The sequence below is a fragment of the Streptomyces sp. NPDC031379 genome (genome assembly GCF_055569615.1).
Genome location: NZ_JBVIIT010000008.1, coordinates 1 through 57,671, shown reverse-complemented (window position 1 = coordinate 57,671; position 57,671 = coordinate 1). Strand labels below are relative to the sequence as shown.

The window sequence follows — 57,671 nt, the reverse complement described above, 5'->3', positions numbered from 1 at the left end:
CAGGGGCAGCGAGCGGCCCTCGGCCAGCAGGTCGCCCGAGAAGCAGGCCGGTCCGGCCACGTCCTGCACCACCCGAGGCCCCGCCTTGGGGCGCCCCTTGGCGTCGTACGCGGCGATCCTCAGGGGCCACGTCCCCGGTACGTACACCGTCCGCGTCGCCACCTGCACACCCGCGTGCGTCACCGCGATCCGCCGCCCGCCCGCGCTCTTGGCGTACTCCACCCGGGCCACCAGCGTCCCGTGCTTGGCCAGCAGCGACCGCCCGAACTCGGTCACCAGCCCGTACCGCCCGGCGAACAGTCCCGGCACCTCCTCGGCCAGCAGCCGCGCGAACTGCGCGTACGACGGTGTCGCGTCCTCGGAGGCGAAGTTCACCGGCAGTCCGCCGCCGATGTCGAGCGTGTCGATCTGGTGGCGCCCGGCGCGCGCGTTGATCTCCTCCGCGAGCGCGTACGTCTCCGCCACCCCCCGCGCCATCAGCGACAGCGGGATGCCCTGCGAGCCGGTGTGCGCGTGCAGCCGGGTCAGCCACGGCCGGTCCAGGTACGTCCGTACGACCCACTCGCGCGCCCCCTCGTCGCGCAGTGCCACCCCGAACTTCGACGTCTCCGTCGCCGTGGAGGTCGCCCCGATCGTGCCGCCGCCGACCTGCGGATTGATCCGGATGCCGAGCGGCGACCGGCTGGGCGCGGACCGTACCAGGGCGTCCAGCCGGTCCAGCTCCTGCGGATTGTCGGCGTTCACGGCGATGCCGAGCGCCAGTGCCTCGCGCAGCTCCGCCGGCGTCTTGGCGGGCGAGTCCAGCACCGTCCGGGCGGGCGGCACCCCGGCCGCCCGGGCCAGCGCCAGTTCCCCGGGGCTCGCCACCTCCGCGCCGATGCCCGCCTCGCGCAGCAGCCGCAGCACCGGCACCAGCGGGGTCGCCTTCACCGCGAAGGCGTGCAGGACCGGCGTCCCGGGCGCCGTGACCGCGTCGAACGCCGCGCGCAGGGCCGCCGCCGACTCCCGGATGCCGGTGACGTCGAGCAGGCCCACCACGGCCGCGTCCGGCCCCAGCAGCCCCTGCTCGACCGCCGCGCGTACCGCCTCGTCCCGCCGTCCGGCGCGCCGGCGGGCCTCGGTCTCGATGTCGTGCTCGCGCTCGTGCTCCACGGCTTCCCCGTCCTGTCGCGGTGACCGGTGCTTCCAGCCAAACACCCCTCGCACGCGGACGGCGCCGCCCGGATCTATTGACTAGCTCTATTCAGGGAGACAGGATGTGAATAGACATAGCAACAGGAGGAGGCAGACGATGTCGGGACCCCGCCCCGTACGAGCACCGCGCGGCACGGAACTGAGCACCCTGGGATGGCAGCAGGAAGCCGCCCTGCGGATGCTGCAGAACAACCTCGACCCCGAGGTCGCCGAGCACCCCGACAAGCTCGTCGTCTACGGCGGCACCGGCAAGGCCGCCCGCGACTGGCGCTCCTTCGACGCGATGGTCCGCACGCTGCGCACCCTCAAGCAGGACGAGACCATGCTGGTCCAGTCCGGCCGCCCGGTCGGCGTGATGCAGACCCACGAGTGGGCCCCGCGCGTCCTCATCGCCAACTCCAACCTCGTCGGCGACTGGGCCAACTGGGAGGAGTTCCGCCGTCTGGAGGCCCTCGGCCTGACCATGTACGGCCAGATGACCGCCGGCTCCTGGATCTACATCGGCACCCAGGGCATCCTCCAGGGCACCTACGAGACCTTCGCCGCCGTCGCCGCGAAGAAGTTCGACGGCACCCTGGCCGGCACGATCACCCTCACCGCCGGCCTCGGCGGCATGGGCGGCGCCCAGCCCCTCGCCGTCACCATGAACGACGGCGTCGCCATCTGCATCGACTGCGACCCGCGCGCCATCGAGCGCCGCATCGAGCACCGGTACCTGGACGTCAGGGCCGACAACCTCGACCACGCGCTCCAGCTGGCCACCGAGGCCCGCGACCAGCGCAAGCCGCTGTCCATCGGCGTCCTCGGCAACGCGGCCGAGCTGGTCCCGCAGCTGCTCGCGATGAACGCGCCGATCGACATCGTCACCGACCAGACCTCCGCCCACGACCCGCTGGCCTACCTCCCCGTCGGCATCGCCTTCGAGGACATGGCCGACGCCGCCGCCAAGGACCCGGCCGGCTTCACCACGCGTGCGCGCGAGTCCATGGCGAAGCACGTGGAGGCCATGGTCGGCTTCATGGACGCCGGCGCCGAGGTCTTCGACTACGGCAACTCCATCCGCGGCGAGGCCCAGCTGGCCGGGTACGACCGCGCGTTCGCCTTCCCCGGCTTCGTCCCCGCGTACATCCGTCCCCTCTTCTGCGAGGGCAAGGGCCCCTTCCGCTGGGCCGCCCTGTCCGGCGACCCCGCCGACATCGCCAAGACCGACAAGGCGATCCTCGACCTCTTCCCGGAGAACGAGTCCCTGGCCCGCTGGATCAAGATGGCCGGCGAGCGCGTCCACTTCCAGGGCCTGCCCGCGCGGATCTGCTGGCTCGGCTACGGCGAGCGCGACAAGGCCGGCGAGCGTTTCAACGACATGGTCGCCTCCGGAGAGCTGGCGGCCCCGCTGGCCATCGGCCGCGACCACCTCGACTGCGGCTCCGTCGCCTCCCCCTACCGGGAGACCGAGGCCATGCTCGACGGCTCCGACGCGATCGCCGACTGGCCGCTGCTGAACGCCATGGTCAACGTGGCCTCGGGCGCGTCCTGGGTGTCCCTCCACCACGGCGGCGGTGTGGGTATGGGACGGTCCATCCACGCCGGGCAGGTGACGGTGGCCGACGGCACGAAGCTCGGCGGCGAGAAGATCCGGCGCGTGCTCACCAACGACCCCGGCATGGGCGTCATCCGGCACGTGGACGCCGGGTACGACATCGCGGAGTCGGTGGCCGGGGAGCGGGGCGTGCGGGTGCCCATGCGCGAGGGTGACCAGGCGTGAGCTTCCACAGCATGTGGGCGGAGCTGCTGCCGATCGGCCGCAGCTCCGCCTCCGGCGGCTACCGGCGCCACGCCTGGACGGGCGCCGACGCCGACTGCCGGGCCTGGTTCAGGGAGCAGGCCGAGGCACGCGGACTGTCGTACGAGGTCGACCGGAACGGGAACCAGTGGGCCTGGCTCGGGGACCCGGCCGCCGGGGACGCCGTCGTCACCGGGTCGCATCTGGACTCGGTGCCCGACGGCGGCGCCTTCGACGGGCCCCTCGGGGTCGTGTCCTCCTTCGCCGCCCTGGACGAACTGCGCGGGAGGGGAGCGCGGTTCGCCAAGCCCCTGGCCATCGTCAACTTCGGTGACGAGGAGGGTGCCCGGTTCGGGCTCGCCTGTGTCGGCTCCCGGCTCACCGCGGGGCAGCTGACCGTCGAGCAGGCCCACCGGCTCACCGACGGCGAGGGGATCACGCTGCCGCAGGCCATGGCGGCCGCCGGATACGACCCCGACGCCATCGGGCCCGACCCCGAGCGGCTGGGCCGGATCGGCGCCTTCGTGGAGCTGCACGTCGAGCAGGGCCGCGCGCTGGACCTGTCCGGCGACCGCGTCGGCATCGCGTCCGCCATCTGGCCGCACGGCCGCTGGCGGTTCGACTTCCGGGGCGAGGCCAACCACGCCGGCACCACCCGGCTGGGCGACCGCCGCGACCCGATGCTGTCGTACGCCGAAACCGTCCTCGCCGCCCGCCGCGAGGCCGAACTCGCCGGTGCCGTCGCCACCTTCGGCAAGATCGCCGTCGAGCCCAACGGGGTCAACGCGATCCCCTCGCTGGTGCGCGGCTGGCTCGACTCCCGCGCCGCCGACCAGGAGACCCTGGACACGGTGGTCGGCGGCATCGAGAAGGCGGCCCGGGAGTACGCGGACGCCCACGGCCTCGACCTGGACGTCGTCCGGGAGTCCTTTACTCCGGTCGTGGAGTTCGACCACGCCCTGCGCGACGAACTCGGCCGCATCCTGGGCAAGGACACCGGTCTGACGGTGCCCGTCCTCGGGACCGGCGCCGGACACGACGCCGGAATCCTCTCCGGGAGCATCCCGACCGCCATGCTGTTCGTACGCAACCCCACCGGCGTCTCGCACTCCCCGGCCGAGTTCGCGGCCGAGGACGACTGCGTGGCCGGGGTGAGCGCGCTCGCCGACGTACTGGAAGGGCTGGCCTGCAGGTGACGACGCGGACCTACTGGTTGGAGCACGCCTGGCTCGGCACGAACGTCGAGCCGGGGGTGACGGTGCAGGTCGCGGACGGGCGGATCGAAGCCGTCCGCACGGACGTGCCCACCCCGCCGCCCGGTGCCGAGATCCTGCGCGGGCTCACCCTCCCCGGCCTGGCGAACGCCCACAGCCACGCCTTCCACCGGGCGCTGCGCGGCACCGTCCAGGTCGGCTCCGGGACCTTCTGGACCTGGCGCGAGGTGATGTACTCCGTCGCCGATCACCTGACCCCGGAGACCTACCACGCCCTCGCCCGCGCGGTGTACGCCGAGATGGCGCTGGCCGGCGTCACCTGCGTCGGTGAGTTCCACTACGTGCACCACGCACCCGGCGGCACCCCCTACGCCGACCCCAACGCGATGGGCGAGGCGCTGATCGCGGCCGCCGCCGAGGCCGGCATCCGGATCACCCTCCTCGACACCTGTTACCTCTCCTCCGGCTTCGGCGAGGCACCCGACCCCCATCAGCTGCGGTTCTCCGACGGCAGCGCACAGGCCTGGGCCGAACGCTGTGCGGTTCTCAAGGAACGGGACCACGCACGGATCGGCGCGGCGATCCACTCCGTACGGGCCGTGCCCGCGCGGCAGCTGGCGACCGTGGCGGAATGGGCCGAGGAGCGGCGGGCCCCGCTGCACGTGCACCTGTCGGAGCAGACCGCGGAGAACGACGCGTGCCTCGCCGCGCACGGCTGCACGCCCACCCGGCTCCTCGCCGACCACGGCGTCCTCGGGCCGCGCACCACCGGTGTGCACAACACCCACCTCACCGACGAGGACATCGCCCTGCTCGGCGGGTCGGGCACCGGCACCTGCATGTGCCCGACGACCGAGCGCGACCTGGCCGACGGGATCGGTCCGGCCGTCGCCCTGCAACGGGCGGGCTCCCCGCTCTCCCTCGGCTCCGACAGCCACGCCGTCATCGACCTGCTCGAAGAGGCGCGTGCCATGGAGCTGAACGAGCGGCTGCGCACCCGCACCCGGGGCCACTGGACGGCCCCGGCCCTGCTGCGCGCGGCTTCGGCGGACGGTCACGCGGCCCTGGGCTGGGAGGACGCGGGCACCCTGGAACCGGGGGCGCTCGCCGACTTCACGACCGTCGCCCTCGACTCCGTCAGGACAGCGGGACCGGTGCCGCGACTGGGTGCCGAGACCGCCGTATTCGCCGCCTCCGCCGCGGACGTACGGCACACGATCGTCGGCGGCCGGCAGGTCGTGCGGGACGGGGCGCACACGCTCGTGCCGGACGTGCCCGCCGCGCTGGCGGACGCGATCGAAGCACTGCGCGGCTGAAGCCCGCCGACCCCCACCCGGCCACCTCTGAGGACACCATGAGCAGCAGCACGGTCATCACCAACATCGCCACGCTGGTCACCAACGACCCCTCCCTCGGTGACGGTTCCCCCCTCGGCCTGATCCAGGACGCGGCCGTCGTCATCGACGGCGACCGCGTCGCGTGGACCGGTGAATCCAGCAAAGCACCCGCCACCGACAACCGGATCGACGCGGGCGGCCGGGCGGTGCTGCCCGGCTTCGTGGACTCCCACTCGCACCTGGTGTTCGCCGGCGACCGCACCCAGGAGTTCAACGCCCGCATGTCCGGCCGCTCCTACACGGCGGGCGGCATCCGCACCACGGTCGCGGCCACCCGCGCCGCGACCGACGCGGAACTGGAGGCCAACCTCACCCACTACCTGGCGGAGGCCCTCCGCCAGGGCACCACCACCCTCGAGACCAAGTCGGGCTACGGCCTCACCGTCGAGGACGAGTCCCGCGCCCTGCGCATCGCCGCCGAGCACACCGACGAGGTGACCTACCTCGGCGCCCACATCGTCTCCCCGGACTACGCCGACGACCCGGCGGCCTATGTCGCCCTGGTCACCGGCGAGATGCTGGACGCCTGCGCGCCGCACGCCCGCTGGATCGACGTGTTCTGCGAGAAGGGCGCCTTCGACGGCGACCAGGCCCGCGCGATCCTCACCGCCGGCAAGGCGAGGGGCCTGCATCCGCGCGTCCACGCCAACCAACTCTCCTACGGCCCCGGCGTCCAGCTGGCCGTCGAGCTGGACGCCGCCAGCGCCGACCACTGCACGCACCTCACGGACGCGGACGTCGACGCCCTCGCGCACAGCGACACGGTCGCCACCCTGCTGCCCGGCGCCGAGTTCTCCACCCGTGCCGAGTGGCCGGACGCGCGCCGGCTGCTGGACGCGGGCGTCACGGTCGCCCTGTCCACGGACTGCAATCCGGGCTCGTCCTTCACCTCCTCCGTGCCCTTCTGCATCGCCCTGGCGGTCCGCGACATGCGGATGACCCCCGACGAGGCGGTCTGGTCGGCCACGGCGGGCGGCGCGGCGGCCCTGCGCCGCACGGACGTCGGCCGCCTCACCCCCGGCGCCCGGGCCGACCTGACCGTCCTGGACGCCCCCAGCCATGTCCACCTGGCCTACCGGCCGGGCGTACCGCTGGTCAGCGGGGTGTGGCGCGGCGGCGTACGCATGGTCTGAGCGGGCGTCGGACCAGCTGTCCGCGCCGTACGGCTGGGGTGGCCGGGCGACGACTGTCCACGGCGGAAGTCAGGGGCCTTCTCAGGACGTCGCCGCCCCCTCGGGAACGGCCGCTCCGTCCGCCACCGCCGCCTTCCGCGCGACGGTGTCCCGCCCGCGGTCCGCCACCGACCGCCCCCAGGCCGTACCGGCGAGCACCAGCAGCGCGCCGAACAGGCCCGGCCATCCCGGCCGGTCGCCGCCCACGGCGATGCCCACCGCCGCCGCCCACACCGGCTCCGTGCCGAGCAGCAGGCTCACCCGGGACGGAGAGGTGCGGCGGACCGCCCACATCTGCACGAAGAACGCGAACAGCGTGCAGAAGGCGGACAGGTACAGCAGCCCCAGCCAGTCCCCGGAGCCGAAGCCGGCCGCGGCCGCCCACGGCGAGGCACCGGTGCCCGGCACCGCCGCCAGCACGGCGAACACGACGACCGCCCCGCCCAGCTGGACCGTGGTCAGGGACAGCGCGTCCGCGTCGCGCACCGACTCCATGCGGGACATGGCGAGGACGTGCACCGTACGGGCGACGGCGGCCGCCAGCATCAGCAGATCGCCCACGGTCGGGGCGCTGAACCCGGCGCCCTGGGTGAGCAGCGCCACGCCGAGCACCGAGAGACCGGCGGCCGCCATGAAGGATCCGGGCAGCCGGGTGCCGCGCACCCGGCTCTCGGCCAGCGGTGTGAACACCATGGTCAGGCTGACGATCAGCCCGGCGTTCGTCGCCGAGGTGTGCACCACGCCGTACGTCTCCAGCAGGAAGATCCCGGCGAGGATCAGCCCCAGCAGCCCGGCGCCGCGTATCTGGACGGCGTTCAGTGCCCGCAGCCGCCGCCATCCCGCTGCGACCAGCACCGGCAGTGCCACGGCGAACCGCAGCACCAGCACGGCCGTCACGGTCCCTGCCGTGGTGACGCCCTTGGCGGCCAGATAGCTGGAGCCCCACACCACCGCGACCAGCAGGACGGGCAGATCGGCCGACCGGCCGACGCGGGCCGCGGTGACGCTCATGGGCACTCCTCGGGAGGCGGTCGTCGCCCGGCAGCAGGTCAGCGGGCTCGGACAGCGTAAGCGTGGGCCGGCGGCCGCCCGAGGCGACGGGCGGCCCCTGACGACCGGTCACCAGCCCCGCGCCGCGCGGTTCACGCCGCCTGCCCGGCCCGCCACCGCTGCACGGACCCTCCGCTCAAGGGCTCCAGCACCACCCCGTCGCCGCCGTCCGGTGTCACCGCCGTCTCGATGGCGATCGCCGGCCGGATCGTTCCGTCGGGGTCGACGGTGAAGCGGAGGTTGTCGCCGTTGCGGCCGTGGACCGAGTCGCAGGTCCAGATGCCCACGCCCCGGTCGACGGAGCCCCGGCTGTCGAGGCAGAAGGAGTCGTCGGCCGCCGAGCGGAGCACCCCCAGGTAGGGGTCGACGCGCCAGCGCTGGTCGGCGGAGGAGTCGCAGGGGGCGGTCACGACGTCGTTGCCCTGGTACAGATCGCCGTCGCGGATGTCCAGGCAGCGGCCCGTGGCGAGGTTCACCACGGGGGCGTAGGAGGTGCCCGGAGGCGCGGGCGGGGGTGTCGGCGCGGGCTTCTTCCGGGGCGGCGGGGGTGTGGACGGGCGGGGGGAGGAGGCGGTGGGGGACGGCGGCCGGGACGTGGCCGAGGGGGACGGGGAAGGGGAGGGGGACGCCGAGGCGGACGGGGTGAGGGAGACCGTGGCCGTCACGGTCACCGGGGGAGGCGTGGGTGTCGCCGCCGTCCGCTGCTGGCCGGAGCGGTGGCCCGGGGCGAGCAGGAACACCAGGAGCGGGGCCAGGGCCACGCCCAGGGCCGCCGAGGCCAGCAGGACGCGGCGCCGGGGCGGCCAACTCGCCTGCGCGGAGGGGACGGCATCGGTCACCGGTGGCTCCGCCGCGCGGATGTACGCCGTTCCGCTCCACGGCAGCAGCCCCTCCGCCAGCGTCTGCCGCGGGGTGTCCCGCAGGGCCCGCAGGTCCTCGAAGGCGGCCGTGCAGTGCGGGCAGCGGGCCATGTGGGCGTCCAGGTCGGCGCTGTGACGCGGTCCGTCCGGCCGTACCGCCTCCTCGATCAGCCGGCGGAAGTCGGCGCAGCGCGGGTCGTCCGAGGCGGCCAGCCGGTGTCTGAGGCAGGCCTGGCCCAGGGCCTTGAGGGCCCCCGGTGTGCCGTAGGCCACGTCCGTGCGGCTCAGCCCGAGGAAGGCCGCGGTGCGTTCCGGCGGCTCCTCCTCCAGGACGCCGTACCAGATCAGCCCCTGGGTGCGGGCCGGCAGCGACTCGAACGCCGGCAGCAGCGGCGGGGTCGGGCCGTCGGACAGGCCGGCCGTGTTCAGCACCAGCAGCAGGCCCGGGTCGACGCCCGCGGAGCGCTCGTCGCGCGCCCAGCCGGCCGCCGTCTGGGCGGTGAGCAGCAGCAGCCGGTGGCCCAGGGGGAGGGCCGGCTCGACGCCGCGGGCCGTCTCGCGGGCCGCGGTGGTGAAGGCCTCCGCCGCCAGCCGGCGGGCCGCGGATTCGCTCGTCGCGCACAACCGGGCGTAGGCCAGGACCGCCGGGTGGTGCCGCCGGCGCAGCTCCTGCAGCGCGGGGTACGCCGTCGGCGTGGGGGAGCGCAGCAGTGCGGTCAACCGTGCCTCCGGCGCGCCCTCGTGGTCCCCGCCCGCCTCGGCCCGGTCCCCCTGAGCCATCGTCCAGCCTCCTCGCGACAGCGCGGCCGCGCCCGTGCGGCCCCGGTCCGGCGTACCAGCCGGTAGGGGGCCCCATAGTGGTGGAGGGTGCGGGTCGGGGAAAGAGGTTTCCGGCGGTAACCGCATAACGGTTGGGACGGTGGGTACCGGCCAGCCGGAGGGGTGGGACGCGGGACGGACGCGCCGAAGCGGTCCGGCGTTGACGGCCGGACCGCTTCCGGGGCTTCGGCGGCTCGGGGCGGACCCGGAGGTCACTCCTCCAGGGTGAGTCCCTTGCGCAGCCGCACCAGTGTCCGCCCCAGCAGCCGGGACACGTGCATCTGGGAGATGCCGAGTTCCTCGCCGATCTCCGACTGGGTCATGTTCGCGACGAACCGCAGGGAGAGGATCTTCCGGTCCCGGGAGGGGAGTTCGGCGATCAGGGGCTTGAGCGACTCGATGTACTCGATGCCCTCGAGCCCGTGGTCCTCGTACCCGATGCGGTCCGCGAGAGCGCCCTCGGTCTCGTCCTCCTCGGGCTGGGCGTCCAGCGACGAGGCGGTGTAGGCGTTCGAGGCGGCCATGCCCTCGACGACCTCGTCGTTGGAGATGCCGAGCCGCTCGGCGAGTTCCGTGACCGTGGGGGCGCGGTCCAGCTTCTGCGCCAGCTCGTCGCCCGCCTTGGCGAGGTCGAGCCGCAGCTCCTGAAGGCGGCGCGGGACGCGCACGGACCACGAGGTGTCACGGAAGAAGCGCTTGATCTCGCCGATGATGGTCGGCATCGCGAAAGTGGGGAACTCCACACCGCGGCAGAGTTCGAAGCGGTCGATCGCCTTGATCAGGCCGATGGTGCCGACCTGGATGATGTCCTCCATCGGCTCGCTGCGGGAGCGGAAGCGGGAGGCGGCGAACTTGACGAGCGCGAGGTTCAGCTCGACGAGGGTGTTGCGGACGTACGAGTACTCGTACGTCCCTTCCTCCAGCGACTCCAGCCGCTCGAAGAGGGTCTTGGACAGGGCCCGCGCGTCGACCGGGCCGATCTCGTCGTACGGGGGGATCTCCGGGAGTCCCTCGAGGAGGTCGAGGGGGTCGATGGGATGATCCAGTTGTTCCGGTGGGGGTGTCGACGTCGCGAGCGGGGTATGCGATGCGTCGAGCCGGGGTGACATGGGTGTCCTCCATCGTTCGCGGCATATGGCTGCCGAAGCCAGTACGTGCACTGCGGTGTGCGGCGCCTCCGAAGCCGGCGTGTAGGGGTGTGTGTCCTTACTAGCCCTACCCGCTTCACCGAGCGAGTCGCAAGTGCGTTCTGTTGCGGTATGTCCGTTTGTGTGCGGTTGTTCGGGTGTCGGAGTGCGCATGGAAGGCGTAATGTTCGAGGGCATCAGCAGCCACGACCTCGGGAGAGAGACGGCATGGACCACGGGACGGTCGGCAGCGCACAGTCGGGCCGGCTTCTGGTGGAGGTGCGGGAAGAGGGCTCCAGCGCCGTTGTGACACCGGCGGGTGAGCTGGACCACCACACCGCCGATCTTCTACGTGAGCCCCTCGACGACCTTCTGGCCAAGGGCTTCTCACGGCTCGTGGTGGACTGCTCGCGCCTGGAGTTCTGCGACTCCACGGGGCTGAACGTCCTGCTCGGGGCGCGCTTGAAGGCGGAGGCCGCCGGCGGCGGGGTCCATCTGGCGGGCATGCTGCCAGTGGTCGCTCGCGTGTTCGAAATCACCGGGGCCGAGGCGGTCTTCACCGTCCATGACTCCGTGGAGGCGGCCCTGGCCGACGGCGCCGACTGAGCCGGTGTCCCTCGCCCTTCCGCGTTCCGGCCGCTCCCGGCGTTGCGTGTGTCACGCCGAATACGGGGGTGTTTCGCCGGATCCGTCGGGCAGGAGAGGGCAGGAGAAGGCAGGAGACATCCTGCCGACCGCCCGCCGTCGGACCGTCCCGGGACCGGTGCACGACCTGGATGGCGACCTGGACGGGACGCATGTGCGACGCACGGTCGAGCAATCGACCCCGCGCGGACGGCGGGCGGACGACGTACGGACCGGCCGGCATCGAACGGTGCCGGACTTATGAATCGTGAACTGGTGAATCGGTGAGGTGAAGCGCTGATGAGCACCACCCGGCCTTACTCGCCGGGCGACCGCGGCCCGGAGCCCAGCGGCGCTTCCGGGGCGTCCGAGGGGGAGGCGCCGGCCGTCGGCGCAGCCACGGGGGCAGCCGCGCCGTCCGCGCCGTCCGGCGGCACTCCGGGGGCGCGCGGCCGGCAGATCCGCAGACTCGGCCTGGAAGGCGAGAGCGGGGTCGTCCCGCTCGCCCGCGACTTCACCCGCCAGGCGCTGTACGCGTGGGGCTGGCTGCCCGCCGCCACCGCCGATCAGCGGGCCGCCGCCGAGGACGTGCTGCTCGTCGTGTCCGAACTGGTCACCAACGCCTGCCTGCACGCCGAGGGCCCCGACGAACTCGTTCTCGCCTGCGACAACAAGGTGATCCGGCTGGAGGTCTCCGACCGCGGCACCGGCCAGCCGGCCCCGCGCACCCCGCACCGCGCCGGCCGCCCCGGCGGCCACGGCATGTTCATCGTGCAGCGGCTGTGCCTGGACTGGGGCGTCGTCCGCGCCCCCGGCCGCCCCGGCAAGACGGTGTGGGCGGAACTGGGCGCTCCGGCGTAGTCCACCGACGGCGAAGCGGGGTGCTTCCGCGTAGCGGAGCGGTCTCGCGTAGCCGAGCGGTCCCGTGTGGCCGGAGCGGTGGCGTGGCCGAGTAGTCCTGCGTGGTCGTGCGCTCCTGAGGGGGCGGGTGGTGGCCCGGCCCCACGTTCCTGTCGCCGTGGTGTGGCCGAGTGATTCCGCGTGGCGGAGCGGTGGCGTGGCCGAGTGATTCCGCGTGGTCGGGCGGTGGCGTGACCGGGGGTTCTCGTGCGGTCCCGTGGTCGGGCGGTGGGGCTGTGGGCCCCCCGCGTGAGTGGGCGTCCGGGGCGGGAAGGGGCGGATTCGGCCTCGGTCGTCGGTGTCCCCAGCCTGTGGACGGTCCCGGCCGGCTGCCGGAGCCGCCCGGCGTCCCTCGGCCGCATCCCGGGTCCCCGTCTCCACTCGGGCACCTCGGCGCGCACGCCGGATCGCCACAACTCCGGCGTGTGCTGCGTCTTCCTTCCTCACGACCCCAGGCGTACCTTGACGGCCGAATCTGATGTGCCGTCAGGTAATCCGCCGTGAAAGAAACCTGGATGAATGGGGTGGACCGATCGTGTCGTACCCGAAGCGAACCGCCGCGCTCGCGTCCGCCGCGGCCCTGGCCGGCTCGGTGGTGCTGCTGACCGCACCGGCCGCCCATGCCGACGTCGTCGACGTCGACTACCGCTGTCAGACGCCGATCGGCGTCAAGAGCGCCGTCTCGCCCATCGACATCAAGGGCGTCCGGAGCGGTGGCGGTTACAGGATCACCATGTCCTGGCAGAAGGGTGTCTCCTCCAGCCCGGTGGAACTGGGCAAGGGGGCGATGACCCCGAGCGCCACCATCAGACTGGGCGGCGCGGACAGCGGCACGCTCGCGGTCAGCGGTCCGGCCAACGCGGCCGCCATCCCGGCCGACACCCCCATCAAGATCAGCGACTTGAGCGGCACCTACACGCCGAAGAAGACCGGCAAGGTCACCTTCACGGCGGCCACCCTCACCATCAAGGCGCTCGGTACGACGACGACGTGCACACCGACCAACGGTCCCAAGCCGTCCCTGACCCTGGACGTGACGGCGGCCGGGGGCTCGTCCTCCTCGGCCTCAGGTGGTTCCTCCTCGTCCACGGGCGGTTCCTCGCTCCCGCAGACCGGACCCGAGGACTCGGCCGTCGCCCTCGGCACGCTCGGCGGCACGGTCCTGCTCGCCGGGGCGGCGGGCGCGCTGTGGCTGACCCGGCGCGTCCCGCCCGCCCGCCGCTGAGACCCCGGCCCAGGACCACCCGGGAAGCCACGACCGCCCTCCGGCCCCCGATCTCCCCCGGCCCACGACCGCTGGAGCCGCCCATGTCGTCCGCCAGCCGTGTTCCGCTCCGCCGCCGGCGCCTGTCCCCATCCTCCGCCGTGTCCGTGCCCCTGTGCCTGAGCGCCCTGATCGTTCTCCTGGGCGGGGCACCCCGGGCCGGTGCCGCCGGAGGCTGGTCCCTCGCGCCCTCGGGCGGCGCCCGCCCGGCCCTCTACGCCGAGGGCCCGCCCGGCACGGTCCTGCGGGACACGGTGTCCGTCACCAACCCCGGGCGGACGCCGGTCCGCGTACGGCTGTCCGGCACCGGTGTCCGGGTCGCCTTCGCCGACGAGGACCTGCGCGTCCCCGCCCGCACCCGCGCCGACGTGCCGTTCACGGTGACCGTTCCGTCCGGGGCCGATCCCGGCGACCGCTCCGGCGCGATCGTCGCGCGCGGTGCCGACGGCCGCACGGCGACCGTGCGGCTGCGGCTGCGCGTCGCCGGCCCGGCGCTCGCCGCGCTGACCGTCGAGCACCTGTCCGTCCACCCGGACCGGCTCACCTACGAGCTGGTCAACCGCGGTACCACCGTCCTCGTGCCGAGGCTCGCGGTGCGCGCGGACGGAGTCCTCGGCCGGGTGCTGGACCGTCCCGCGCGCGTCCTCCCCGTCCGGCTGCGCCCGGGCGCCCGGCTGAAGCTCACCGAGCCCTGGCCGGACCGGCCCGCGTTGGACGCCGTCGACGTGCGGCTGACGGTCACCGCACCGGGCGGAGCGCACGACACGGCGACCGCGTCCGCGCGGTTCGTGCCGTGGGGCGTGCCGGCGGGCATGGCCGGCGCGGTGGCCATGGGGGCGGGCACCGTGATCGTCGTACGACGGCGGGGGAGCCGTACGGCGGACGCCGGCCCGGCGGACGCCGCCCGCGCAGGCTCCGCCGCGGGCGCGTCCCCTCGTTCGAGCGCGGAGTCGACGGAAGGGGCGGTGAAGTGAGCGGCATCCTGCGGATCCTGCGGCTGCCCGTGGCGGCGGCAGGGGTGCTCGCGCTGCTGCTGGCGGCCCTCGCGGGCCCGGTGGCCGCCGCGGACGGGCCGGTCGTGAAACTGTCGGCGAAGCAGGCCGGGACCGGCGGTTCGGTCACCGTCGGCGGCACCGGATGGCGGCCGCGCACCCTGCTGATGATGCTGGTCTGCGGGCGGGCCACGCCGTCCCGGGGCGTCGTCGGCGGCACCAACTCCTGCGCCAACGGCGACGGCCGGGCCGTGACGACCGACTCCCGGGGCGCCTTCAGCCGCACCCTCCCCGTCGCCGAACCGCCCGTGCCCTGCCCCTGCGTGGTGCACGTGGCCACCGTCACCGGCGCCAAGGCCGAGGCGGACGCCGTCCTCCAGGTCGCCGGGCATCCCGTCGCCCCGCTCCCCGCCGAGCGCTCCGGCGGCCGGCTGGCGGTGCTGTCCGACACCCGGCTGACCGGCTCCAGCGGCTTCCTCACCTGGTTCGGGGCCCCGCCCGGCCGGACCCTCGTCCTCACCGTCGGCAACACCGGCACGAGCCCGGTCAGGGACCCGGTCTTCCAGGTCGGCACCGCGCACGGCGTCTTCGCCCCGCAGTGGGACGACCGGCAGTGGCACGGCACCCTCGCGCCCGGAAAGAAGGCGCAGATCAAGCTGCCGGTCGAGCTGTCGGCCGGGGCGCACGGCGACTACACCGTGTCCCTGAAGTACGACGGCCGGGTCCTCGCCGAGCAGCCGTGGGGCGTGGGCCGCCCGTGGGGCGTGACGCTGTTCTGGCTGCTGCTCTGCCTGGTCGTACCCGTCGCCCTGTTCCGCATCGGCATGGCCGTGGTGGACCGGGTGCGGCCGCGCCTCCCGGGCGGGACGAGCCGTCCCCGCCCGGCCGGGGCCCGTCCGGGCGGGGTGAGCCGTCCGCGGCTGCCCCGGCCCGCCCCGCGGCTGCCCCGCTCCCGGACCCGGCAACCCACGCCCCCCACGACCCCGACCCTGCCGTGGTTCGACCCGGACTCCGCTCCGGGCGGCCCGGCCGGCCGGCTCTCCGCACCGCACGACGACAGCCCGACGAGTCCTACGACTCCCACCTGAAGGGACCCACGTGAGCATGCGAAGGAGAGGCACACCGGCCGGAGCGCACCGGCTGACCGCGGCGGGCGCCGCGCTGGCGCTGAGCGGTGCGGGCGTCCTGCTGGGCCTGGCCGCGGTGCCCGCGCAGGCGGCGCAGGTGTCGTTCGCCACCCACTGCGTGCCGCCCGCGGGCATCGATCCCGTCGACGGTACGACGCAGGTCGAGATCACCGCGCCCGCCACGGCGAAGGTCGGCGACACGGTGGACGTCGTGTGGAAGTTCGTCCAGGCCGCCTCCAAGAACCCCGACATCATCGACCTGCCCGCGAACTCGGTCCAGCCCTCCGGCGTCCTGAAGGCGGCCGGCGCACAGACCGCCGACCTCGCGATGCAGGGACCGCGGGAGAACCCCGCGATCCCCAAGGGCGGCGCCATGGTGCTCTCCGACATGAAGGGCACCCTGAAGCTGACCGCCGCCGGCGAGGTGACGCTGACGCCGGACGCGTACACCGTCAACGCGATGTCCACCGACACCAAGTGCACGCCGAAGGAGACCGTGCAGAAGGCGGCGACGATCCAGGTGACGGCGGGCGGCGGTACATCCACCGCGACGCCCACCGGGCCGGCGACGCCGACCGGCTCGGCGACTCCGACGCACACCCCCACCGCCACGGCGACGGGCGGCACCGGCCAGACCGACTTCACCGGCAAGGAGGTGCAGATCCCCTACGCCTGCAAGACCCCGATCGGGGACAAGAACGCGACCTCGCCGGTGCAGATCGACGCCAGGAAGAACGGGGGGAGCTACGACCTCACCGTGAAGTTCAAGAAGTCGGTCATGGACAGCCCCGCCGACATCCCCAAGGACTCCGTGAAACCGTCCATGGAGGTGGTGCTGGGCGGCTCCGACAAGGGCACGGTGCATGTGGAGGGCCCGGCGAACGCGGCTCCCATCAAGTCGGGCGACCCGATCGAGATCCCCGACCTCACCGGCACCTACAAGCCCGGCGCGAGCGGCAGCTCGACCCTGTCCCCGGGCGTCCTGACGGTCAAGGCGCTCGGTACGACCACGACGTGCACGCCGACGAAGACGGCGGTCTCCCTCACCCTGGACACCACCCAGCAGCCGGGCGGTGCCTCGGGCGGCACCTCGACCTCCGGCGGATCGTCGTCGGCCGGATCGTCCGGCGGTAGCGACAGCGCAAGCGGCAGCGGTTCGGGCGGCCTAGCCGAGACCGGCGCGAGCGACCACGGCGGGCTCAAGGCCCTGGGACTGGTGGCGGGCACGGCGATCCTGCTGGGCGGCGCGGTGTTCACGTTCCTGCCGGGTCGGCGGACGCGGTAGCTGCGCGCGCACACGAAGAGGGCCACCGCGTCCGATGACGCGGTGGCCCTCCCGGAGCCTGGGGTCAGGTCAGTGGACGTCGCCCATCAGCGACTTCACGTTGCGGCGGTACATGTAGACCGCGACACCCGCGACGGCGGCGAGGACCGCCTCCACCAGGACCGCGCCGGACCCGCTGAGGTCGACGCCGGCGATGGCCGGGTTGGACAGCAGGCTGGTGACGGAGTCGCCCGCGGTGACCGCGAGGAACCAGACACCCATCATCTGGCTGGCGTACTTGGCCGGAGCCATCTTCGTGGTCACCGACAGGCCGACCGGCGACAGGCACAGCTCGCCCACCGTCTGGATCAGGTAGATGCCCACCAGCCACATCGGGCTGACCTTCGTGCCGTCGGACGCCATGCCCAGCGGCAGCAGGAAGAAGAAGAACGAGACGCCGATGAAGAACAGGGCGGCGGCGAACTTCGCGACCGTGCTCGGCTCCTTGCCCTTGCGGGCCAGCCACAGCCAGATCCAGGCGAAGACCGGAGCCAGCGCCATGATGAAGACCGGGTTCAGCGACTGGTACCAGGAGGACGGGAAGTCGAGGCCGAACAGCGAACCGGCGGCCTTGTTCTCGCCGAAGGCCTGGACGGTGGAACCGCCCTGGTCGTAGATCATCCAGAAGACGGCGGCGGCCACGAAGAACCAGATGTAGCCCGTCATCTTGGACTGCTCGACGGCCGACAGGTCCTTGTCGCGCTTGATGCGCAGCAGCACGCCGGCCGGGATGATCAGACCGATCACGGTCAGCGGGATCATCGCCCAGTTCAGGGTGAAGTGGCCGGTGAAGCCGACGATGCCGTAGAAGACGGCGGCGACGGCCAGCCAGGTCAGGCCCTTGCGCAGCCAGACGGCGCGCTCCTCGGCCGCCAGCGGCTTCGGGACGACGCTGCTCTGCGGGCTCAGGTTGCGGGTGCCGAGCAGGAACGCGGCGAGACCGATGGCCATGCCGACCGCGGCGAGGCCGAAGCCGAGGTGCCAGTTGACCTCCTGGCCGACCGTGCCGATGATCAGCGGCGCGAAGAAGGCACCCATGTTGATGCCCATGTAGAAGATCGTGAAGCCACCGTCACGGCGCGGGTCGTCCGGACCGTTGTAGAGGTGGCCGACCATGGTGGAGATGTTGGCCTTCAGCAGGCCGGAGCCGAGCGCCACCAGCCCCAGGCCGGCGAAGAAGGGCGCCTGTCCGCCGGGCAGCGCCAGCACCAGGTGACCGGCCATGATCGTGACAGCCGCGATGGCGACGGTCTTGCGGGGACCCCAGACACGGTCACCCAGCCAGCCGCCGGGCATGGCGAGCAGGTACACCATCGACAGGTACACCGAGTAGATCGCCGTGGTGGTGGCCAGGTCCATGCCCAGGCCGCCGCCCATGCTGCCCTTCTTGGCGTCGGGGCCGCCGGAGAGCAGGTACACGACGAGCAGGGCCCTCATGCCGTAGAAGCTGAAGCGCTCCCACATCTCGGTCATGAAGAGAGTGGCCAGTCCGCGGGGGTGGCCGAAGAAGGTCTTCTCGGAACCGGGGGTGCCCGGGCGGACCGAGTCCTTCGTCAGGCTGGACGCCATGGTCGTTCCTTGCTGATCGGGACGCGCGGTGGAGCGTTGCGCGCCCGGTGGGGGTGTCGGCCGGCACCGGCAGGGTCGGTCGTCCACCCCCACGCCCAGGGGGAGTCCGCTCCGGATCGCGCAGCGGTGGACGGCGACCACCGGGATCCACGCCCGGGACGCGTCACTGCGTCCGGAGCCCGGCCAGAGGTCATTCCTTTCAAGGCTGGTCTGGACCAGCCCGCACACAAAGAAGACCTTCAGCGTCAAGTGCTCGCCAAAGGTCCCCGGTGTACTACAGGCGTTCAGGTCACCATACGGCAGGACAGTGCCGGATATGGAAGGACTTGAGACGCGGATCACAGGTGTCGGGGGAACCGTGGGACCCGTTTCGAAGGTCCTTCCTACGATCGCATCCCCAGGTCAATGGTTCGTACCAGCAGGTCGCGAAGGTAAGAATCCCTGGAACCGATCACACCCCAGCACTCCGCGCGGGCGGTCTACCATCACCTCATGACCCGTGTACTGCTCGCCGAGGACGACGCGTCCATCTCGGAGCCGCTGGCCCGCGCCCTGCGCCGGGAAGGTTACGAGGTCGAGGTGCGCGAGGACGGACCCGCCGCGCTCGACGCCGGAATGCAGGGCGGCGTCGATCTGGTCGTGCTGGATCTGGGCCTGCCCGGCATGGACGGCCTGGAGGTCGCCCGCCGGCTGCGCGCCGACGGTCACACCGTGCCGATCCTCATCCTGACCGCGCGGGCCGACGAGGTGGACACCGTCGTCGGCCTGGACGCGGGCGCCGACGACTACGTCACCAAGCCCTTCCGGCTCGCCGAACTGCTCGCCCGGGTGCGGGCCCTGCTGCGCCGCGGCTCCGCCGAGCCGCAGCAGCCGCCGGCCACACACGGCGTGCGGATCGACGTCGAGTCGCACCGCGCGTGGATGGGTGACGAGGAACTCCAGCTCACGGCGAAGGAGTTCGACCTGCTGCGGGTCCTCGTGCGGGACGCCGGCCGGGTCGTGACACGGGACCAGCTGATGCGTGAGGTCTGGGACACCACCTGGTGGTCGTCGACCAAGACACTGGACATGCACATCTCGTGGCTGCGCAAGAAGCTCGGTGACGACGCGGCGAACCCCCGGTACATCGCGACGGTGCGCGGGGTCGGGTTCCGGTTCGAGAAGAGTTAGGCCCCCCAGGGGGCCGCCCCGCGCGCCCCTGGGGGCGATCGCCCGCGCCCGGGGCGACCGGCCGGCAAGGCACACTGGTCGTCGTAAGCCGTTGCCCGGAGGGCCCAGTGCGTCGTCGTCTCATCCAGTCCACCCTCGCCGTCGTCCTCGTGGTGATCGCGGTCTTCGGCCTCTCGCTCGTGATCGTCGAGACGCGGACGATCAGCAACAGCGCCCAGGAGCGGGTGGAGTCCGAGGCGGTGCGGCTGGCCAGCATCGTGGACAGCCGGATCCTCGCCGCGGAGAACGTCAACGCGAACGTGCTGCGCAATCCGGTCAGCGAGGACCAGTACGTCCTGATCAGCATGCCCGGCAAGGCGCCGATCGAGATCGGCACCAAGCCGCAGGGCGACGTCATCCACGCCACGCAGCGCGGCGAGGAGGGCGAGACGGTCCTCGTGCAGGAGCCACGCTCCTCGGTGACCCGTGAGGTCGGCCGGACCCTACTGATCATCGGGTTGGTCGCGCTGCTCGCGGTGGTCGCGGCCGTGCTGCTCGCCGTCCGGCAGGCCAACCGGCTCGCCTCCCCCCTGACCGACCTCGCCGAGACCGCCGAACGCCTCGGCTCCGGCGATCCGCGCCCACGGCACAAGCGCTACGGCGTCCCCGAGCTGGACCGGGTCGCCGATGTGCTGGACTCCTCCGCCGAGCGGATCGGACGCATGCTGACCGCCGAGCGGCGCCTCGCGGCGGACGCCTCCCACCAGCTCCGTACGCCGCTGACCGCCCTGTCCATGCGGCTCGAGGAGATCACCCTCACCGACGACCCGAACACGGTGAAGGAAGAGGCGACCATCGCGCTGACGCAGGTCGAGCGGCTGACGGACGTGGTGGAGCGGCTGCTGACGAACTCGCGCGACCCGCGCACCGGCTCCGCGGTCTCCTTCGACCTGGACGAGGTCATCCAGCAGCAGCTCGCCGAGTGGCGGCCCGCCTACCGCGGTGTCGGCCGGGCCATCGTCAGCTCGGGCAAGCGGCATCTGCGGGCCGTCGGCACGCCGGGCGCGGTCGCGCAGGTGCTGGCCGCGCTGATCGAGAACTCGCTGATGCACGGCGGGGGCACCGTCGCCCTGCGCACCCGGGTCACCGGCAACCAGGCCGTGATCGAGATCACCGACGAGGGCCCCGGAGTTCCGGGCGACCTCGGCGCGCGGATCTTCGAACGCACGATCAGCGGGCGGAACTCCACGGGGATCGGTCTCGCCGTCGCCCGAGACCTCGCGGAGGCCGACGGCGGGCGGCTGGAGCTGCTGCAGGCGCAGCCCCCGGTGTTCGGTCTGTTCCTCTCGCGCACGCACCCGGCCCGCAAGTCGGACGAGGAGCCGACGGTCCGCTGAAGGGGAGGGCGGCGACGGTCCGCCGACGGTCCCTACGGAACGCGCTGCTTCGACGTGGGCTTGTCCGGTGCCGGCCTGTTCGCCTCGGCCGCCAGGATCGACTCCGCCTCCCGGGCCGGCAGCGCCCGGAACACCCAGGTGCGGTACGACCAGAACCGGAACAGGGTCGCGACGCCGATGCCGACGAACTTGGAGACGTTGCTCTGCAGCGGGCTGTCCCAGCCGAAGCCGTAGGTCGCCAGGTACAGCACGCCGTTCTCGATCACCAGGCCGATCGCGCTGAACAGCAGGAACAGCGTGAGTTCCTTGGTGCGGCCGCTCTTGTCGCGGTCCCGGTACGTCCAGTAACGGAAGCCGACGTAGTTGAAGACGATCGCGACGATGGTCGCGATGATGCTGGCGCGTACCACCGGCAGGTCGGAGACGTGCCGGACCAGGTTGAACACGCCGAGGTTGACAAGGACGCCGGCGCCGCCGACGGCGCCGAACTTGGCCACCTCGCGTACGAGCCGTTGCAGCCCCGAGGAACGAGGTTCCATGGCTGTGCAGCTCCCGTCGGTAGGTTTCGTCAACCCCGCCATGCTATCCAGCCGGACGCGCCGACGCCTGTGGACCGGGCCACGGCTCGGAAACGGGTCGGAAAGAGGCGGGAAAGCACGGGGTAAGAGGCCGCGGCGGGGACGCGATCCTGCCGCCCCCGCCGTGGCCGATACGCTAGGGGTGTGACGTTCCCGGTAGTCGGCATGGTCGGCGGGGGGCAGCTCGCGCGTATGACGCACGAGGCGGGCATCCCGTTGGGCATCAGGTTCAAGCTCCTCAGTGACACCCCTCAGGATTCCGCGGCCCAGGTCGTGAGCGATGTCGTCATCGGCGACTATCGCGATCTGGACACGCTGCGTGAGTTCGCGCGCGGTTGCGATGTGATCACCTTCGATCACGAACATGTACCCACCGAGCACCTCAAGGCCCTGGAGGCGGACGGCATCCCCGTGCGCCCGGGGCCCGACGCGCTGGTGCACGCCCAGGACAAGGGCGTGATGCGCGCGAGGCTCGACGCGATCGGCATCCCGTGCCCGCGGCACCGGATCGTGAGCGATCCGCAGGACGTGGCGGCCTTCGCGGCGGAAGGGGACGGCTTCCCCGTCGTCCTGAAGACCGTCCGCGGCGGCTACGACGGCAAGGGCGTGTGGGTCGTCGACTCCGTGGAGGAGGCCGCCGACCCGTTCAAGGCGGGCGTGCCGGTCCTCGCCGAGGAGAAGGTCGACTACGTCCGCGAGCTGGCCGCCAACGTCGTACGCTCCCCGCACGGCCAGGCCGTCGCCTACCCGGTGGTGGAGTCGCAGCAGGTGAACGGCGTGTGCGACACCGTCATCGCGCCCGCGCCCGACCTGGACGAGGACCTGGCCCTGCACGCCGAGCGGATGGCCCTGACCATCGCCAAGGAACTCGGCGTCGTCGGGCATCTCGCCGTCGAGCTGTTCCACACCCGCGACGGCCGCATCCTCGTCAACGAGCTGGCGATGCGCCCGCACAACTCCGGTCACTGGACCCAGGACGGCGCGATCACCTCCCAGTTCGCCAACCACGTCCGGGCGGTCCTGGACCTCCCGCTCGGCGACCCGCGTCCGCGCGCCCCGTGGACGGTCATGGTCAACGTCCTGGGCGGCGACTACCCCGACATGTACTCCGCGTACTTGCACTGCATGGCCCGCGACCCCAAGCTCAAGATCCACATGTACGGCAAGGACGTGAAGCCCGGCCGCAAGGTCGGCCACGTCAACACCTACGGCGACGACCTGGACGACGTGCTGGAGCGCGCCCGTCACGCAGCCGGCTACCTGAGAGGGACGATCACCGAATGAGCCCGGTCGTAGGCATTGTCATGGGGTCGGACTCCGACTGGCCCGTCATGGAGGCCGCCGCCAAGGCCCTCGACGAGTTCGAGATCGCCTACGAGGTCGACGTGGTCTCCGCGCACCGTATGCCGCGCGAGATGATCACGTACGGCGAGCAGGCCGCCGACCGCGGTCTGAAGGCGATCATCGCCGGTGCGGGCGGCGCGGCCCACCTGCCGGGCATGCTCGCCTCCGTGACCCCGCTGCCGGTCATCGGCGTCCCGGTCCCGCTGAAGTACCTGGACGGCATGGACTCCCTGCTGTCGATCGTGCAGATGCCCGCCGGTGTCCCGGTCGCCACCGTCTCCGTCGCCGGTGCCCGCAACGCGGGACTCCTCGCGGCCCGCATGCTCGCCGCGCACGACGAGGAGCTGCTGCAGAAGATGCGCGACTTCCAGCAGGACCTCAACGACCAGGCCACCGAGAAGGGCAAGCGGCTGCGCTCCAAGGTCGAGGGCGCGAGCGGCTTCGGCTTCGGGAAGTGACGCCGATGACCTCGTCGGCCTCGCTGGACGCGGCCCGGGCGCTGCTGCGCGAGTTCCCGGTCGTCGACGGCCACAACGACCTGCCGTGGGCGCTGCGCGAACAGGTCCGCTACGACCTCGACGCCCGCGACATCGCCGTACGCCAGGACGCCCATCTGCACACCGACATCCCGCGGCTGCGGGCGGGCGGGGTCGGGGCGCAGTACTGGTCGGTGTACGTGCGCTCGGACCTGCCGGACGCGGTGCCGGCCACGCTGGAGCAGATCGACTGCGTACGGCAGCTGATCGAGCGGCACCCCGCCGAGCTGCGGGCCGCGCTGACGGCCGCCGACATGGAGCAGGCCCGCCGGGACGGCCGTATCGCCTCCCTGACGGGCGCCGAGGGCGGCCACTCCATCGCCAACTCCCTGGGCACGCTGCGCGGCCTGTACGCGCTCGGTGTGCGGTACATGACGCTCACCCACAACGACAACGTGGCCTGGGCGGATTCCGCGACCGACGAGCCGAACGTGGGCGGCCTGTCCGCCTTCGGCCGCGAGGTCGTCGGTGAGATGAACCGGCTCGGCATGCTCGTCGACCTCTCGCACGTGGCGGCGACGACGATGCGGGACGCGCTGGACGCCACCACCGCGCCGGTGATCTTCTCGCACTCCTCCTCGCGGGCGGTGTGCGACCACCCGCGCAACATCCCCGACGACGTCCTGGAGCGCCTGCCCGCCAACGGCGGCATGGCGATGGTGACGTTCGTGCCGAAGTTCGTGCTCCAGGCGGCCGTGGACTGGACGGCCGCGGCCGACGAGAACATGCGCGCGCACGGCCTGCACCACCTGGACACCAGCCCCGAGGCGATGAAGATCCACCGCGCCTTCGAGGAGCGCAACCCGCGCCCGGTCGCCACGGTGTCCACGGTCGCGGACCACCTGGACCACATGCGCGAGGTGGCCGGCATCGACCACCTGGGCATCGGCGGCGACTACGACGGCACCGCGTTCACCCCGGACGGCCTGGACGACGTCTCCGGCTACCCGAACCTGCTCGCCGAGCTGCTGGAGCGCGGCTGGTCCACGGCCGACCTGGCCAAGCTGACCTGGCAGAACGCGGTGCGGGTGCTGGGCGCGGCGGAGGACGTGGCCCGTGACCTTCAGGCCACGCGTGCCCCGTCCAACGCCACGATCGAGTCCCTCGACGACGGCGCCGCCTGACCGGGCAGCCCGCCGAGGGTGGGGTAGTCGTTGTAGCCGTCGGCCCCGCCCACGTACATGAAGTACCGGTCCCGGACCGGGTTGAGCGGTGCGCCGACGCGCAGCCGCTCGACCAGGTCCGGGTTGGCGAGGAACGGCCGGCCGAGCGCCACCAGGTCGGCGCCGGCCGCCAGCATGTCCCGGGCGGCCCGGGTGACCGCCTCGGTGGTGAGGTCGGTCAGGTCCGGGTTGCCGATCAGGACGCCGGGCCAGTCCGCTCGGATCCGCCGGTACCAGTCGGTCTCCGGGTCGGAGCGCACCAGGTGCAGATAGGCGAGGCCCAGGTCCTTCAGCCGGCCCAGGAGCGCGGCGTAGAGGCCGGCGGTGTCGTCCTCCCGGACGCCGTTGACGGTGCTCGCGGGCGAGATGCGTATGCCCACCCGGTCGGCGCCGATCGCGTCGGCCACCGCCTCGGTCACCTCCGCCGCGAACCGCACGCGCCGCTCGACGGAGCCGCCGTAGGCGTCCGTGCGGCGGTTGGTGTTGTCCGCGAGGAACTGGTGCAGCAGCATCCCGTTGGCCGAGTGCACCTCGACGCCCTCGAAACCCGCCTCGACCGCCCGGCGTGCGGCGGCGGCGAAGTCGGCGATCGTGGTCCGGATGTCGTCCGCCGTCATCTCCCGCGGGACGGCGGGCGGCCGGTGACCGCCCGGCGTGAAGATCGTCTCCGGCAGCGGGACCGGGGAGGGCGCGACGGGGACCAGTCCCGTGGTCGCCGGATGGCTGACCCGTCCGCCGTGCTGGAGCTGGAGGAACATCCGTCCGCCGGCCGCGCGCACCGCGTCGGTGACCTGCCGCCAGCCGGCCACGTGCCGGTCGGTGTGGATCGCGGTGATGTCCGGGTACGTCTGCCCGACCGGGTTCGGCGTCGACCCCTCGGCGACGATCAGGCCGGCCGAGGCCCGCTGGGCGTAGTGGGTGACCATGAGCGGGGCCGGGGTGCCGTCGGCCTCCGCGCGGTTGCGGGTGAGCGGGGCCATCACGAGATGGTTGGGGAGCGCCAGCCGGCCGAGCCGGGCCGGGGCCAGGAAGTCCGTTGTCTGCGTCATGCCCGTACGCTAGAACCTGACATTGACGTCAGATTCAAGCCCGGCGACGGAGGTCGGCATGCGGATCGGTGAACTGGCCCGGCGCACGGGCGTGAGCGAGCGGTCGCTGCGCTACTACGAGACCCAGGGGCTCCTCGCGGCCGAGCGCACCCCCGGCGGACACCGGGACTACCCGGAGGCGGCCGTCGACCGGGTCATCCGGATCCAGGAACTGTACGCGGCCGGGCTGCACAGCGAGAAGATCCGGCAGCTGCTGCCCTGCATGCGCGACCGCGACGGCGGTCCCTCCGCCATCGCCACCCCCAGGCTGGTCGCCGACCTCGGTGCCGAACGCGACCGCATCGACCGCATGATCGCCGACCTCCAGCGGTCCCGGGACACCCTGGACGAGGTGATCCGAACGGCCCGCGAGGCCTGACCGGAGTACCCCCGAACGCCCCACTCACCGGGAACTCTCCCGGCCCTCCGTGCGAACGTGGCGACACGCCAGCCACATCACGACGTAGCTCACGACCTTCGTAGCCCACGACGTACGGGGCCTGCCCATGGCCGACCTCCAGGAAGACATCCCCGCCACGACCGAGGTCGGCGACGACGACGGCCTGCGGGCCGTTCCTCCTCCGCTCCCGACCTCGTTCGAGCGGGGACGCCCCCCTTCCGCGGAGTCCCGTGCCTCGGCCGGTGAGGACCTGGTGCGGGCGCACGCCCTGCTCGCGGCCCACCCGGTCGCCGACGGCTTCAGCGGCCTGCCCCGGGCCCTGCGCCATCTGCCCTGGTACGACCTGGAGCTGGGCGAGGCGGCCGTCGACACGGACGTGCCCCGGCTGCGCGAGGGCCATGTGGCCGTGCTCTTCTGCTCCCTGCACCCGCCCGGGGGACCCGGCGGCGACCGCACGGTGGCGGACACCCTGGAACAGCTGGACCAGGTGCGCACGGTGATCGACGGCCACCCGGAGGGCCTGCGCCTGGTGCGCACCGCCGGGCAGGTCATCAACGCCCGCAACTGCGGCCGGGCCGCCGTGCTCCTCGGCCCCGCGCACGGTGCCGCGCTCGACGACTCCCTCGGCATCCTGCGCGTCCTGCACGCCCTCGGGCTGCGCGTGCTCACCCTCGCGGGTACCGCCTGGGCGGGCGAGCGGGGGCTGACCCGGTTCGGGGAGGAGGTCGTCCGTGAGATGAACCGGCTCGGCGTGCTCGCCGACGCCTCCCGCTATCCGCACCTGATCGCCGAGCTGCTCCGGCGCGGCTGGTCCGTGTCCGAGCTGGCCCTGCTGACCTGGGGCAATGTGCAGCGGGTGCTGCGCAGCGCGGACTTCACGGCCCGCGCCGCACAGCAGCGCCGGGAGGCGTCGACGGCGCGGATCACCGAACTCGACGGCTGAGCCCGAGCCGCCGTCAGGGGTGATCGATCCGGCACAGGCAGAACGGGTGCCCGGCCGGGTCGGCGTACACCTGGAAGTCCTTCTTCTCGCGGTCCTCCAGGTCCAGCGGGCGGGCGCCCAGCGCCAGCACCCGCTCGTGCGCCGCGTCGATCTCCGCCCAGGTCCGTCCCCCGTCGAAGTCGAGGTGGAACTGCTGGCCGTTGCGGTCCGCCCGCGGCCACTGCGGCGGGGTGTGTCCCTCGGCCCGCTGGAAGGCCAGTCGCGGCCCGTCCGGAACCTTCAGCACCACCCAGTCGTCGTCCTCGGCCTGCGGAGTGCCTCCGGCCACCGCCGCGTAGAAGCCGGCCAGCGCGTGCGGATCGGGGCAGTCGAGCACGACGGAACGGAAACGGGCCACGGACGCCATGGTGTCCTCCTCATGGACGGTTCAGCAGGCGCAGAGGCAGAACGGGTGCCCCGCCGGGTCGGCGTAGACACGGAAACCGCGCTCGCGGTCCTCGGTGTCGAGGGGCCGCGCACCCAGCTCCAGCACCCCCTTCTCCGCCGTGTCCAGGTCCTCCACCACCAGGTCCAGGTGGAACTGCTGCGAGCCGTCCGGTGCGGGCCACTTCGGCGGCACGAACCCGGGCGCCCGCTGGAAGGCCAGCGCGGGGCCGCCGGGCACCTTCAGGTCCACCCACGCGTCGTCGCCCTCCACCGTTGCGCCCAGCACCCCGGCGTAGAAGCCGGCCAGCGCACGGGGATCGGGACAGTCCAGGACCACGACACCGAGCTTGGCGAGAGCCATGACTACCTCCTCGAGACGCACCTACTGCGGTTACCGCTGAAGGCGGGTAACCGGTAACGGTTACTGCATGCTCCCGCATAAGGGGTAACGTCGCAAGCATGAGCGAGAGATCGGCCGCTCCCGGCGGCCTGGCCCTGATCGAGTCCCTGGTCAACACCCTGGACGTCGAGACGGGTGCCGACTCGCTGGACCGTGCCGAGGGCCGCGTCCGCTTCGGGATCACGGAGGCCGCACTGGACGACGCCCGGGAACTGCGGGAGTCGCTGCGGGCCGCGCTGCTCGCCCACGCCGGGCACCCACCGCACCGGACGGTCACCCCGCTCGGCACCCTGCTGGCCCGCGCCCCGCTGTACGTCCGTGTCGACGACCGCGACGGCTCCGCGGCCCTCGCCCCCGCCGCCGACGGCCCGCTGCTCTCCCGGGTCGCCGCCGCCGTCGCCGAGGCGCTGGTCGCGGGCACCTGGACCCGGCTGAAGGCCTGCGCGGCCGAGACCTGCCACTGGGCGTACTACGACCGCAGCCCCGCCGGACGCGGCCGCTGGTGCTCGATGCAGGTGTGCGGGGCCCGCGCCAAGATGCGCCGGTACCGGGCGAAGGGGCCGTGACGGGCGGCCGCTTGGGGCAGAATGCGGAAAGACGCCGGTTCGGCCGACTGAGCCTCGGCCGAACCGGCGTCGCCAGTCCCCGTGTCTACGCGGTGGGGCGCCCCATCGCCCGGTACGTCCAGCCCGCCCGCCGCCACAGCTCCGGGTCGAGGGCGTTGCGCCCGTCCAGGATCACCCGGGCCGCCACCGCCCCGCCGAGCGCCGCCGGGTCCAGCTCGCGGAACTCCCGCCACTCGGTCAGGTGCAGCACGATGTCCGCGCCCCGGACGGCCGCAAGCGCCGAGTCGGCGTAGCCCAGGGTCGGGAAGACCCTGCGCGCGTTGTCCATGCCCTTCGGGTCGTACACGGTGACCTGGCCGCCCTGGAGGTGGATCTGGCCGGCCACGTTCAGCGCGGGCGAGTCGCGGACGTCGTCGGAGTCGGGCTTGAAGGTGGCACCGAGCACCGCGACCCGCTTGCCGAGGAAGGAGCCGCCGCCGAGCGCCTCCCGGGCCATCTCGACCATCTGGCCGCGCCGGCGCATGTTGATGGAGTCGATCTCCCGCAGGAAGGTCAGCGCCTGGTCCGCGCCCAGCTCGCCGGCCCGGGCCATGAACGCCCGGATGTCCTTGGGCAGACAGCCACCGCCGAAACCGATCCCGGCGCGCAGGAACTTCTTCCCGATCCGGTCGTCGTGCCCGATGGCCTCCGCCAGCTTCGCCACGTCGCCGCCCCCGGCCTCGCACACCTCCGCCATCGCGTTGATGAAAGAGATCTTGGTCGCGAGGAAGGAGTTCGCCGCGGTCTTCACCAGCTCCGCGGTCGGGAAGTCGGTCACGACGAACGGCGTGCCCTCCCCGATCGGGGTGGCGTACACCTCGCGCAGCAGCTTCTCGGCCTGCCCGCCGCGCACCCCGGCCACGATCCGGTCCGGGTGCAAGGTGTCCTGGACGGCGAAGCCCTCGCGCAGGAACTCCGGGTTCCAGGCGAGCTCGGCGTCCCCGCCGGCCGGCGCGTGCTCGGCGAGGTAGGCGGCCAGCCGGTCGGCCGAGCCCACCGGCACCGTCGACTTGCCGACCACCAGGGCCGGGCCGTGCAGATGCGGGGCGAGAGAGGCGATGGCGGAGTCGACGTACGACATGTCGCAGGCGTACTCGCCGTGCTTCTGCGGGGTGTTCACGCACACGAAGTGCACATCGCCGAAGGCGCCGACCTCGGCCCAGTCCGTGGTGAACCGCAGCCGCCCCGAGGACCCCTCGATGCCGGCCACATGCCGGCGCAGCAGCTCCTCCAGCCCCGGCTCGAACATCGGGGTCTCGCCGCGCTCCAGCATGGCGATCTTCTCGGGTACGACGTCGAGCCCCAGTACCTCGAAGCCCAGCTCGGCCATGGCCGCGGCGTGGGTGGCGCCGAGATAGCCGGTGCCGATCACGGTGATCTTCAGGCTCATGGGTGCGCTCCAGCTCGGGGACTCTCTCGTGCGGTGCCTGAGCATAGTCGGGCAAGGCGCCGGGCAGCTTTTCCGCTGTCGCGTAGCTCACGTAGGCGTGTCCCCGGCAGCCCTTTAAAATTTGAGTTACTTAACGGTAATTAGCGTCAGTATCACTGCGTCTTTGGAGCGTGAGAGACCGTGGCCGGATCGGCTGACTTCGACCTGTACCGCCCGTCCGAGGAGCACGACATGCTCCGGGACGCCGTCCGCTCGCTGGTCGAGGCGAAGATCGCGCCGTACGCCGCCGCTGTGGACGAGGAGGCCCGCTTCCCCCAGGAGGCGCTGGACGCCCTCGTGGCCAACGACCTGCACGCCGTGCACGTCCCCGAGGAGTACGGCGGCGCCGGTGCCGACGCGCTCGCCACGGTCATCGTGATCGAGGAGGTGGCCCGCGCCTGCGTCTCCTCCTCCCTGATCCCGGCCGTGAACAAGCTGGGCTCGCTCCCGGTGATCCTCTCCGGCTCCGAGGACCTGAAGAAGAAGTACCTGGCCCCGCTGGCCAAGGGCGACGCGATGTTCTCGTACTGCCTGTCCGAGCCGGAGGCGGGCTCGGACGCGGGCGGCATGAAGACCAAGGCGGTCCGCGACGGCGACCACTGGGTCCTCAACGGCGTGAAGCGCTGGATCACCAACGCGGGCGTGTCCGAGTACTACACGGTGATGGCCGTCACCGACCCGGCCAAGCGCACCAAGGGCATCTCCGCCTTCGTCGTGGAGAAGTCGGACGAGGGCGTCTCCTTCGGCGCGCCGGAGAAGAAGCTCGGCATCAAGGGCTCCCCGACCCGCGAGGTCTACTTCGACAACGTCCGCATCCCCGCCGACCGCATGATCGGCGAGGAGGGCACCGGCTTCGCCACCGCGATGAAGACCCTGGACCACACCCGCATCACCATCGCCGCCCAGGCGCTCGGTGTCGCCCAGGGCGCCCTCGACTACGCCAAGGGCTATGTCCAGGAGCGCAAGCAGTTCGGCAAGCCGATCGCCGACTTCCAGGGCATCCAGTTCATGCTCGCCGACATGGCCATGAAGATCGCCGCCGCCCGCGCCCTGACGTACCAGGCCGCGGCGGCCTCCGAGCGCGGCGACAGCGACCTCACCTTCCAGGGCGCGGCCGCCAAGTGCTTCGCCTCGGACGTGGCGATGGAGGTCACCACCGACGCCGTCCAGCTCCTCGGCGGCTACGGCTACACCCGCGACTACCCGGTCGAGCGCATGATGCGCGACGCCAAGATCACCCAGATCTACGAGGGCACCAACCAGGTCCAGCGGATCGTGATGGCCCGCAACCTGCCGTAACGGCCCCCACCCTCGCGGTCCTTCGGAAGGCGCCCCACGGGGCGCCTTCTTCGTGTTCCGGCGCACTCCGCCCCGGGGACGGCGCGCGCGGAGCCCGCTGTGCCGGGGTGGGCCGGAAGCCGTAGGCCGACATGCGGGGCGGCGGCACCGGACGTAGGACGGAAGCACACGGGGCCCGCCCCGGGCCTCACCGCCTCCGAGGAGGAGCCATGACCCAGTCCGGAATGATGCCTGCCCTCACCCCGCAGATGCAGGAGTGCATCGAGGCCTGCATGAACTGCCACAACACGTGCGAGGAGACCATGAGCTCCTGCATGCAGCAGGGCGGCCAGGCACAGATGCAGGTCATGCGCGCGGTCATGGACTGTTCCGAGACGACCCGCATGTGCGCCGACATGATGATGCGGCGCTCGCCCATGGCCGGCGAGATGTGCATGCTCTGCGCGAAGGTCTGTGACATGTGCGCCGAGGCGTGTATGTCCATGCCGGACGACCAGCTGATGATGCGCTGTGCCGAGGCGTGTCGCCGCTGCGCCGAGACCTGCCGCACGATGGCGGGCGCCACCATGTGACCCCGGCCCCGCCGGGACACGCGTCAAGGGCACCCGCACGGGTGCCCTTGAACGCCGTCCGCGGAAGCGTCAGTTGCCGGAGACGGTGACCTTCTCGTCGTTGTTCAGCTCGTTCACGAGGGTCTTCACCTTCGCCTTGTCCCAGACGAGGTTGCCGCCCGAGGAGCCGGAGATCGGCATGTTCATGGACGTGCCGTCACCACCGCTCACACCCTTCATCGCCCAGAACATCGAGGCCAGGTCCCACAGGCCCATGTCCTTGTCGACGATCAGGGAGTCCAGACCCGCGCCCATGGTCGGATAGAACTTGAAGGGGTTCAGGATCGTCGAGGGGGTGGCCACCTGGTGGGCCAGGGCGGCCAGGAACTTCTGCTGGTTCTTGGTGCGCTGCAGGTCCGAGGCGGCGAACGCGTGCCGGGTGCGGACGAAGGCGAGGGCCTGCTGGCCGTTCAGGGTCTGCTTGCCGGCCTCGAAGTCGGCGCCCGACCACTTGTCCTTGAAGCCCTTGTCGATGTCGATCTCGACTCCGCCGACCGAGTCCACTATGTTCGCGAAGCCCTGGAAGCCGATCTCCACGTAGTGGTCGATGTGCAGGCCGGTGTTGGCCTCGATCGTTCGGACCAGCAGCGTCGGCCCGTCCTCGGCGTAGGTCGCGTTGAGCTTGGCGTGCCGGCCCTGCGCCGGGTAGACCTTCCCGGACGTCGAGCCCTCGTACGACGGAACCACCACGTCCGAGTCACGCGGCAGGGAGATCAGGGTGTCGCCGCTGTCGCCGACGTGCAGGATCATCATCGAGTCCGTGCGCTTGCCCTCGGCGCCCCCGGTATGCAGCTTCTTCTCGTCCTCCTTGGACATGCCCTCACGGCTGTCCGAGCCGACGATCAGGTAGTTCGTGCCGTCGCCCGCCTCCGGCCGGTCGATGACCTTCGACAGGTCGACCTCGCGGCGCAGCTTGGAGTCGGCCCAGAAGTACGTCGCCACGGACGTGACGACCATCACGGTCGCCAGCGTGATCGCCGTCCACTTGATCCGGCGCCGCCAGTTCGGCGCGGGACGCGGCGCCCGGGTGGGCCCGCCCTCCGGGCCGCCCGGCCCCTGGCCGCCGTAGACCTGGCCCGTGTTGTAGCCGCTGTCGTACTCGCCGTAGCCGGCGCCGTCGTCGTATCCCTGGCCGTCGACGTAGGACGGCTGCTGCGGGACACCGGCGCCGTACGGCGGTGCCGACGGGCCGGGGGTGCCGTACCCGGAGCGCTGCCCGGGCGGTACCGCCGGGCCGCGCCGCACCTGACGCATCACGCGGGCGCCTTCCGGCTGCGCGCCGGCGCTGCCGCGCCCGTAGCGCGAGCCGCGGTTGTCGTCGGACCATCCCTCGGGCCAGTCATTCATGCGCCCCAGTGTGCAGGGCGGTGCCCTGCGCCTTACAAGGGATGTCGGAAAATCAGGGCGGCGCTGTTGCGAAGCTGACACAAATTCCGCGAATGTCGCTTCGGCATAAGGTGGAGGGCATGACAGACCAGGCCACGGACATGGAACCGGACATCCCGGGCAAGCCCACGTCCGCCTCGCGCACCACCCTCAGCCACATCATGACCCACAACGACACCAACCTCCTGGGGTCGGTGCACGGCGGTGTGATCATGAAGCTCGTCGACGACGCGGCGGGCGCGGTGGCCGGCCGGCACTCCGGCGGCCCCGCCGTCACCGCGTCCATGGACGAGATGGCGTTCCTGGAGCCGGTCCGCGTCGGTGACCTGGTCCATGTGAAGGCACAGGTGAACTGGACCGGCCGGACCTCGATGGAGATCGGCGTCCGGGTGCTCGCCGAGCGCTGGAACGAGTCGGCCCCGGCCACCCAGGTCGGCTCGGCCTACCTGGTCTTCGCGGCCGTCGACGCCGACGGAAAGCCGCGCCGGGTGCCGCCGGTGGTGCCGGAGACCGAGCGCGACCGCCGCCGTTGCCAGGAGGCCCAGATCCGCCGCACCCACCGTCTGGCCCGCCGCCGCGCGATCCGCGAACTGCGTGAGAAGCGCGCGGCCGAGGGCTTCGAGGACTAGCAACTTCCCTTGTCTTCAGGGGGGTTGTACGGAAGTGGGAAGTATCACGCAGGGCTCCGGTTTGAGAACTGTGCGGATAGTGTGTGCGATCCGGTGGGTGGCCGCGCGGCCGCTCACCGTACGGCAGATGGAGAGCGGACCGGGGCGTTCGGCGCGTGGCCCCGACGGGGGGGCAGAGGCGTGGACACACCGGGCCGTGGCAGTGGCGACGACATCGATCCCGCGGACCAGTGGGTGCTGAACCCGCGCACGGGTGAGTACGAGCTGCGGCAGCCGGACACCTCCGCCGCGCGGCCCACCGTGCCCGGGCCCCGCTCGGCGCCGGAGCCCTCCGGGGAGCCCTCGGGGGAGCCCGCCGCACCGGGCCATCGCCGTGGGACGGGCCACAGGCCGCGCAAGGCGAAGAAGAAGTCCCGGGGAAAAAGGATTCTGCTGTGGACCGGCGGCACCCTGGCGTTCGTCCTGGTCGCCGGCGCGGGCACCGTCTACCTCTACCTCAAGCATCTCGACGGCAACATCACCACGACCGACACCGCGGGCGCCACGAGTGACTCCTTCAGCAAGGACAAGGCGTTCAACATCCTGGTGATCGGCACCGACAAGCGCCAGGGCAAGGGCGACTCCGGCTACGGCGACGTGGGCAGCCTCGGCCACGCGGACACCACGATCCTGCTGCACGTGTCCGAGGACCGGACGAACGCCACCGCGCTCAGCATCCCCCGGGACCTGATCACCGACATACCCGACTGCCCGACCCGGCAGCCCGACCACTCGCTCAAGACCATTCCGGGCACCCGGGGCGTACGGTTCAACACCAGCCTCGGCCAGCTGGGCCGCGACCCCGGCTGCACGGTCCGGGCGGTCGAGCAGCTCGGCGACGGGCTCAAGGTCGACCACTTCATGATGGCCGACTTCAACGCGGTGAAGACGCTCACCTCGGCCGTGGGCGGCGTCGACGTCTGCCTCGCGCACGCCGTGAACGACGAGAAGTCACACCTGAAACTGGGCGCCGGACCGCAGAAGATCGAGGGCGAACAGGCCCTGGCCTTCGTCCGCACCCGGTACAGCTGGGGCAACTTCGGCGACCTGGACCGCATCAAGGTCCAGCAGCAGTTCCTCGGTTCCCTGTTCCGCAAGATGAAGTCCGACGACACGCTGACCAGCCCCCGCAAGCTCATGGGCCTCGCGGAGACGGCCACCAAGGCACTCACCGTGGACAAGGGCATCGGCCACATCGGCACCCTCAAGGACGTGGCCCTGGAGCTGAAGAAGGTGCCGTCGAAGAACATCTCCTTCCTCACCCTGCCGGTCAAGGACAACCCCGCCGACGGCAAGATCCACAAGACGGTGATCGAGGACGAGCAGCCCGCGGCGCAGATCTTCGCCACGATCAAGGACGACACCTCTTTCACCGAGGTGAAGAAGAAGCGGAAGGAGCAGGAGTCCGCCAAGCTCAAGGGCACCCGCTCCGCTCCCGGCGACGTCCGGGTCGACCTCTACAACGCGGGCGCGCCCGGCGGCTCCGCCCAGACGACGCTGGCCTGGCTGCAGACCGAGAAGGGCGTGACCAAGTCGAGCCAGCTGGGCAACGCCGGCGCGTCCCAGAAGAAGACGACCCTGCGGTACGCGCCCGCCCAGGCAGCCCAGGCCCGCGAGCTGGCGGACCTCATGGGACTTCCGGCGTCCGCGCTGCAGCCGGGCAAGAGCGAGACCAACGCCCAGGGACTGCCCGCGATGGTGCTCAGGCTCGGCGCCGACTTCAAGGGCGCGGGCATACCGCTCACCGGCCCGGCGAAGGCCCCGACCGTGCGCAAGACGACGGCGGACCAGGTGAACTGCGCCTCGTGACGCGCCCGGCCCGCCCGGCCCTCGGCTACGCGTCCCCGGGGCACACCACCTCGTTGCCCCGCACCACGCTCTCCTCCGGCTGTCCGGGGTCCTCGAACCGCACCTTGAGCACCTCCTTGAAGCCGGCCCCGACCGTCACCTTCAGCAGCGGCCCCTGGCCCGGCACCGCGCGCAGCTCGCTGCCGGGCAGCGCCACGGCCAGGGAGCGGGCGGAGCTGTCCCACCGGGGGTCGTAGGAGATCACCGTGCGCGGCACATGGGCGGGCGCGGTCACCGGCTGGTGGGTGGTGGCGAAGCCGGTCGCCGCGAGCGCCGCGTCCACCCGCTTGGCGAGCCCGACGGTGCCGGTGCCGTTCGCCACCAGGACCCGGATGTGCCGTGGATCCACCTCCACCGGCGCGGCGACGGGGCCGCGGCGCGGGCGGTCCGCGGCGAGCGGCTTGTCGTCGCGCAGGGAGCCGAAGAGCCGGTCCGTCTTGGCCGGATCCCATTTCAGGGTCGAGCCGATGCCCTTGACCTGGAAGTTCATCTGCCCGATGGGGACGGTGGTGAACTCCGAGGACGACGGGGAGAAGTTCCGCATCGCGCGGCCCAGGTCCAGCAGTTCGTCGGTGCCGAAGCCCTCGTCGGCACGGACCGAGCCGAGCACCGCCCGGGTCACGTCCCGGAACCTGATCGGGTTCAGCAGCACCCCGGAGGAGGTGGCCTTCTCGATCAGCGCGGCCAGGAACCGCTGCTGCCGCTTCATCCGGCCCAGGTCGCTCGCCCCGTCGAGGTGCCGGGCCCGCACGTACTGCAGCGCCTGCCCGCCCCTGAGGGTGTGCGTGCCGGGCGCGAGGTCGAGCCCGGTGTACGCGTCCTTCAGCGGCGTCGGCGTGCAGACCCGCACCCCGCCGAGCACGTCCACCGTCCGCATGAAGCTGGTGAAGTCGATCTCCAGATAGTGGTCGATCTTCACATGGGTCATGTTCTCGACCGTGCGGATGGTCAGCTGGGGGCCGCCCTCGGCGTAGGCCGCGTTGAGCTTGATCGGGTGCGGGCCGTGGCGCCGGCCGGTGTTCTGGTCCAGGTGCGCGGGCGCGTCGGCGTAGGAGTCGCGCGGCAGGCTCACCACGGTGGCCCGCTCCCGGTCCTGCGAGATGTGCACGATCATCATCGTGTCGGTGCAGTGGCAGGGCTCGCCGCCGAGCCGGTAGGCGCGCCGATCCTGCTCGCTGACCTTGTCGCGGCCGTCGGTGCCGACCAGCAGCACGTTCATGCCGTGTCCGGCGCGGGGCCGGTTCTTCATGTCCTTGAAGGCGTCGATCCGGGCGATACCCGAGTCCAGGCTGGTGACTACGGCGTGCCCGATGCCGGCGGAGGCCAACACCACCACGGACAGCGTGGTGACCGCCCGCATGGCCCAGCGCGGCCGCTTGGGCGGCCGGACGGGCCGCACGGACCGCACGGGACGCACGGGACGCACGGGACGCACGGGCCGCTCGGGCGGGCGCGGCGCCCGGCGGGGCGGCCGCGGGCGGCGCTGCGGCCTGGGGGCGTCTCCCCCGCTTTCGGCGGCGGGGGAGGGGGACCGAGGCGGGCTGGGCAAGGAGGACACCTCCGGACGAGGCCGTACGTGGGATCCGTGAGCACAGTAGGTCGATATGATCACCAGCCCGCCTCACGGCCCCGGCGGCGCGCACCGGTGTCCCCCGTTCGCGGTAACGTGAGCGTCCTATGAACGCCAAGCCCGACGTGCGGCTCCCCGCTGTTTCCGTGATCATGCCCGTCCTCAACGAGGAGCGGCATCTGCGCGGAGCCGTCCAAGCGATCCTCGCGCAGGAGTACGCCGGCGAGATGGAGGTCGTGATCGCCCTCGGTCCGTCCACGGACCGCACGGACGAGATCGCCGCTCAGCTCGTGGCCGAAGACGCGCGGGTGCACACCGTCCCGAACCCGACCGGCCGCACCCCCGCCGCGCTGAACGCGGCGATCAAGGCCTCCCGGCACCCGATCGTGGTCCGTGTCGACGGCCACGGCATGCTCTCGCCGAACTACATCGCCACCGCCGTCCGGCTCCTGGAGGAGACCGGCGCGCAGAACGTCGGCGGCATCATGCACGCCGAGGGCGAGAACGACTGGGAGCACGCGGTCGCCGCCGCGATGACCTCCAAGATCGGCGTCGGCAACGCGGCCTTCCACACCGGCGGCCAGGCCGGCCCCGCCGAGACGGTCTACCTCGGCGTCTTCCGCCGTGAGGCGCTGGAGCAACAGGGCGGCTTCAACGAGGAGTTCATCCGCGCCCAGGACTGGGAGCTGAACTTCCGCATCCGCGAGGCGGGCGGCCGGATCTGGTTCTCGCCGGAGCTGAAGGTGTCGTACCGCCCGCGTCCTTCGGTGCGGGCGCTGGCCAAGCAGTACAAGGACTACGGCCGCTGGCGCCACGTCGTCGCCCGCTACCACTCGGGCTCCATCAACCTGCGCTACCTCGCCCCGCCGACCGCGGTGTGCGCGATGGCGGCGGGCCTGGTGGTGGGCGTGGCGCTCACACCGTGGGGCCTCGTGGTCCCCGGCGGTTATCTCGCGGCGATCGTCGCGGGCTCCGTCCCGGCGGGCAAGGACCTGCCCCTCAAGGCCCGCGTGCAGATCCCGGTGGCCCTGGCCACGATGCACATGTCGTGGGGCTGGGGCTTCCTGACCAGCCCCCGGTCCCTGGCGAAGAAGGTCATGGCCTCCCGGCGGCCGGCGGTCGTGGACGCCGCCTGAGCACACACGGCAGGGCCCCCTCCTCCGTCGAGAAGGGGGCCCTCGGCATCGGCGGCGGCTCGCCGCCGTGCTCCGCTACCAGCGGTAGACGCTGTACACGTCCATGCACTTCGTGTCGTCCGAGCCGTTGACGGCGTCGCTGCCCTCGGGCACGTCTCCGGCCTTCGGGGCGGACGGCTTCGGGTAGGACGTGCCGGTGCGCCAGTCCGCGCCGACGACGACCGTGACCCCCGACACGTCGGTCGACTTCTTCACCGAACTCAAGGGGATGCCGAGCGCCTTGGCCACCGCCTGGGCGTCACCCTCCAGGTCCGCGCTCGGGTACCGCACGACCGTCCGGTCCTCGGCGTACGACCCCGAGGTGTCGGCGGTCGCCCTGGCGTAGCCCTGCTGCACGAGCGCCTGGCCGATCGCCCGCGCCCGCTGCGGAACCGGCGCCTCGGCGGAGGTCCGGGTGGCGTTCTGCACCACCACACCGAGCCGGCTCGCGTCGACCGAGGGCTTCCTGGCCGACTCCTTGTCCGCGGCCTTCTTCGCCCCCGACCCCTTCCCGTTCTTGTCGAACGGCACGTCGTCCTGGAGCATCTGCCACACCTGGTCGGCGTTGGGCTTGTCCGGCACGACGTGGTTGTCGTTCAGCCGGTCCGGCACGTTGGGCATGGTCAGCGACGTGATGCGGTCCGACGGCACCGACTTCATCTGCATGCCCAGGTCGTAGAGCTTCTTGACCGTGCCGATCTCCTCGGAGACCTTCAGCGACTTGGTGGCCGCCTCCGCCAGGTCCATCAGCCGCCCGGTGTCGGTGAAGATGTTCTGCTGCCTGAGCGTGCGCATCATCGAGTTCAGGTACATGTGCTGGGCGCGGGCCCGCATCAGGTCGCTGCCCCAGGCGTGCCGGGTGCGCAGCCACTGCAGGGCCTGCTCGCCCTTCACCTTGTGCGTCCCGGACTTCATCTTCAGGCCGGAGCCGCCGGGGACCGAGGGCGTCGGACGGTCCCACACGTTCTGGTTCACACAGACGTCGACACCGCCGATGGCGTTGCCCATCCGCACCACACCCGCGAAGTCGATCGTCATCCAGTGGTCGATGTAGACCCCGGTGAGGTTCTCCCAGGTGGCCAGCGTGCAGCCGGCGCCGCCCCGGGCCAGGCTGACGTTGATGATGTCGTTGGTCGCCGGGTACACCTTGCCGGTGTCCGGATCCGTGCACTTGGGGATGTCGACCCGGGTGTCGCGCGGGATGCTGACCATGGCGGCGCTCTTGCGGTCCGCGGAGAGGTGGATGAGCATCTGCACGTCCGCGAGCGGCGGGTCGCCGCGGTGGTCCCTGCTGCCGCCGAGTTTCACGTTCGCGTCGGAGTTTCGGCTGTCGGAGCCGATCAGCAGGATGTTCAGCGGGGTCTGGCCGGCCGCGTTCGGCTCGGTCTTGTGGGCCTTGGAGTCGTCGGCGCTGCTGCGCTTGCCCTTCTGGATGTTGCCGTTGAGGTGCTGGTAGTACAGGTACCCGGCGCCCGCCGTGCCGAGTATCACCACCGCCAGCACCGTCGCCGACCAGCGCAGCGCGCGCCGTCTGCGCCGCCGCCGGTCGCCCTTCGCCCGGCCGGACCGCCGTCCCCCACCGCGGTGTCCCGAGCCCGCCGACGCGTCCGAGGCCTGCGGCGTGAGCGACATCGTGTCCTCGGCCGCAGGAACCTCCCCGCGCACCTCGCTCTGCGCCAACTCCCTGCCCTCCCCACCCTTGCGCCATGCAACGGGCCCGTCCCGCGCCCAGTTAGACGCATGACGGGCCCATTGGGTTACCTACGAAATGTTCCTCATCGGCTGGTAGGCGCACCGCGCCGGCCATGAGGCGCACCGCACCGCACCGTCTACGAGGCGCACTGCACCTTGTCCGCCGTCGACTTGTCCACGTCGGGTGCCTTGGTCGACGGAGTGAGGGAGACCCCCGCCCCCTTGAAGTCCTTGCCCAGGGTCAGCGTCATCGCCGGCAGTCCCTGGGAGTTGGTCACGCTCTTGCCGGGCTTCAGCGCGGAGCCGGACAGCCCCATGATGGCGGCCAGCCGGCGTGCCTGGGCCGCCTGGTCGGGCGCGTACTCGAGCGTGGTCCTGCTCAGTGCGGCGGGCGCGTTGCCCGCGTTCTCCGACTTGGTCACGCTCTCGTCGTTCTGCAGCCAGTTGAGCACCGACTGGGCGCTGCCCCCCGCCGCACCGCCGTTGAGGATGCGCACCCGCACCTCGGAGGCGGGCGCCTTGGTGCCCTTGAGCCGGGCGGCCTGGGCGTCCTTGGCGGCCTTCTGCTTCTTCTTCACGTCGCTGAAGGAGACGTCGTTCTGGATGGCGTCGAAGACCGCGGGCGCCTTCGACTCGTTGAGGACGACCGTCGTCTTGACCTTCTCCGCCGGGTTGTCCACGACCGGCACCGTGGCGAAGGTCAGGTTCTTGGGGTTGAGCTTGCCCAGCTCCAGGCCCAGGTCCTTCAGCTTCCCGATGCTGTCCAGCTTGCTGTCGACGGTCAGCGCCTTGGTGCCGGCCTCCGCCAGCTTCAGCATCTTCGTCGGGCTGGTGAGCGTGGAGTTGCCCTTCAGCTTGCGCATCAGCGCGCTCAGGAACTGCTGCTGAAGGCCGATCCGGCTCAGGTCGCCGCCGAAGCCGACCGAGTGCCGGGTGCGCACGAACGCCAGCGCCTGGTCGCCGGAGATGTTGTGCGTGCCCTTGGAGAGCTTCAGGTGCGAGTCCTTGTCGTCGATGTCCTTGCCCAGGCAGACCTCGACACCGCCCACCGCCTCGGTCAGCGTCTTGACCGCGTTGAAGTCGGCGACCATGAAGTCGTCCGGTGTGATCCCGGTCAGCTCCGTCACCGTGCGCATGGTGCAGCTCGCCGTGCGGTCGTCCTGGCCGAGGCTCGTGTTGAAGCGCACGCCATCCGAGCCCGGGATGACCTTCTCCGTGCCGTCCTCCTGCTTCGTCGGGCAGTCCGGGATGTCGACGATCAGGTCGCGAGGGATGCTCAGCGCGGTGGCGTTGGACCGGTCCTTGGAGACGTGCAGCAGGATGGTGGTGTCGGCGTGCCCGACGCTGCCCGCGTCGCCGTAGCCCTCGTTGCCCTTGCCGGTCCGCTTGTCGGTGCCGATCAGCAGGATGTTGATGGCCTCGTCCTTGCGGAAGCCACCCGTGCTCGCGCCGTCGTCGGAGACGGACGTGATGTTGCCGTTCAGGTGCCGGATGTAGAGGTAGCCGGCCGCCGTCACGGCGACCAGCACGAAGGCCATGGTCCCGCCGGTCCACAGCAGCGCCTTCTTCACCCCGGACTTCTTCTTCACCGGCCGCCGGGCGGCGCGCCGCCCCTGCGGTTCCTCCGGCTCGGCCCCCCGGCGCCGGTTGCGCGGCGCGGGAACGTCCCCGGGGCGCACCCGGCGCTGCTCACGCGTCCCGCCGGGCGCCGCGCCCTCACGGCGGCGCGGCGCGCCACCGTTGCCGGGCGACGGTCTCCGTGGCCCGGGGACCGGCGACTGCGCTGGGGAAGGGCTCAGTAGCAGTTCGTATTCGCCGGTGTTCGGATTGAGTACCCACTGGTCTGCGGGGTCGATGTTGTCCGCCCGCCCACGGCCTTGCGCGTCCACGGTTGTCCGAATCCTCCGTCGGGGCCACGCGGCGCCTTCCCCCTACAAGGCGCTCGGGTCTCGGTGAATCAGTGCACGCCCCTCAGGACGGACCTCGCGGCCAGGTGCACCGGATCGCTCACACTATCCGCCCAGTTCAGCGTCGAGCGACGCCCGTGACAAATTCGACCTTCCTACAACCGGGCAATCCACCTCATTTTCTGAACGAAGTTTCGTCGTCTTGGCGATCCCCTTACCCGCAGGCGTGCTCGGCGGCGGTGTTCCCGCGGAAGGTGGGGGCCGGGGAGGCGTCGCTGCGGACGTCCCCGTCCGCGGTCTTCCTGGGAATCTCCTGTGAAAGATCCTGGGCCACCGCCACCGGCCGGTCGGCCCGCAGCCGCGCGAAGAGCCTTTCGGCCTCCGGCTCCACGAGCTGGTCACGGTTGGCGTCGTAGACGTACGACTCCCGCGGCACCGTCAGGAACTGCACGCGTTCCGTGGGGATGTCACGCAGCCCGCGCACCAACTGGTACAAACCGCGCAGACTGGCCAGTTCCGGGTCGGTGGTCAGCGAAGAGGTCGCCGCGTCCAGCACCGGGTACAGCTTCACCGGGTTCAGCAGGACGTCATTGCTCTGCACCTTGTTGACGAGTGCGCCGAGGAAGAGCTGCTGGCGCTCCATCCGCTCGGTGTCGCTGCCGTCGCCGAGCGACTTGCGCGCCCGCACGTACCCGAGTGCCTGCTCCCCGTCGAGGGTGACCCTGCCCGCGGGGAGCTTCAGTCGGGCCGCCTTGTCGTCGACGGGATCCTTCAGGCACACCTCCACCCCGTCGACGGCGTCCACCATCTCCTTGAACCCGCTGAAGTCGACGACCACGTGATGGTCGACCCGGATGTCCGTCAGCGTCTCGACGGTGCGGATGGTGCACGCCGAACCCCCGACCTGGAACGCGTGGTTGAACATCGCGAACACCGGCTCGCTCCGGCTGCCGTCCGGCCGTCGGCAGCCGGGTACGTCCACCATCAGGTCCCTGGGCAGCGAGACGGCGGTGGCACTGTGCCGGTCGGCGGCCAGGTGCAGCAGGATCGTCGTGTCGGACCGCTCGCTGCCCAGGTCCCGCCCGTACTCGCTGTTGCCCTCTCCGGCCCGGGTGTCGGACCCGATCAGCAGGATGTTCTGCGCGCCGTGCACGAGTGCCGTGGGCCGCTCCCGCTCGTACCGGGCCAGCTCGGCGGCGGCCGCTTCGTCGGCGGTGATGTTGGCGCTGAGCTTGGCGTAGACGGCCCAGCCGGCGCCGGTCGCCACGACGAGAAACCCGGCGACGCCCGCCGCCGCCCCCTTCCACCACCGTCGCCGGCGCCGCCGTACGAGCCCTTCGCCGGTGGCGGAGGCCCCGGGGCCGGGACCGAGGGGTCCGCCTGCGGTGTCGGTCACGGCCGGGGCACCCCCTCATGGCGTACGAGCGTCATGTGCTGCTCTTACGACGATGGCGGGGAGGGGGTGCGAAGGCGCCCTGGGTTACTCCGAGTGGGGGACGGTGGCCGGTGGCCTCACCGCCGTACCGCGGTCACCCGCTCGCTCTCGATCCGCTTGGCGAGGGCCTCCTCGTCCAGCCGGTCGAGATGACGGCACAGCACCACCGACGCCCCGACGGCCAGCGGCGCGTACAACCCCGCGCCGATCCCCTCCCAGGTGTCGTACGGCAGCGCGGACAGCATCCGGGACCCGGGCCCGGTCAGGTCCAGCGACGGCGCCTGGGCCGAGGCCAGTTCGACGACCTCGGCCCCGCTGAACTCCCGGCCGGCCACCACGAGCGCCGGCTCCTCCGGGTCCACCGGCGCGAACGGGGCGAACCGGTCACCCTGGCCCGGCACTTCCACGGCGTAGTCGAGGAAGCCCTCCGGCGTCTGCGGGAACCGCCCGCCGAGCGGCCGCAGGGCCAGCGCGACGCGCTCGCCCCGGCACGCCCGCGCGGCCTCGAGCGAGTCCGGCCCGCTGACCACCACGTCGGCCGCCGCCGGGTCCCCGGCGACGTCCGCGACCGCCCCCACCGAGGAACAGGCCAGCAGCCACACCGCCGTCTGCCAGTGCGCGGGCAGCAGCAGCGCGACCCGGTCACCGGGTCCGGCGGAGAGGTCGCCCTGAAGGAGGTTGGCGGTCTTGGCCACCCAGTTGGCGAAGGTGGCCACCGACAGTTCGACGCGCTCGCCCGTGGCGTCGTCGTAGAAGGTCACCAGAGGACGGCCGGGGTCCGCGGCGAGCGCGGAAGTCAGCAGGTCGGCAGGGGTGCGTTCGGTGGCGTTCACCCGGGACAGGGTACGCGCGGGCGGGCGGGCGCACCGAGCGCCGGCGCCACCGGTTCGGCGGAACGTTTCCCGATGGGCCGTCAATTCCCCGTTGGACAGATTTGTATGACTATGTCCAAGATCATGGGCATGCGTGGATTCCTCACTTCGTCCCTCGGCGCCTCCTCGCTCGCCGCCTCCTCGATCGGCGCCGCCTGCACCGCGGCCCTCGTGCTCTTGCCGGCCCTGCCCGCGACCGCGGCCGCCGTGCCTTCGGCGGCCGCCGTGACCTCGGCGCCCGCCGAACCCGCGGTCCCGGGCAGCACCCGCTCGCTTCCCCTGGTGCCCCTCTCCCCGGACCGCGTCCTCGGCACGGCCCCGGAGCAGGGTCTGTACCGCGCCGACATCGAACGCTTCTCGCTGGTCGGGGTCGTCTGGGACGACCCGGACGCCGAGTTGCACGGCCGGGTCCAGGTGCGCACCCGGTCCGCGGCGACGGGGAAGTGGTCCGGCTGGCAGGACGTCGAGACCCACAACGCCGCCCACGGCGCGGACCCGGGCACGGTGGAACGGTCCTCGCGGCACGTGCGCGGGGCCACCGCCCCGCTGTGGGTGGGCGACTCGGACGGTGTGGACCTGCGGGTCTGCGCGGAGGCCGCCGTCGCGGACGGCAGCCGCAACGCCGGGCCGCGGGCCGCGCTGCCCTCGGGGCTGCGCCTGGAACTCGTCGACCCGGGGGCCGAGGCACCGCCGGGGCGCGCACCGGTCGACGCACCCCGCACCGGGCTGCACACGGACGCGGCGATCGCCACCTCGGCCGCCGACACCGACATCACCCGCTTCGGCGCCACCGAGATCCCCGAGCTGGGCCGGGCGGACACCGAGCGGGAGCTGGTCCGGCTCCAGGGCCCGGGGCGGGCGAAGCCGTACATCGGGCCGCGCCCGCGGATCGTCACGCGCCGGGGCTGGGGCGCGGACGAGTCCCTGCGCGAACGCGGGTTCGTGTACACGAAGAAGGTCAAGGCGGCGTTCGTGCACCACACGGCCTCGGGCAACAACTACACCTGCTCCCAGGCCCCCTCCGTCATCCGCAGTATCTACCGCTACCACGTCAAGAGCATGGGCTGGCGGGACATCGGCTACAACTTCCTCGTCGACAAGTGCGGAACCCTCTACGAGGGCCGGGCCGGAGGCGTGGCGAAGGCGGTCCTGGGCGCGCACACCCTCGGGTTCAACGCCAACAGCATGGGCATCGCCGTGATCGGCAGTTACGGCACGAAGAAGCCGTCCGGTGCGGCGGTGACGGCCGTCGCCAAGCTCACCGCGTGGAAGCTCGGGCTCTATGGGGCCAATCCGCGCGGAAAGACATATCTCACGTCGGGCGGTGGCAACCTCTACCCCAAGGGGAAGAACGTACGACTGAACGTGATCTCCGGCCATCGGGACGGATTCGCCACCTCGTGCCCCGGCACGTCGCTCTACGCCAAACTCGGCACGGCCCGTTCCAGCGCGGCGCGCTACCAGGGGCGTTGAGGCCGGGGCACGCGTTCACCGCCGTCGGGGGACGGCTGGGGGGCGGCTCGGGGGACGGGGTGGGGGAGCGAGGGGGCGGCCGACGGCCGGCCACCGGCTACCGGCCGGGCCGGACGGGGTCGGTCGGGGGAATCCGCACGCCGATCCCGCGGGTCACCGCGCGGCCATCGAGGCGTCGTCGCACGGTCTGCATACACTGACCGGCCGAAACGAGTAGTGACGAGTAGTTCGGCCGGTCCCGGCAGGAAGCAGAGACGACAGGTGACAGAAGCGATCCTCCTGGTCGGCGGCAAAGGCACCCGGCTGCGCCCGCTCACGGTGCACACTCCCAAACCCATGGTCCCGGCCGCAGGGGTGCCGTTCCTCACGCACCAGCTGGCGAGAGCGAGAGCGGCGGGCGTCGAGCACATCGTCCTCGCGACGAGCTACCTCGCCGAGGTGTTCGAGCCCTACTTCGGCGACGGCGCCTCCCTCGGCCTGCACATCGAGTACGTCACCGAGGAGGAGCCCCTCGGCACCGGCGGCGCGATCCGCAACGTGGCCTCGCGTCTCCACTCCGGCCCCGACGACCCGGTGCTGATCTTCAACGGCGACATCCTGACGGGCCTGGACATCAGGGCCCTGGTCGACACCCACGAGTCGACGGGCGCGGACATCTCCCTGCACCTGACCAAGGTGACCGACCCGCGCGCCTACGGTCTGGTCCCGACCGACGAGACCGGCCGCGTCCTCGCCTTCCTGGAGAAGCCGCAGACGCCGGAGGAGATCGTCACCGACCAGATCAACGCGGGGGCGTACGTCTTCCGCCGCTCGGTCATCGACACGATCCCGGCGGGCCGCCCGGTGTCCGTGGAACGAGAGACCTTCCCCGGCCTCCTCGCCGCCGGCGCCCACCTCCAGGGCCTGGTCGACTCCACGTACTGGCTGGACCTCGGCACCCCGGCCGCCTTCGTGCGCGGCTCGGCCGACCTGGTCCTCGGCCGGGCCCCCTCCCCGGCCGTTCCCGGCCGCTGCGGCGACCGGCTCGTCCTGCCGACGGCGACGGTGGCGCCCGGCGCCAAGCTGACGGGCGGCACGGTGGTCGGCGAGGGCGCGTTCGTGGCGGAGGGCGCCAGCGTCTTCGGCTCCACCATCCTCCCCGGCGCCGTCATCGAACCGGGCGCCGTCATCACCGACTCCCTCATCGGCACCCGAGCCCGCGTCGGCGAACGCTCCGTCCTCACCGGCACGGTGATCGGCGACGGCGCGGTCGTGGGCGCCGACAACGAGCTGCGCGAGGGGGCACGGGTGTGGTGCGACGCCCGCATCCCGGCGGGTGCGGTGCGCTTCTCTTCCGATCAGTAGCGGCGCGGGCGTCCGGGGGCGCCGCCCGCAGGGGCCGCACCCCCGGTTCCCCATCGTCCCGAACCCCGACGCCCCGAACCCCGGCAGCAGCACGGGGCACGGAAAAGCGCGGCGCACGGAAAAGCGCGGGGCGCCTCACAGCAGGCCGATGTCCACCCGAGGCATCTTCGGCACCCGCCGAGCCGGCACCTGCCCGCTCAGCAGGATCAACCGAGCCGCCCGATGCCGCTGCCCCGCATACGGCTCCAGCAGGCGCAGCATCTCCGCGTCGTCGGCATGCCGGTCCCGCGCGAGCGCCCACCCCACGATTCCCGGCAGATGCAGATCCCCGACGGTCACCGCATCCGTGGCCCCGTGACTGCGCTGCACCACCTCGGCCGACGTCCACGGGCCGATCCCCGGCACGACCTCCAACCGCGCCTGCGCCTCGACGGCCTGCATCCCCACGGCCTGCTCCAGCCGCGCGGCGACCCGCACCGCCCGCAGGATCGTCGACGCCCGCTTGTCGTCGACCCCGGCCCGGTGCCACTCCCAGGAGGGGATCAGCGCCCAGGTCCGCGGCGCGGGCATCACCCACATCGGCCGGTCGCCCGCTCCCGCGGGCCCCGGCGCGGGCTCCCCGAAATTCCGGACGAGCCGCCGCCATGCCCGGTACGCCTCGTCGGTCGTGACCTTCTGCTCCAGCACCGACGGGATCAAGGACTCCAGCACCAGCCCGGTCCGCGTCAGCCGCAACCCCGGCCGCCGGTGCCGTGCCAGCGCCACCACGCGGTGCCGGGGCACGAACGCGTCCGGGTCGTCGGCCGCGCCGAGCAGCTCGGGCAGCCGGTCCAGCAGCCACTCGGCGCCGGGCCCCCATGCCTCGCCGAGCACCTCGCCGCCGTAGGCGCGCACCCGCAGCGTGCCCGGTCCGGCGGGCGTACGGGTGGCCCGCCACACGGACCCGTCGGCCGTGGCCCGGAACGTCGGGTCGGCGGGGCCGCGCCGGAGCGGTCCGAGGACCAGTCCGAGGTCGAGCGGCCCGTCCGGCACCCATCGTCGTACCCGTGCCGGGGCCACCGCCTGCCGGGGTATGCCGGCGCGCGCCCCACCGGGTACGCCGACCTGCCCGCCGCGCACGGTCGTACGCGTGGGACGCGGGTCGAAACGTCCTGCCACTGGTGAGGTCCTAGGGTGCTGGGGCTGCCCCGTCAGGGATGCCGGGCTGTCCTACGAGACTAGGCGGTCGCAGCGGAACGCATCCGCGGAACGCGTCCGCGGGACTCATCCTCATCGCACCTCGACGAACGCCGCCGCGTCCCGCTCCGGCCGCGGTCGCGGTTCCTCCGCCGGATGACCGACCGCCACCGCGCCCATGGGATCCCACTGCGCCGGCAGCCCGAGCACCTCGCGCACCACGTCCCGGCAGAACATCGTGGACGACACCCATGCCGAGCCCAGCCGCTCCCCGGCCAGCGCGACCAGGAAGTTCTGCACGCCCGCGCCCGTCGCGACGACGAACATCTCCCGCTCGGCACCGTCCCGTCGCGCGTCCCCGTAGGTGTGGGAGCCGTCCATGACGAGGCAGGGCACGACGAGGTAGGGCGCGTTGCGCAGGACGTCCCCGCGGCGGACCCGCTTGGCGATGGACTCCTCGCTCTTGCCGTCCCGGCGCAGGTCGGCGATCCAGGCGTCCCGCATCGCGTCCAGCAGCCGGGTCCGGGACTCCTCCGACTCCAGCAGCACGAACCGCCACGGCGTGGTGTGGTGCGGGGCGGGCGCGGTGACCGCCGCCGCCACCGCGCGCCGGACCGCGCCGGGGTCCACGGGCTCGTCGGTGAACGCCCGGACGGTGCGCCGCTGGGTCACGGCCTCCCGGACCGCCTCGGAGGTGCCGAGCCGGAACATGTCGTCGCGCGCGGAGCGCACCAGCGCCCGCGCCCCCTCGCCGGCCTCGCCCTCCTGTGCCGCGGTCACGACATGGGGGAGTCCGCGCACCACGGCCACCGGCCGGCCCGCCGCCTTGCCCTTGACCAGGTCGCCCGCGGCGGCCAGCTCGTCCGCCACGGCCACGACGGTCGCGCTGAGCGGATTGCCGTACGCGTCCGTGTCCCCGCGCAGATCGTCCAGCACGTGCACGCCGGCGGCGCCGATCGCCACGTCCGTGAGCCCCGCGCGCCAGGGCCGCCCGAAGGTGTCGGTGACGACGACACCGACGTTGACACCGAGAGCGTCACGCAGGCCCGCGCGGATCGCGCGCGCGGAGGCGTCCGGATCCTCGGGCAGCAACAACACGGTGCCGCCCGGGGTGTTGGAGGCGTCGACCCCGGCGGCGGCCATGACCAGGCCCTGCCGGTTCTCCACGATGCGCAGCGCGCCGCGCCGGGCCACGACCCGGACCGTCTCGGCGTCGATGGCCGCCTCCCGGTCGGCCGCCCGTACGATCCGGCCCTCGGCCTTCGAGACGATCTTGGAGGTGACGAGCAGTACGTCCCCGTCCGCCAGGTCCGGTCCGGCGGCGGCGATCAGCTTGGCGAGATCGTCGCCCGGCCGCACCTCGGGAATGCCCGCCAGGGCCCGGACCGTGTACTCGGGGCGCTCCTCGCTCACGCCGCCCGCACCTCCTCGGCCAGTGCCAGCGCCTCCCGCGCCATCTGCGCGGCCGCGTCCACATCGGTCATCATCAGCGGTACGGCCCGGCAGCGGATGCCGTCCGCCTCGACCCGCTCGACCGCGGCCGCGTCCACCGTGTCCACCAGCCAGCCGTCCAGCAGCCCGGAGCCGTAGTGCTCGGCGACCGCGGCGGCCGTGGACTCCACGCCGACCGCGGCGAGCACCTTGTCGGCCATTCCGCGCACGGGCGCGTCCCCGACGATGGGGGAGAGGCCGATCACGGGCACGCCCGCGTCCGCGATGGCCTCCCGGATGCCGGGCACGGCGAGGATCGTGCCGATGGAGACGACCGGGTTGGACGGCGGGAAGAGGATGACGTCGGCCTCGGCGATGGCCTCCAGGACGCCCGGCGCGGGCACGGCCCGCTCGGCGCCTACCGGGACCACGGCCTCGGCGGGGACGGAGGCCCGCAGCCGTACCCAGTACTCCTGGAAGTGGACGGCCTTGCGCTCGCCGTCGACCTCGACCGCGACGTGCGTCTCCACGCGGTCGTCGGTCATCGGGATCAGCTTCACGCCCGGCTTCCAGCGGTCGCACAGCGCCTCGGTGACGGCGCTCAGCGGATAGCCGGCGCCCAGCATCTGCGTCCGCACGATGTGCGTGGCGAAGTCCCGGTCGCCGAGCCCGAACCAGTCCGGGCCGACACCGTAGGCCGCCAGCTCCTCCTTGAGGTGGAAGGTCTCGTCCGTCCGTCCCCAGCCCTGCTCCTCGTTGATGCCGCCGCCCAGCGTGTACATCACCGTGTCCAGGTCCGGGCAGACCTTCAGCCCGAAGAGGTGGATGTCGTCGCCGGTGTTGCCGATCACCGTGACGTCCGAGTCCGGCACGGCCCGCTTCAGACCGCGCAGGAAACGGGCACCGCCGATGCCGCCTGCCAGAACCACAATGCGCATGGGGCAAGTCTTGCAGGCGGGTCCGGCGACGTGTCAGGCAGTCACCGCGCGCGGCTCGGTCCGGGCCTCGCAGTGCGGGGAGGTGTGCATGGGCATCTCGGTCAGGCCGGGGTGGTACACGTGCAGGCTGACCGCCGGTTCCAGGGCGTCGTTGACGACCTCGTGCACATAGCCCGGGGCGAACACCCGCTGCGCGCCCGCGGCCAACGCGCGCGTGCCGCGCTCGGTGCGCTCGGTGAGGGTGCCCTCCAGGACGGTGAGGACACCGGAGGAGCGGCCGTGGTCGTGCGGTTCGCTGCCCTGTCCCGGCACCCAGGACAGCAGCCACACCTCGTATCCGGGGCCGGTGCGCAGCCGGTGGTACCAGCGGGTGGTGGCGTCGTAGCGGACCAGGTGGGCCCACTGGGAGCGGTCGGCGGCGATCGAGCGGGCGAGCCCCACGAACTCGGCGACGGTGGCCGGGTGCTCGCGCGGTGGCTGGAGCAGGTGCGGGACTTCGAGGATGTCGCCGGCGATCTGGAGGTCGTTGTCGCTGTTCATCGGGTGCGGTGGTCCTCGGCGGAGGGAGTGGGGGGCTGAAGCTGGGGTGACGCGTACCGCCCGGATCACGGGCGGGCGGGGTGCCCTGGATGAGGGATCACGAGGGGAAACGCGACCGAGCCGGGACGGACTCGGGACAGCCGGAGCGGGCGTGGCTCAACAGCTGGAACAGCAACAACAGCTACAGCGCGCGCGGGCGGCACCGTGGGACCCGGCGGTGCGGGTCGAGGTGAGTGCCAAGTTCGCGAGCATGCCCACTAGGACACCGGTTCACACCCGCAGTGTCAACTCGGTGCCCGGTATGTGGGACATGGTTCACCTCATCCGGTTCATCTGTCAGGTGAAAGGTTTGTTCATCCGGATGCCGGGACACATGGGGCACATCCGAGCGCTCGAGCCTCGCGGAACGCGATCGAACACGGAGGCGTCCTTCTCCGTACAGAGATCTGTACGGGGTGCGGCCGTCCCCGCGGGTCCCGTCTGCGTGTCGAGGTTTATGCCGATTTGAACACTTTCCGCATGGCCTTGGTTCCGCAGAGTGAATAACGGGCCCAATAGCAGATCTCGGCTTGACTCGCCCGGAGCAGCACACTTGTAATTTCACTCGTGTCGTTCAGCCGAAATCGGTAACGGCTACGCACGGGGACGTGAAAGACAGACGAGGGGCGCACATGACCGAGCTGGTGCAGCAACTGCTGGTCGACGACGCGGACGAGGAACTCGGCTGGCAGGAGCGCGCGCTGTGCGCCCAGACCGACCCCGAGTCCTTCTTCCCCGAGAAGGGCGGCTCCACCAGGGAGGCGAAGAAGGTCTGCCTCGCCTGCGAGGTCCGCTCCGAGTGCCTCGAGTACGCCCTCGCCAACGACGAGCGCTTCGGCATCTGGGGCGGTCTGTCCGAGCGCGAACGCCGCAGGCTGAAGAAGGCCGCCATCTGAAGCACCCGCGCACACACGCGCACGCGTACGCGCCCGAAACGTCACGAACGGCCCGTCGCCGGTGGGTTATCCACAGGCGGCGGGCCGCCGTCATGGCCAGCCGATAGTGTGGGCGCTCGTCCGAGACGCCCCGCTGTCCCCTTGACGCACGAGGAGACACAGGCGTCCACCGCAGTCCATCGAACCGGGGCCCGTACCTCGATGTCCGTGCACAGCCATGCGGCAGCCCAACACGACGCTGCCACCGCCGTGTTTGACCCGTCCCGCCCGCCCGAGTTCCCGCGTCATGTGGTGACCGCGGTCCTCGTCTCCCACGACGGTGCCCGCTGGCTGCCCGACGCGCTCGCCGGCCTGCTCGGCCAGGAGCGCCCCGTCCAGCACGCGGTGGCCGCCGACACCGGCAGCGCGGACGACTCCGCCCAGCTGCTCACCGACGCCCTCGGCGACGGCAACGTGCTGCACCTCGCCCGCCGGACCGGCTTCGGCCAGGCCGTGGAGGAGGCGAGCCGCACGGCCCCGCTCCTCACCCCGGAGGAGCTTTCGTACCTCAAGCGCCCCAGCGGCTGGGACCCGGTCACGCGCTCGTGGCGCGACGACGCCTACGACCTGCCCGAACTGCCGCACGGCGAGCCCGTCCAGTGGCTGTGGCTGCTGCACGACGACTGTGCCCCCGAACCCGACGCCCTCGCCCAGCTGCTCCGGGTCGTCGACAACGAACTCGAACTCGGCCGCGACGACGTGGCGGTCGTCGGCCCCAAGCTGCGCGGCTGGTACGACCGCCGGCAACTGCTGGAGGTCGGCGTCTCCATCGCCAACTCCGGCCGCCGCTGGACCGGCCTGGACCGCCGCGAACAGGACCAGGGCCAGCACGACCACGTCCGCACCGTGTTGTCCGTCTCCACCGCCGGCATGCTCGTCCGCCGCGACGTCTTCGAACAGCTCGGCGGCTTCGACCGCCGGTTGCCCCTGATGCGCGACGACGTCGACCTGTGCTGGCGCGCCCACATGGCCGGCCACCGCGTCCTGGTCGCCCCCGAGGCGGTCGTCCGGCACGCCGAGGCCGCCTCCCGCGAGCGCCGCACCGTCGACTGCGCGGGCCGCACGAGCGCCTCCCCGCACAAGGTCGACAAGGCGGGCGCCGTCCACACCCTGCTCGCCAACACCCGCACCGCCGCCCTGCCCTGGGTGCTGCTGCGGCTCGTCCTCGGCACCCTCGTGCGGACCGTCGCCTACCTCGTCGGCAAGGTCCCCGGCCAGGCCGTCGACGAGATCCGCGGCCTGCTGAGCGTCCTGCTGCGGCCCGAGCGGATCGTCGCCGCCCGGCGCCGCCGCGGCACCCCGCAGATCGACAAGGGCGAACTGCGCCCGCTCTTCCCGCCGCCCGGCGCCACCGTCCGGGCCACCGTGGAACAGTTCGCGGGCAACTTCACCAGCGGCTCCGACACCGACACCTCCTCGGCCGGCCGGCACGGCGGCGCCGTGGAGTCCGGGCCCGGCGGCGACGACGCCGACTTCATGGAGGTCGAGCAGTTCGCCCGGCTCAAGCGGATCGCCCGCAGACCCGGCCCGGTGCTCTTCCTCGCGCTGCTCCTGGTCTCCCTCGTCGCCTGCCGCGCCCTGCTCGGCGGCGGCGCGCTCGCGGGCGGCGCCCTGCTGCCCGCCCCGGCCGGCGCCGGCGACCTGTGGTCCCGCTACCTGGACGCCTGGCACCCGGTCGGCGCCGGCGCAACCCCGGCCGCACCGCCCTACCTCGCGATCGTCGCGACCCTCGCCGCCCTCCTGTTCGGCTCCACCGGCCTCGCCGTCACCGTCCTGCTGGTCTGCTCGGTGCCGCTCGCCGGTTTCACCGCCTACTTCGCCTCCCGGCCGCTCGTCACCTCCCGGCTGCTGCGCGCCTGGGCGGCCATCGCCTACGCCTTCCTGCCCGCCACCACCGGCGCCCTGGCCGGCGGCCGCATCGGCACCGCCGTCCTCGCCGTGCTGCTCCCGCTCATCGCGCGCGCGGGCATCGCCGCGAGCGGCCTCGCGAACCGCACCGGCGCACGCGGCAGCTGGCGCGCCACCTGGGCGTACGCGCTGCTGCTGACCGTCACGACCGCCTTCACACCGATCGTCTGGCCGCTCGCGCTGATCCTCGGCCTCGGTGTGCTCGTCCTGCGCCGCGGCGACCTCCTCGCCCACGGACTGCGCTTCCTCGCCCAGCTCGGCACCCCGCTGCTCGTCCTCGCCCCCTGGTCGCTGACCCTCCTGCCGACCGGCTTCTTCCAGGAAGCGGGCCTGGAGTACGGCTCCTCGACCGCCTCCGCGCCGGATCTGCTCGGGGCCAGCCCCGGCGGCCCCGGCACCGTGCACGGCCTGATGCTCATCGGCCTCGTGCTCGCCGCCCTCGGCGCGCTCCTGCGCTCCGAGCGGCAGCTGGGCATCCGCACCGCCTGGGCCGTGGCCCTGCTGGGACTCGTCTTCGCCGTCCTGTCCAACCGGTCCGCCTGGGCCGGACCGGCCACCCTCGTCTACGGCATCGCCCTGCTGGCCGCCGCCGCCCTCGGCGCCGACGGCGCACGCGCCCGCGTGGCCGAGCAGAGCTTCGGCTGGCGTCAGCCCGTCGCCGCCCTGATCGCCTTCGCCGCCGCCGCGGGCCCGCTGCTCGTCGCCGCCGGCTGGATGATCCGCGGCGCCGACGGCCCCCTGGATCGCCGCGACCCGGCCCAGGTGCCCGCGTTCGTCGCCGAGGACTCCACCGGCGGCGACCAGGCACGCACCCTCGTCCTCGACAGCGACTCCACCGCGCGCGTGCGCTACACCCTGGTCCGCGGCTCCGGCGCCCGCCTCGGTGACGCCGAACTGGCTGCCGCCGGCGGCGAGAACGCACGCCTGGCCAAGGTCGTCGCCAACCTCGTCGCCGGCTCCGGCGCCGACCAGGCCGACGAACTCGGCGGCTTCGCCGTGCGCTACGTCCTCGTCCACAAGGGCGCGCCCCGCGAGATCACCCGCGTCCTCGACGCCACCCCCGGCCTGGCCCGGCTCAGCCAGCAGGACGGCAGCGCCCTGTGGCGCGTCGACCAGGAGGTCTCCCGCGCCGCCATCGTGCCCGCCGACGGCTCGGGCAAGGCCCAGCCGATCACCGCGGGACCGGTGGAGGTCCACACGACGATCCCCTCCGGCTCCGGCAGCCGCGTCCTGCGCCTGGCCGACGGCGCCTCCGACGGCTGGACGGCCACACTCGACGGCAAGCCGCTCACCCGCACCACCGTCGACGGCTGGGCCCAGGGCTTCCGACTGCCCGCGAACGGCGGCAGGCTCGACGTGGTCCACGACGACGCCCTCGGTCACACCGCCTGGCTGTGGGCACAGGGCGCGCTCGCCGTCGTCCTGGTCGTCCTCGCCCTGCCCGGCCGCCGCCGCGACGTCGACGACGACCTCCCCGAGGAGCAGCCGCTGCCCGCCCAGGCCACCGCCGGCGAGGGCCGCCGCGCCCGCCGGCTGCGCGCCCAGGCCGAGGAACCGGCCGCCGAGGAGCAGCCCGGCACCCCGCCGCCCCCGGCGGAGCCCCCGGCCGCCGTACCCCACCAGCAGTCCTACGAGGAGTGGGACCCGGCCACCTACGGGAACACCGGGTACGCCGGCTACGAAACCGACCAGTACCAGAGCGGCGGGCAGTACCAGACCGCCGGCTACGACCAGCAGGCCTACCCGCCCGACCCGTACCAGGCGGCCCCGTACGACCCCTACGCCTACGGCGGCACGGCCGACCGGGCGCCGTACGACCCGACGGCGTACCAGCAGGGTTACGACCAGGCGTACGACCCCGCCCAGCAGGGCTACGACCCGGCCCAGCACCCCCACGGCACCGGCAGCGAGCGCCCCGACGGGAGCCAGCAGTGAAGCGCACCACCCTGTCCCTGATCGCCGGCACCACCGCGCTGGCCGCCGTCACCGCGTTCGCGGCGTTCGACTCCCCGTCCGCGTCCGGGGCGTCCGCTCCCGAGGCGGCCGCCCACCTGCCCGTGGAGCGCACCAGCCTGCTGTGCCCCGCACCGAGCACCTCGGACATCGCCGAGACGTCGTACACCTCGTTCACGCCCGTCACCAAGGGCACCGCGAACAGCGGCAAGGCCCAACTCCAGGCGGCCGGGGAGCAGTCGTCGGACAGCTCCCAGAAGGGCAAGGGCACCAAGAAGAAGGCGGACCGGCCGGTACTCACGCCGAAGGCGCCGGGCACGCCGGTCACCGGCGAGACCTCCGGTGCGGACGCGCCCGCGCTGATCGCCACCGCCGACGGGAAGTTCGCGCCCGGCTGGACCGTCCAGGAGACCACCGAGGTCGCCGCCGGCACCGGCCGCGGCCTGCAGGGCGTCAACTGCACCGCCGCCGACACCGAGTTCTGGTTCCCGGGCGCCGCCACGGCCACCGGCCGCACCGACTACGTGCACCTGACCAACCCCGACGACTCCGCGGCCGTCGTCGACATCGAGCTGTACGGCAAGGACGGAGCGATCAAGTCCCCGTTGGGGGAGAACCTCACGATCAAGCCGCACACGAGCGAGCCGATCCTGCTCTCCACGCTCACCGACGAGCACCAGAGCGACCTGACCGTGCATGTCGGCGTGCGCAGCGGACGCGTCGGCGCGGCCGTGCAGGCCCTGGACGACACGACCGGCGGCGACTGGCTGGCCGCGGCAGACGACCCGGCCGGCAGCCTGGTCCTGCCCGGCATCCCCAAGGACGCCACCGACGTCCGCCTGATCGCCTTCACCCCCGGCGGCGACGACGCCGACGTGAAGGTGCGCCTGGCCTCGCCCGACGGCCAGATCACCCCGGCGGGGAACGAGACCCTGCACGTCAAGTCCGGCATGACCACGGCGGCCGACCTCGGCGACGTCACCCGCGGCCAGGTGGGCTCCCTGATCCTCACCCCCACCGACCAGGCCGTCCCGGTCGTCGCGGCCCTGCGGGTCGTCCGCGGCAAGGGCGACAAGCGGGAGACGGCCTACATCCCGGCCACCGCCCCCGTCGGCACGCGCGCGACCTCGGCCGACAACAGCGGCAAGGGCACGACCCTCGCGATCACGGCGCCCACCGCGACCGCCAAGGTCAAGGTCACGGCCTCGGCGGGCAGCGAGGGCGGCACCGCGGTGACGAAGACCTACACGATCAGGTCCGGCACCACCCAGAACATCGACGCCCCGAGCCCCTCCGGCCCGAAGGGCACCTACGCCCTGACGGTGGAACCCGTCTCCGGAGGCCCTGTCTACGCCTCCCGCACCCTCTCGGCCACCGAGGACGGCATCCCCGGCTTCACCATCCAGACCCTCCCGGACGACCGGGGAACGGTGGCGGTCCCGAAGACGGACGAGGACCTCTCGGTGCTGCAGAAGTAACCGCTCCGAAGCAGCCGTTCCGAGCCCGGGGGGGGGGGGGGGGGGGGGGGGGGGGGGGGGGGGGGGGGGGGGGGGGGGGGGGGGGGGGGGGGGGGGGGGGGGGGGGGGGGGGGGGGTGGGGG

The 57,671-nt window shown here is 72.5% G+C and carries 48 protein-coding genes (1 of these 48 running past the window's edge); 28 read left to right on the top strand and 20 right to left on the bottom strand.

Annotated features, from left to right (window positions below):
- Positions 1-1,152: the 5' portion of a type III PLP-dependent enzyme domain-containing protein gene (locus ACZ5CW_RS13560; protein WP_468600701.1), read on the bottom strand. It extends 234 nt beyond the left edge of the window; only the first 1,152 of its 1,386 coding nucleotides appear in the window; its start codon is at positions 1,150-1,152; its stop codon lies off the left edge, out of view.
- Positions 1,153-1,291: 139 nt separating this feature from the next.
- On the opposite strand from ACZ5CW_RS13560, the gene hutU reads away from it, so the two are divergent.
- From hutU to hutI, 4 genes are read left to right on the top strand one after another with little or no spacing between them, the layout of a single operon-like run.
- Complete coding sequence (hutU, locus tag ACZ5CW_RS13555) at positions 1,292-2,956, top strand: urocanate hydratase (protein WP_468600699.1); 1,665 nt, start codon at positions 1,292-1,294, stop codon at positions 2,954-2,956.
- Positions 2,953-4,170, top strand: a complete 1,218-nt coding sequence (locus ACZ5CW_RS13550) for an allantoate amidohydrolase (RefSeq protein WP_468600697.1) — start codon at positions 2,953-2,955, stop codon at positions 4,168-4,170. Before hutU ends, ACZ5CW_RS13550 begins: the two co-directional genes overlap by 4 nt.
- The gene (locus ACZ5CW_RS13545) at positions 4,161-5,504 is read left to right on the top strand and encodes a formimidoylglutamate deiminase (protein ID WP_468601100.1); all 1,344 of its coding nucleotides are present in this window, start codon (positions 4,161-4,163) and stop codon (positions 5,502-5,504) included. The genes ACZ5CW_RS13550 and ACZ5CW_RS13545 overlap by 10 nt, the downstream gene beginning before the upstream one ends.
- A 38-nt stretch (positions 5,505-5,542) precedes the next feature.
- On the top strand, positions 5,543-6,718 hold the full coding sequence (gene hutI, locus ACZ5CW_RS13540) for an imidazolonepropionase (RefSeq protein WP_468600695.1): 1,176 nt from the start codon (positions 5,543-5,545) through the stop codon (positions 6,716-6,718).
- 81 nt (positions 6,719-6,799) lie between these two features.
- Here the strand turns inward: hutI and ACZ5CW_RS13535 are convergent, their stop codons facing one another.
- From ACZ5CW_RS13535 to ACZ5CW_RS13525, 3 genes are all read right to left on the bottom strand, one after another.
- Positions 6,800-7,768 (bottom strand): DMT family transporter, encoded by a 969-nt coding sequence (locus tag ACZ5CW_RS13535; protein ID WP_468600693.1) that lies wholly within the window; start codon positions 7,766-7,768, stop codon positions 6,800-6,802.
- Between the two features lie 131 nt (positions 7,769-7,899).
- A complete protein-coding gene (locus tag ACZ5CW_RS13530) occupies positions 7,900-9,447 on the bottom strand; it encodes a ricin-type beta-trefoil lectin domain protein (protein WP_468600691.1) in 1,548 nt (515 codons plus the stop codon).
- A gap of 251 nt (positions 9,448-9,698) precedes the next feature.
- Positions 9,699-10,595 (bottom strand): RNA polymerase sigma factor SigF, encoded by an 897-nt coding sequence (locus ACZ5CW_RS13525; RefSeq protein ID WP_468600689.1) that lies wholly within the window; start codon positions 10,593-10,595, stop codon positions 9,699-9,701.
- Between the two features lie 246 nt (positions 10,596-10,841).
- Between ACZ5CW_RS13525 and ACZ5CW_RS13520 the strand changes: the two genes are divergently transcribed.
- From ACZ5CW_RS13520 to ACZ5CW_RS13495, 6 genes are all read left to right on the top strand, one after another.
- Positions 10,842-11,219: an STAS domain-containing protein gene (locus ACZ5CW_RS13520; protein ID WP_059251093.1), complete on the top strand. Its 378-nt coding sequence runs from the start codon at positions 10,842-10,844 to the stop codon at positions 11,217-11,219.
- Between the two features lie 318 nt (positions 11,220-11,537).
- Positions 11,538-12,098: an ATP-binding protein gene (locus ACZ5CW_RS13515; protein ID WP_468600687.1), complete on the top strand. Its 561-nt coding sequence runs from the start codon at positions 11,538-11,540 to the stop codon at positions 12,096-12,098.
- Between the two features lie 574 nt (positions 12,099-12,672).
- The gene (locus ACZ5CW_RS13510; protein WP_468600685.1) at positions 12,673-13,362 is read left to right on the top strand and encodes an LPXTG cell wall anchor domain-containing protein; all 690 of its coding nucleotides are present in this window, start codon (positions 12,673-12,675) and stop codon (positions 13,360-13,362) included.
- Positions 13,363-13,502: 140 nt separating this feature from the next.
- Positions 13,503-14,375, top strand: coding sequence for a COG1470 family protein (locus tag ACZ5CW_RS13505; protein WP_468600683.1), 873 nt, complete (start codon positions 13,503-13,505; stop codon positions 14,373-14,375).
- On the top strand, positions 14,372-15,481 hold the full coding sequence (locus tag ACZ5CW_RS13500) for a hypothetical protein (protein WP_468600681.1): 1,110 nt from the start codon (positions 14,372-14,374) through the stop codon (positions 15,479-15,481). Before ACZ5CW_RS13505 ends, ACZ5CW_RS13500 begins: the two co-directional genes overlap by 4 nt.
- 16 nt (positions 15,482-15,497) lie before the next feature.
- The gene (locus ACZ5CW_RS13495; RefSeq protein ID WP_468600679.1) at positions 15,498-16,805 is read left to right on the top strand and encodes a hypothetical protein; all 1,308 of its coding nucleotides are present in this window, start codon (positions 15,498-15,500) and stop codon (positions 16,803-16,805) included.
- Positions 16,806-16,874: 69 nt separating this feature from the next.
- Here the strand turns inward: ACZ5CW_RS13495 and ACZ5CW_RS13490 are convergent, their stop codons facing one another.
- The gene (locus tag ACZ5CW_RS13490; protein ID WP_468600677.1) at positions 16,875-18,413 is read right to left on the bottom strand and encodes a peptide MFS transporter; all 1,539 of its coding nucleotides are present in this window, start codon (positions 18,411-18,413) and stop codon (positions 16,875-16,877) included.
- 492 nt (positions 18,414-18,905) lie between these two features.
- On the opposite strand from ACZ5CW_RS13490, the gene ACZ5CW_RS13485 reads away from it, so the two are divergent.
- Positions 18,906-19,583, top strand: coding sequence for a response regulator transcription factor (locus tag ACZ5CW_RS13485; RefSeq protein WP_030615631.1), 678 nt, complete (start codon positions 18,906-18,908; stop codon positions 19,581-19,583).
- Between the two features lie 107 nt (positions 19,584-19,690).
- The gene (locus tag ACZ5CW_RS13480; RefSeq protein WP_468600674.1) at positions 19,691-20,959 is read left to right on the top strand and encodes an ATP-binding protein; all 1,269 of its coding nucleotides are present in this window, start codon (positions 19,691-19,693) and stop codon (positions 20,957-20,959) included.
- 32 nt (positions 20,960-20,991) lie between these two features.
- Here the strand turns inward: ACZ5CW_RS13480 and ACZ5CW_RS13475 are convergent, their stop codons facing one another.
- Positions 20,992-21,498, bottom strand: coding sequence for a GtrA family protein (locus tag ACZ5CW_RS13475; RefSeq protein WP_468600671.1), 507 nt, complete (start codon positions 21,496-21,498; stop codon positions 20,992-20,994).
- Positions 21,499-21,681: 183 nt separating this feature from the next.
- Here ACZ5CW_RS13475 and ACZ5CW_RS13470 point away from each other — a divergent pair, with 183 nt between their 5' ends.
- Genes ACZ5CW_RS13470 through ACZ5CW_RS13460 form a run of 3 tightly spaced genes read left to right on the top strand, consistent with a single transcriptional unit; the run spans position 21,682 to position 24,541 of the window.
- A complete protein-coding gene (locus ACZ5CW_RS13470) occupies positions 21,682-22,821 on the top strand; it encodes a 5-(carboxyamino)imidazole ribonucleotide synthase (RefSeq protein WP_468600669.1) in 1,140 nt (379 codons plus the stop codon).
- Positions 22,818-23,339: a 5-(carboxyamino)imidazole ribonucleotide mutase gene (gene purE, locus ACZ5CW_RS13465; RefSeq protein WP_467170614.1), complete on the top strand. Its 522-nt coding sequence runs from the start codon at positions 22,818-22,820 to the stop codon at positions 23,337-23,339. Before ACZ5CW_RS13470 ends, purE begins: the two co-directional genes overlap by 4 nt.
- Positions 23,340-23,344: 5 nt before the next feature.
- A complete protein-coding gene (locus ACZ5CW_RS13460; RefSeq protein WP_468600667.1) occupies positions 23,345-24,541 on the top strand; it encodes a dipeptidase in 1,197 nt (398 codons plus the stop codon).
- Here ACZ5CW_RS13460 and ACZ5CW_RS13455 read toward each other — a convergent pair.
- Positions 24,481-25,629 (bottom strand): alkene reductase, encoded by a 1,149-nt coding sequence (locus ACZ5CW_RS13455; RefSeq protein ID WP_468600665.1) that lies wholly within the window; start codon positions 25,627-25,629, stop codon positions 24,481-24,483. The two genes, ACZ5CW_RS13460 and ACZ5CW_RS13455, sit on opposite strands and share 61 nt — an antisense overlap.
- Before the next feature lie 58 nt (positions 25,630-25,687).
- Here ACZ5CW_RS13455 and ACZ5CW_RS13450 point away from each other — a divergent pair, with 58 nt between their 5' ends.
- Together ACZ5CW_RS13450 and ACZ5CW_RS13445 are read left to right on the top strand one after the other, a co-directional pair.
- Positions 25,688-26,047 (top strand): MerR family transcriptional regulator, encoded by a 360-nt coding sequence (locus tag ACZ5CW_RS13450; RefSeq protein WP_468600663.1) that lies wholly within the window; start codon positions 25,688-25,690, stop codon positions 26,045-26,047.
- A 127-nt stretch (positions 26,048-26,174) separates the two neighbouring features.
- Complete coding sequence (locus tag ACZ5CW_RS13445; protein WP_468600661.1) at positions 26,175-27,011, top strand: membrane dipeptidase; 837 nt, start codon at positions 26,175-26,177, stop codon at positions 27,009-27,011.
- A 13-nt stretch (positions 27,012-27,024) separates the two neighbouring features.
- Here ACZ5CW_RS13445 and ACZ5CW_RS13440 read toward each other — a convergent pair whose 3' ends face one another.
- Positions 27,025-27,417 (bottom strand): VOC family protein, encoded by a 393-nt coding sequence (locus ACZ5CW_RS13440; protein ID WP_468600659.1) that lies wholly within the window; start codon positions 27,415-27,417, stop codon positions 27,025-27,027.
- A 21-nt stretch (positions 27,418-27,438) separates the two neighbouring features.
- On the bottom strand, positions 27,439-27,798 hold the full coding sequence (locus ACZ5CW_RS13435; protein WP_468600657.1) for a VOC family protein: 360 nt from the start codon (positions 27,796-27,798) through the stop codon (positions 27,439-27,441).
- A gap of 98 nt (positions 27,799-27,896) precedes the next feature.
- On the opposite strand from ACZ5CW_RS13435, the gene ACZ5CW_RS13430 reads away from it, so the two are divergent.
- Positions 27,897-28,403 (top strand): CGNR zinc finger domain-containing protein, encoded by a 507-nt coding sequence (locus tag ACZ5CW_RS13430; protein ID WP_468600655.1) that lies wholly within the window; start codon positions 27,897-27,899, stop codon positions 28,401-28,403.
- Between the two features lie 85 nt (positions 28,404-28,488).
- Here ACZ5CW_RS13430 and ACZ5CW_RS13425 read toward each other — a convergent pair whose 3' ends face one another.
- Positions 28,489-29,832 carry a UDP-glucose dehydrogenase family protein gene (locus ACZ5CW_RS13425; RefSeq protein ID WP_468600653.1) on the bottom strand — a complete coding sequence of 448 codons (1,344 nt, stop codon included), beginning with the start codon at positions 29,830-29,832 and terminating at the stop codon, positions 28,489-28,491.
- A gap of 180 nt (positions 29,833-30,012) precedes the next feature.
- On the opposite strand from ACZ5CW_RS13425, the gene ACZ5CW_RS13420 reads away from it, so the two are divergent.
- Together ACZ5CW_RS13420 and ACZ5CW_RS13415 are read left to right on the top strand one after the other, a co-directional pair.
- Positions 30,013-31,170, top strand: coding sequence for an acyl-CoA dehydrogenase (locus tag ACZ5CW_RS13420; protein WP_468600651.1), 1,158 nt, complete (start codon positions 30,013-30,015; stop codon positions 31,168-31,170).
- A 209-nt stretch (positions 31,171-31,379) separates the two neighbouring features.
- Positions 31,380-31,742 (top strand): four-helix bundle copper-binding protein, encoded by a 363-nt coding sequence (locus tag ACZ5CW_RS13415; RefSeq protein ID WP_468600649.1) that lies wholly within the window; start codon positions 31,380-31,382, stop codon positions 31,740-31,742.
- Positions 31,743-31,811: 69 nt separating this feature from the next.
- Here ACZ5CW_RS13415 and ACZ5CW_RS13410 read toward each other — a convergent pair whose 3' ends face one another.
- The gene (locus ACZ5CW_RS13410) at positions 31,812-33,128 is read right to left on the bottom strand and encodes an LCP family protein (RefSeq protein WP_468600647.1); all 1,317 of its coding nucleotides are present in this window, start codon (positions 33,126-33,128) and stop codon (positions 31,812-31,814) included.
- Between the two features lie 92 nt (positions 33,129-33,220).
- Between ACZ5CW_RS13410 and ACZ5CW_RS13405 the strand changes: the two genes are divergently transcribed.
- The gene (locus ACZ5CW_RS13405; RefSeq protein ID WP_468600645.1) at positions 33,221-33,796 is read left to right on the top strand and encodes an acyl-CoA thioesterase; all 576 of its coding nucleotides are present in this window, start codon (positions 33,221-33,223) and stop codon (positions 33,794-33,796) included.
- A 180-nt stretch (positions 33,797-33,976) separates the two neighbouring features.
- Positions 33,977-35,644 carry an LCP family protein gene (locus ACZ5CW_RS13400; RefSeq protein ID WP_468600643.1) on the top strand — a complete coding sequence of 556 codons (1,668 nt, stop codon included), beginning with the start codon at positions 33,977-33,979 and terminating at the stop codon, positions 35,642-35,644.
- A gap of 25 nt (positions 35,645-35,669) precedes the next feature.
- On the opposite strand, the gene ACZ5CW_RS13395 is transcribed toward ACZ5CW_RS13400, so the two are convergent.
- Positions 35,670-37,232 carry an LCP family protein gene (locus ACZ5CW_RS13395; RefSeq protein ID WP_468600641.1) on the bottom strand — a complete coding sequence of 521 codons (1,563 nt, stop codon included), beginning with the start codon at positions 37,230-37,232 and terminating at the stop codon, positions 35,670-35,672.
- A gap of 128 nt (positions 37,233-37,360) precedes the next feature.
- Between ACZ5CW_RS13395 and ACZ5CW_RS13390 the strand changes: the two genes are divergently transcribed.
- Entirely contained in the window at positions 37,361-38,389 is a 1,029-nt protein-coding gene (locus tag ACZ5CW_RS13390; protein ID WP_468600639.1) for a glycosyltransferase family 2 protein, read from the top strand.
- A 75-nt stretch (positions 38,390-38,464) separates the two neighbouring features.
- On the opposite strand, the gene ACZ5CW_RS13385 is transcribed toward ACZ5CW_RS13390, so the two are convergent.
- From ACZ5CW_RS13385 to ACZ5CW_RS13370, 4 genes are all read right to left on the bottom strand, one after another.
- Positions 38,465-40,060 (bottom strand): LCP family protein, encoded by a 1,596-nt coding sequence (locus ACZ5CW_RS13385; protein ID WP_468601098.1) that lies wholly within the window; start codon positions 40,058-40,060, stop codon positions 38,465-38,467.
- 197 nt (positions 40,061-40,257) lie between these two features.
- Positions 40,258-42,009 (bottom strand): LCP family protein, encoded by a 1,752-nt coding sequence (locus ACZ5CW_RS13380; protein ID WP_468600637.1) that lies wholly within the window; start codon positions 42,007-42,009, stop codon positions 40,258-40,260.
- Between the two features lie 232 nt (positions 42,010-42,241).
- Positions 42,242-43,423 (bottom strand): LCP family protein, encoded by a 1,182-nt coding sequence (locus tag ACZ5CW_RS13375; protein ID WP_468600635.1) that lies wholly within the window; start codon positions 43,421-43,423, stop codon positions 42,242-42,244.
- A 116-nt stretch (positions 43,424-43,539) separates the two neighbouring features.
- A complete protein-coding gene (locus tag ACZ5CW_RS13370) occupies positions 43,540-44,295 on the bottom strand; it encodes a TIGR03089 family protein (protein WP_468600633.1) in 756 nt (251 codons plus the stop codon).
- 129 nt (positions 44,296-44,424) lie between these two features.
- Here ACZ5CW_RS13370 and ACZ5CW_RS13365 point away from each other — a divergent pair, with 129 nt between their 5' ends.
- Both ACZ5CW_RS13365 and manB read left to right on the top strand, forming a co-directional pair.
- Complete coding sequence (locus tag ACZ5CW_RS13365) at positions 44,425-45,807, top strand: peptidoglycan recognition protein family protein (protein ID WP_468600631.1); 1,383 nt, start codon at positions 44,425-44,427, stop codon at positions 45,805-45,807.
- Positions 45,808-46,068: 261 nt separating this feature from the next.
- Positions 46,069-47,151: a mannose-1-phosphate guanylyltransferase gene (gene manB, locus ACZ5CW_RS13360; protein ID WP_468600629.1), complete on the top strand. Its 1,083-nt coding sequence runs from the start codon at positions 46,069-46,071 to the stop codon at positions 47,149-47,151.
- A 135-nt stretch (positions 47,152-47,286) separates the two neighbouring features.
- Here manB and ACZ5CW_RS13355 read toward each other — a convergent pair whose 3' ends face one another.
- From ACZ5CW_RS13355 to ACZ5CW_RS13340, 4 genes are all read right to left on the bottom strand, one after another.
- Entirely contained in the window at positions 47,287-48,309 is a 1,023-nt protein-coding gene (locus tag ACZ5CW_RS13355; RefSeq protein ID WP_468600627.1) for a DNA-3-methyladenine glycosylase family protein, read from the bottom strand.
- 111 nt (positions 48,310-48,420) lie between these two features.
- Positions 48,421-49,740 (bottom strand): coenzyme F420-0:L-glutamate ligase, encoded by a 1,320-nt coding sequence (locus ACZ5CW_RS13350; protein ID WP_468600625.1) that lies wholly within the window; start codon positions 49,738-49,740, stop codon positions 48,421-48,423.
- On the bottom strand, positions 49,737-50,696 hold the full coding sequence (cofD, locus tag ACZ5CW_RS13345) for a 2-phospho-L-lactate transferase (protein WP_468600623.1): 960 nt from the start codon (positions 50,694-50,696) through the stop codon (positions 49,737-49,739). The genes ACZ5CW_RS13350 and cofD overlap by 4 nt, the downstream gene beginning before the upstream one ends.
- A gap of 33 nt (positions 50,697-50,729) precedes the next feature.
- Entirely contained in the window at positions 50,730-51,236 is a 507-nt protein-coding gene (locus ACZ5CW_RS13340; RefSeq protein WP_468600621.1) for a cysteine dioxygenase, read from the bottom strand.
- A gap of 671 nt (positions 51,237-51,907) precedes the next feature.
- Between ACZ5CW_RS13340 and ACZ5CW_RS13335 the strand changes: the two genes are divergently transcribed.
- The 3 genes from ACZ5CW_RS13335 to ACZ5CW_RS13325 all read left to right on the top strand — a co-directional run bounded on the left by ACZ5CW_RS13335 (position 51,908) and on the right by ACZ5CW_RS13325 (position 57,549).
- Positions 51,908-52,171, top strand: a complete 264-nt coding sequence (locus ACZ5CW_RS13335) for a WhiB family transcriptional regulator (RefSeq protein ID WP_010986447.1) — start codon at positions 51,908-51,910, stop codon at positions 52,169-52,171.
- A 201-nt stretch (positions 52,172-52,372) separates the two neighbouring features.
- Positions 52,373-56,053: a glycosyltransferase gene (locus tag ACZ5CW_RS13330; protein WP_468600619.1), complete on the top strand. Its 3,681-nt coding sequence runs from the start codon at positions 52,373-52,375 to the stop codon at positions 56,051-56,053.
- Positions 56,050-57,549 carry a DUF5719 family protein gene (locus ACZ5CW_RS13325; RefSeq protein WP_468600617.1) on the top strand — a complete coding sequence of 500 codons (1,500 nt, stop codon included), beginning with the start codon at positions 56,050-56,052 and terminating at the stop codon, positions 57,547-57,549. Before ACZ5CW_RS13330 ends, ACZ5CW_RS13325 begins: the two co-directional genes overlap by 4 nt.
- Positions 57,550-57,671: the final 122 nt, after the last annotated feature.

Coding starts and splice junctions, on each gene's coding strand:
- hutU (WP_468600699.1), top strand. CDS start 1,292: ATGTCGGGACCCCGCCCCGTACGAGCACCGCGCGGCACGGAACTGAGC.
- hutI (WP_468600695.1), top strand. CDS start 5,543: ATGAGCAGCAGCACGGTCATCACCAACATCGCCACGCTGGTCACCAAC.
- ACZ5CW_RS13535 (WP_468600693.1), bottom strand. CDS start 7,768: ATGAGCGTCACCGCGGCCCGCGTCGGCCGGTCGGCCGATCTGCCCGTC.
- ACZ5CW_RS13530 (WP_468600691.1), bottom strand. CDS start 9,447: ATGGCTCAGGGGGACCGGGCCGAGGCGGGCGGGGACCACGAGGGCGCG.
- ACZ5CW_RS13525 (WP_468600689.1), bottom strand. CDS start 10,595: ATGTCACCCCGGCTCGACGCATCGCATACCCCGCTCGCGACGTCGACA.
- ACZ5CW_RS13520 (WP_059251093.1), top strand. CDS start 10,842: ATGGACCACGGGACGGTCGGCAGCGCACAGTCGGGCCGGCTTCTGGTG.
- ACZ5CW_RS13515 (WP_468600687.1), top strand. CDS start 11,538: ATGAGCACCACCCGGCCTTACTCGCCGGGCGACCGCGGCCCGGAGCCC.
- ACZ5CW_RS13495 (WP_468600679.1), top strand. CDS start 15,498: ATGCGAAGGAGAGGCACACCGGCCGGAGCGCACCGGCTGACCGCGGCG.
- ACZ5CW_RS13490 (WP_468600677.1), bottom strand. CDS start 18,413: ATGGCGTCCAGCCTGACGAAGGACTCGGTCCGCCCGGGCACCCCCGGT.
- ACZ5CW_RS13485 (WP_030615631.1), top strand. CDS start 18,906: ATGACCCGTGTACTGCTCGCCGAGGACGACGCGTCCATCTCGGAGCCG.
- ACZ5CW_RS13475 (WP_468600671.1), bottom strand. CDS start 21,498: ATGGAACCTCGTTCCTCGGGGCTGCAACGGCTCGTACGCGAGGTGGCC.
- purE (WP_467170614.1), top strand. CDS start 22,818: ATGAGCCCGGTCGTAGGCATTGTCATGGGGTCGGACTCCGACTGGCCC.
- ACZ5CW_RS13460 (WP_468600667.1), top strand. CDS start 23,345: ATGACCTCGTCGGCCTCGCTGGACGCGGCCCGGGCGCTGCTGCGCGAG.
- ACZ5CW_RS13455 (WP_468600665.1), bottom strand. CDS start 25,629: ATGACGCAGACAACGGACTTCCTGGCCCCGGCCCGGCTCGGCCGGCTG.
- ACZ5CW_RS13450 (WP_468600663.1), top strand. CDS start 25,688: ATGCGGATCGGTGAACTGGCCCGGCGCACGGGCGTGAGCGAGCGGTCG.
- ACZ5CW_RS13445 (WP_468600661.1), top strand. CDS start 26,175: ATGGCCGACCTCCAGGAAGACATCCCCGCCACGACCGAGGTCGGCGAC.
- ACZ5CW_RS13440 (WP_468600659.1), bottom strand. CDS start 27,417: ATGGCGTCCGTGGCCCGTTTCCGTTCCGTCGTGCTCGACTGCCCCGAT.
- ACZ5CW_RS13435 (WP_468600657.1), bottom strand. CDS start 27,798: ATGGCTCTCGCCAAGCTCGGTGTCGTGGTCCTGGACTGTCCCGATCCC.
- ACZ5CW_RS13430 (WP_468600655.1), top strand. CDS start 27,897: ATGAGCGAGAGATCGGCCGCTCCCGGCGGCCTGGCCCTGATCGAGTCC.
- ACZ5CW_RS13425 (WP_468600653.1), bottom strand. CDS start 29,832: ATGAGCCTGAAGATCACCGTGATCGGCACCGGCTATCTCGGCGCCACC.
- ACZ5CW_RS13415 (WP_468600649.1), top strand. CDS start 31,380: ATGACCCAGTCCGGAATGATGCCTGCCCTCACCCCGCAGATGCAGGAG.
- ACZ5CW_RS13410 (WP_468600647.1), bottom strand. CDS start 33,128: ATGAATGACTGGCCCGAGGGATGGTCCGACGACAACCGCGGCTCGCGC.
- ACZ5CW_RS13405 (WP_468600645.1), top strand. CDS start 33,221: ATGTCGCTTCGGCATAAGGTGGAGGGCATGACAGACCAGGCCACGGAC.
- ACZ5CW_RS13390 (WP_468600639.1), top strand. CDS start 37,361: ATGAACGCCAAGCCCGACGTGCGGCTCCCCGCTGTTTCCGTGATCATG.
- ACZ5CW_RS13385 (WP_468601098.1), bottom strand. CDS start 40,060: ATGTCGCTCACGCCGCAGGCCTCGGACGCGTCGGCGGGCTCGGGACAC.
- ACZ5CW_RS13365 (WP_468600631.1), top strand. CDS start 44,425: ATGCGTGGATTCCTCACTTCGTCCCTCGGCGCCTCCTCGCTCGCCGCC.
- cofD (WP_468600623.1), bottom strand. CDS start 50,696: ATGCGCATTGTGGTTCTGGCAGGCGGCATCGGCGGTGCCCGTTTCCTG.
- ACZ5CW_RS13340 (WP_468600621.1), bottom strand. CDS start 51,236: ATGAACAGCGACAACGACCTCCAGATCGCCGGCGACATCCTCGAAGTC.
- ACZ5CW_RS13335 (WP_010986447.1), top strand. CDS start 51,908: ATGACCGAGCTGGTGCAGCAACTGCTGGTCGACGACGCGGACGAGGAA.
- ACZ5CW_RS13330 (WP_468600619.1), top strand. CDS start 52,373: ATGTCCGTGCACAGCCATGCGGCAGCCCAACACGACGCTGCCACCGCC.